The sequence below is a fragment of the Amycolatopsis sp. NPDC114478 genome (assembly GCF_055633805.1).
In genome coordinates this window covers 55,749-110,796 of the sequence record NZ_JBVKDO010000014.1, presented here as the reverse complement: position 1 = coordinate 110,796, position 55,048 = coordinate 55,749, and the positions used below count along the sequence as shown (strand labels likewise).

Genomic DNA, 55,048 nt, shown 5'->3' with positions numbered 1-55,048 from the left:
GCCACAGCGAGTGCGCGAGCCCGAACGCCGCCACCGCTGCGCCCCAGGCGCAGATCGCGACTACAACCGCGACGCCTTGCCGCTGGATGCGCGTCAGCCAGCCGGAGAAGAGGCCGATCAGCATCGCGCCGGCGGGCAGGGCGGCGTAGAGCCAGCCGAGCGCGGGGCCGCCGCCGGGTGGGTCGCCGAAGGTGCGTTCGGCCATCTCCGGGATCAGCGCGCGCGGCATGCCGAAGACCATCGCGATGATGTCGGCGACGAACGAGGCGAGCAGCACCTTCTTGGTGGCGAGGTACTTGAAGCCGTCGATGACGTCGCTGAGGCCCGCGCGGCGCGAGGGGCCGTTGAGCGGCGGGATGGCCGGCAGCCGCCAGACGGCGATGAGCGTGATGGTGAGGGCGACGACGTCGATCAGGTAGAGGGTCGAGAGGCCGAGGACGGGGATGAGTGCACCGGCGAGCAGCGGCCCGAAGACGGCGCCGAAGGTGGACATCGTCGAGCTGAGGGCGTTGGCGGAGGGCAGCAGCTCGTCCGGCACGAGCCGCGCGACGACGGCGCCGCGCGTGGGCATGTTGATCGCGAAGAGCGCCTGGTTGACGGCGAGCAGCCCGAGGACGAGCCAGACGGAGCCGAAGTTCAGGAAGGCCTGCAGCCAGAGCAGGGCGGAGGTGACCGCGACGAGGACGTTGGTGACGACGAGAAGCTTCCGCCGATCGACGGCATCGGCGACGGCGCCGCCCCAGAGCCCGAAGAAGAGCAGCGGAACGAGGGCGACGAGCCCGGTGAGACCGACGTAGGCGGAGGACCCGGTGAGGTCGAAGACCTGCTTCGGCACGGCGACGGCGGTCAGCTGAGTCCCGACTGCGGTGACCACAGTGGACAACCAGAGCCGCCGAAAGGCGGGGATCTTGAGAGGCCGGGTATCGACGATGATGCGGCCGAGGAGTCCGCGCAAACCACCCGCGCGAGGTGGCGCGGTCTCGGGCTCAGAGGTCACAACCAATGAGCTTAGCTCGGCTAACTACCTGGGGTCGCGTGATTTCCGTCGCCTGTGGGGGGCTTTGAGGTGTCGCTGGCGGGTGGGAGCGCTTTCGCCCAGGTGAGCGGGTTCGGGGCGCGGGTTCTGGGATTCCCGAGGGGTGGTTCCCGCCGAGCGACTCCCTGGCCTGCGGTCCCAACCGAGCGACTCCCGAAGAGTGACTCCCGCCCAGCGACTCCAGGCCCGCAGTCCCGAGCAAGCGACTCCCGAGGGATGGTTTCCACCCAGCGGCTCCCAGGCCCACGATCCCGAGCAAGCGACTCCCGAGGGATGGTTTCCGCCGAGCGGCTCCCGGATCCGCGGTCCCAAGCGATCGATTCCCGAGCGGTGGTCCCCGCCCAGCGGATCCCCGCCCCGCGGGCCCAAGCGATCGATTCCCAAGGGATGATTCCCGCCCAGCAGCTCCCAGGCACGTGGACCCGAGCGAGCGACTCCCAGGGGTGACTCCAGCGGCTCCCCGGCTCCGGCCCCAAGCGAGCGACGCCCGCCGAACGGCTCTCCGGCCCACGGTCCCGAGCGAGCAACTCCCGAGGGGCGGTCCCCGCCGAGCAGTTCCCCGGCCCGCGATCCCACGCGAGCGACTCCCGAGGCACGCAATCCCGGGCGAGCGGTTTCCCGAGCACGCCGTCCCCGCCGAGCGATTCCCGAGGCGAGGTCCCTGCCAACCGGCTCCGGGGGTCCGCCGAGCCCGCCGAGCCCGCCGAGCGGTCCCGTTGCGCGGCTCCCGCCGAGCAGCCCCGCCGAGCAGAGCCCTCCCTCCCTGGGGGAGCCCCCGCTTTCAGCGTATCGGCACCACCCGACAAAAAGCCGGGAAACCGCAGGTGAGCCCCACGTCCATCCACATCACGAACAGGCTGTGGACAGCCAACCGAGCCACCGCCGGCTCACCGAAAGCCCCCTAAGAAAATCCCAAAAAGCCGCGGCCGCGACATGGTCACCCACATCACGGCCGCGGCTGTGCACAAAACTCAGGGAGCGACGCGCTCGATGTTCCAGCCGTCGTCGTTCCGGACGTACCGGAGCCGGTCGTGCATGCGGTCCTCGCGGCCCTGCCAGAACTCCACCAGGTCCGGCCGGATCCGCCAGCCGCCCCAGTGGGGCGGGGCCGGGATCTGCTCGACGTCGGCGAACCGGCGCTCGATCCCGCTCAACGCGTTGTCCAGCGCCCGGCGGCCGTCGACCACTCGGGACTGCGGGGACGCCCAGGCTCCCAGCTGCGAGCCGCGCGGGCGCTGGGCCCAGTACTCCGCCGTCTCCTTGACGCCGACCTTCTCGACCTCGCCGCGCACGTGGACCTGGCGGTGCAGCGCGTACCAGGGGAACGTCACCGACGCGTACCGCGTCGCCGTCAGGTCGTGGCTCTTCGAGGACGTGTAGTTCGTGTAGAACACCACGCCGCGGTCGTCGAGGCCCTTGCACAGCACCGTCCGGGACGACGGCCGGCCTTCGGCGTCCGCCGTCGCCAGCACCATCGCGTTCGGTTCGGCGATCCCGGCGGCGACGGCCTGGTTCAGCCAGCCCTGCAGCTGATCGGTCCAGGTGGCCGCCAGCGCGGACTCGTCGAACGCGGCACCGTCGTACGCCACCCGCATCCCGGGCAAGTGAACCACGGCGTCTTCGATCTCCGGCATCATCGCCAAACCTCCACGCCCGGTCGGGGCATCAGTCGACTTCGGCTCTAGGCACGTTAGGGCCTTGCGAGCTGCGGCGGAACCCACTGAACGGTGACACCCGCCACGCCAGGCCGTAACCGCTGGACAACAAGCTGTAACCCGTGCGTTACCCGCTGGACCAGGATCGATACAGCTCGGCTCTACCTTCGGCCCGTTCCCCACCACCCGGAGGCAGGCATGACCGAGACCCTGTCCAACGCCGAAGAAACCGCTCCCCCGGAACGCCGGTACGCCCCGCTCGCGGCGAACGAAAACCGCGAGGACTACTCACTGCGCTTCGCCGCTCATTCGTTCCGGAAATGGTCACCGTTCGTGGTCGCGACGACGGCGCTGGGCGGCATCGCCTACCTCGCCGACTTCGCGATCGGCGCCAGCATCGTCCTCTCCTACGGCTTCACCTCCGGCGTCCTGGCGATCCTCGCCGCGGCCGTCGTCATCTTCGTGACCGGCGTGCCCATCGCGGCCGCCTGCGCGAAGTCCGGAGTGGACATGGACCTGCTGACCCGCGGAGCCGGCTTCGGCTACTTCGGGTCGACGCTGACGTCGCTCGTCTACGCGAGCTTCACCGTCATCTTCTTCTCGCTCGAAGGCTCGATCATGGGCCAGGCGTTCGAGCTCGCCCTCGGCATCCCGCTGCCCATCGGCTACCTGCTCGCGACGCTCATCGTGCTGCCCTTCGCGCTCTACGGCATGGGCGCGGTCGCGAAGATGCAGACCTGGACGCAGCCGCTGTGGATCGCCGGGCTGGTGCTGCCGTTCGTCGTCGTGCTGATCCGGGAGCCGGGCAAGTTCGCCGAGTTCGCGCACTTCGGCGGCACCGAGGGCACCGGCTCCGGGTTCTCCGCGATCGGGTTCGGTCTCGGCATGGGCGTCGCGCTGTCGCTGATCGGGCAGATCGGCGAGCAGGCCGACTACCTGCGGTTCATGCCCGAGAAGACGGCGGAGAACAAGCGGTCGTGGTGGGCCGCGGTGCTCGCCGCCGGCCCCGGCTGGGTGATCCTCGGCGCCGCGAAGCAGATCGGCGGCGCGCTGCTGGCGTTCCTCGCGCTCGGCGTCGTCGGGAAGACGCACGCGCTGGAGCCGATCGCGCCGTACCTCGAAGCCGTGAAGCCCGCGCTCGGCCCGGTCGCTCTGACGTTCGCCGCACTGTTCGTCGTCGTCTCGCAGATCAAGATCAACACGACGAACGCGTACTCGGGCTCGCTGTCGTTCGCGAACTTCTTCTCCCGCGTGCTGCACAAGCACCCCGGCCGCGTCTGGTACGTGCTGGTCAACTGCGGGATCGCGCTGGCGCTGATGGAGTTCGGCGCGTTCGGGTTCCTGAACAAGATCCTGGGCTTCTACTCGAACGTCGCGATCGCGTGGATCGGCGCGGTCTGCGCCGACCTGGTGATCGCGAAGCCGCTCGGGCTCTCGCCGCGCTACATCGAGTTCAAGCGGGCTTACCTGCACAAGATCAACCCGGTCGGGTTCGGCTCGATGGTCGTCGCGTCGGCGGTGTCGATCGTGGCGTACTTCGGCGCGTTCGGGCCGTTCCTCGCCGCGTTCAGCCCGCTGCTCGCGCTGGTCATCGCGATCGTGCTGGTGCCGACGCTCGCGGTGGCGACGCGCGGGAAGTACTACCTGGCGCGGGAGAACACGGTCGCCGGGCCGGAGATCGACGTCGACCTGCGGGCGACGCACACCTGCTCGGTCTGCGGCGACCCGTACGAACTGCCCGACGTCGCCGACTGCGCGAAGCAGGACGGCCCGATCTGCTCGCTGTGCTGCACGCTGGACAACACCTGCCACGACATGTGCCAGCAGGCGGGCCCGGTGTCGCTCGGCTTGCCGACGGTCCGCGCCACCTAGAGTCCGTGCGGGCCCTTTCCCGGCCTCCCCGGCCGGGAAAGGGCCCTCACGTGAGCCGGCTTCCCCCCGGGTCCCCCTCCCGGCTCGACTCCTTCACGTTCGAGGCCCCGCCGGGGTTGCCCGGGATTTCCAAGATCTTTTCCGGCCGCATGATGGCGGCCAGCATCAGCGCGCGCAGTTCCGCGCCGACGTCCTCGACCGGCAGCGGCGGCTCGTGCGCCTGCCACTCGCGCAGCAGGCCGGTGGCCGCGCCGACCAGGGCGATCGCCGTCAGCCGGTAGTCGCGGTCGGGGGCGACGCCGTGTTCGGCCGCGCGCCGCGCTTCCGTCTCGATGAACGCCGCCCAGCGGTCGACCCACACCTGGTGCTGCTCCTCGAGTTCCGCGCTGACGCCGACGGCTTCGACGTAGTTGAGGCGCGGCAGCCGCGGGTCGACGGTGACCGTGTCGATGAAGACGTCCAGCAGCGTCGCGATGCGGGTCATCGCGTCGGCGTCGGCGACCTTGTCGAGCGCCGCGGTGACGTGGTCGAGGGCGAGGCTGTTGATCCGGTCGTGGAGGGTGCGCAGCACGTCCTCCTTGCCGGTGAACTCCTCGTAGAAGTTCCGCGTCGAGACGCCGGCGCGGCCGCACACCTCGGTGATCTTCGTGTGCCGGAAACCGGCGGAGGTGAACAGCTCGAGCCCGGCCGTGAGCAGCCGCTCGCGGCGATCGGCGCGACGTTGTTCGGGTGCGACGCCGCCGTACGTGCGAGCCACCGGTTGTCTCCTCCTTCTGAGGGATTGCCAGATCCTACCGGGCTGGCTACTTTGTGAAAATCTCGATTACCAAAGAACCGGAGGCAACGGTGCTTCGTCGGTTGCTGGTCGCCGTCACCCTGTTTTTCGCGGTGCTCACCCCCGCGGCGCACGCGGATCCCGGTGTCCTCCTGTCCGCGCAGCCGACGACGGTGTTCGTCGGCCCGTTCCCCGCGCCGGTCCGGGCGTGGCACCTGCTGTACCGCTCGACGTCGGCGACGGGCGCGCCGGACGCGGTCTCCGGAACGCTGCTGGTGCCGCCGACGCCGTGGGTGCGCGGCGGCCCACGTCCGCTGGTCACGTACGCGGTGGGGACGCACGGGCTCGGCGACCAGTGCGCGCCGTCGAACCTGCTGGCGCACGGCGTCGAGAACGAAAGCGCGTTGCTGGCCCAGGCGTTGTCGCAGGGCTGGGCGGTGGTCGTGACGGACTACGAGGGGCTCGGCACGCCGGGGACGCACACGTACGCGGTGGGCCAGTCGGAGGGCCGGGCGGTGCTGGACGCGGCCCGCGCGGCTTTCGCCGTGCCCGGGGCGGGGTTGTCGCCGTCCGGCCCGGTCGGCGTGTTCGGTTATTCGCAGGGCGGCCAGGCGGCGGCGTGGGCGGCGGAGCTGCAGGCGTCGTATGCGCCGTCGGTGAACGTGGTCGGGGTGGCGGCGGGCGGGGTCCCGGCGGACCTGAACGCGGTCTTCGCCGCGAACGACGGCGGCGCGGCGTTCGGCCTGGTGCTGGGCGCGGCAACGGGTTTCGCGGCGGCGTACCCGGACGTCCCGTTCACGTCGATCCTGAACGACCGCGGCCGCGAGGCGGTGGCCCGGGTGTCCCGGGCGTGCACGGTGGAACTGGGCGCGGCGGCGCCGTTCGCGCACTTGACGGACTTCGTGACGGTGCCGGACCCGATCCACGACCCGCGCTGGCAGGCCCGGCTGGCGCAGAACTACCTGGGGACGACGGCGCCTTCGATGCCGGTGTTCCTGTACCACGCGAGCTTGGACGAGCTGATCCCGTTCGGCGTGGGGACGGCGTTGCGGAACCGGTGGGAGGCGGCCGGCGCGAAGGTGACGTGGCAGGAGTTCCCGCTGCTGGAACACATCGGCGGGGTGTCGGTTGGCGGCCCGGTGGCGATGACCTGGCTGGGCACGAAGTTCTGAGAGTTCCGCTCGCCGGGGACGGACGCAGGGGGTCCGTCCCCGGCGAGCGGCGCGACCCACCCGAAACTGTCGGTCCCTCCCGGTAGCGTGGAAAACGGGGGCCTGCTCAGAACGCCGCGGCCCCGGCCTCGGCCAGCCCCTTCATCGCCGCCACGGCATCCGGAGCCAGCGAAGTCACCAGCGAGCCACCGGCGGCGAGCGGGCTGCGCGACCACCACTCGCCCGAGGCCGCCGGCAGCTCCGGCCCGCCGACCACCAGGTCCGACGCCAGCACCCGGCGGCCCGCCAGCACCGCCAGGCTCCCGTCCAGACCCGAGCCGATCGACAGCGTCTGACGCAGCACCGGCACGGAATCCCGTGTCACATCAAGGGAAGTCGTCAGCGAACCCGGACGCTCCCCGGTCCGCCCGAGGACCAGCACCTCCCGCGTGTGCAGGTAGGCATCCGACGCCAGCGAAGCGTGGAACACCGCCGAGTGCCGCGCCCGGGACGTGATCACCGTCGGCTCCGGCAGGTACTCCAGCGAACCACCCTCGGCCACCGACACGTCCACTGTGGACAACGAGGACTCGCCGTGGAGACCGGGCAGCGCCAGCGTCGCCGCCACGCCGGACAACCGGAGCGAAGCCCCCGGCCCCACCCGCACCGTGAGCAGCAGATCGTCGCCGCCCAGCGGGGACGTCGCCGAGTTGACCAGGTGGACCACCGCCGCCGGGCCGCGGCCGCGGCGGGGGAACAACGTCAACGGAGCCATCGATCGCAGCTCGCGCAGCACCGTGCGCGTCCCGTCGAAGCACGCCGTCAAGCGGGCGTGGGCCTTCACAGCAGGGAACGCACCCAGTCGGCCACCGCCGGCGCGTCCGGAGTGTCCACAAGAGACTGGGTGATCACCGGCAACGAACCCCGCATCCGGTGCGCGTCCGACGTCATCACCGCCATGTCCGCGTTCACCAGGTGCGCGATGTCGATCTTGTTGATCACCAGCAGGTCCGCCGTCGTGACGCCGGGGCCGCCCTTGCGCGGCACCTTGTCGCCGCCCGCCACGTCCACCACGAAGATCTGGCTGTCGGCCAGGCCGCGGCTGAACACCGCCGTCAGGTTGTCGCCACCGCTCTCGATGATCACCAGGTCCAGGCCCGGGAACTTCTCCTCCAGGCGCTCGACCGCGTCCAGGTTCGCGGTGATGTCGTCGCGGATCGCCGTGTGCGGGCACGCTCCCGTTTGGACCGCCTCGATCCGCGCCGGGTCCAGAACTCCGGCGCGCCGCAGGAAGTCCGCGTCCTCGGTCGTGTAGATGTCGTTCGTGACGACGGCGAGGTTGACCTCGTCACCGAGTGCGCGGCACAGCGCCGCGGTCAGCGCCGTCTTGCCCGAACCCACCGGGCCGCCGATGCCGATCCGGTACGCGCGCCCGGCCGTCGGCGCGGCGTCGTAGTGGTCGGGTTCGGCGGCCGTCGGGTCGAAGTTGACCTCGTGGAAGTGTCCGTGGCCGTGGCCTTCAGCTGGCAAAGAGACGCACCTCTTCCTGGTGGTGCCGGGCGTGGGCCTCGGCGAACAGATCCAACGCGGGCGAACCCGGCGACGGCAGCGACGCCGGGTCGTCCCCCGCCACCGCGGCCGCGTCCGAACAAACCGAAGCGAGGTCCAACCGCGCCACGACGGCGTTGACCGCGAAGGGATCCAGTCCCAGCAGCCGCACCGCCGCGCTCGCCGGCCCGCTGACCGACAGGTAGGCGACCGCCATCGCCGCGTCGTACGGTGACCCGCCCGCGACGCCGACGAGCGCGCCCAGCACGATCGGATGATGGGGCCGCTTGGTCTCGGCCAGCAACGTCTCCAGAACGGGAGACGGCCAGGCGATCCGTCCGGCGCGAGCGGTCCCCCGCCCTTGCGCCCGCGACGCCTCTCGTTGCGCGAGCGACGGGGTTCGAGCGTCCAGCTCGGCATCCAGCAGGGACCAGTGTCCGGAAAGGACGGAGCGCGCCGCGGCGTGCGCGGACGCAGCAGCGAAAACCGCGGCGAGGAACCCCGCCGTCCGCAACCGTCCGGAAAGGAACCCCGGCAGGTCGCGCACGGACGTCACCAGCCGCCGGGAGACGACTTCCTCCAACCCGCCACTGTGGACGTGCCCGCCGCCGGGGAAGCGGGAGTCCGCGAGGATCAGCGCCGAAAGGTCCATCAGACAGTGTCCATCAAAAGAGGAAGTACCGTTGGGCCATCGGCAGCTCCGTCACCGGGTGCGGCTCGATCAGCTCGCCGTCGACGTGCACGGCGAAGCTGTCCGGCTCGACGCGGACGTCCGGCGTGGCGTCGTTGAGCACCATGTCCGCCTTGGTCCGCGCGCGCATGTTCGACACGGCGACCAGCGGCCGCGTGATGCCGAACGTCTCGCGCAGCCCGCTGTCCAAAGCGGACGGTGCGACGAAGTGCAGGCTCAGCGCCGCCCCGATGTTCGCGCCGAACATGGGGCGCGCCAGGACCGGCTGCGGCGTCGGGATGGACGCGTTCGCGTCACCCATCGCCGCCCACGCCGGGAAGCCGCCCTTCAGCACCACGTGCGGGCGGACACCGAAGAACTTCGGCTCCCACAGCACCAGGTCCGCGAGCTTGCCGACCTCGACCGAGCCGATTTCGGTCTCCATGCCGTGCGCGATGGCCGGGTTGATCGTGTACTTGGCGACATAACGACGGGCGCGCAGGTTGTCGGCCGCGCCGTCGCCGGGCAGCGCGCCGCGACGGCGTTTCATCACGTGCGCGGTCTGCCAGGTTCGGATGATCACTTCGCCGATCCGGCCCATCGCCTGCGAGTCCGAGCTCATCATCGAAATCGCGCCCAGGTCGTGCAGCACGTCTTCGGCGGCGATGGTCGACGGCCGGATCCGGCTCTCGGCGAACGCGAGGTCCTCCGGCACCGACGGGTTGAGGTGGTGGCAGACCACCAGCATGTCGAGGTGCTCGTCGAGCGTGTTGGCGGTGTGCGGGCGCGTCGGGTTGGTCGACGACGGCAGCACGTTCGGCAGCGAGACGACCTCGATGATGTCCGGCGCGTGGCCGCCGCCGGCACCTTCGGTGTGGTACGCGTTGATCGAACGCCCACCGATGGCGTCCACAGTGGACTCCAGGAAGCCGGCTTCGTTCAGCGTGTCCGTGTGGATCGCGACCTGGACGCCGGCTTCGTCGGCGATGGTCAGGCAGGCGTCGATCGCCGCCGGCGTCGTACCCCAGTCCTCGTGCAGCTTGAAGCCGCCCGCGCCGGCCGCGAGCTGCTCCCGCAGCGCCTCGTGCCGGACGGTGTTCCCCTTGCCCAGCAACAGGACGTTGACCGGGTAACCGTCCATAGCGGACAGCATCCGGCCGAGGTTCCACGCGCCGGGCGTGACGGTCGTGGCCTTGGTGCCCTCGTTCGGGCCGGTCCCGCCACCGACCAAAGTGGTCAGTCCCGCGGCCAGCGCCGTGTCGACGAGCTGCGGGCAGATGAAGTGGACGTGGCAGTCGATGCCGCCCGCGGTGAGGATCTTGCCGTTGCCGGCCAGGACCTCGGTCGACGGCCCGATGACCAGGGCCGGGTCGACGCCGTCCATCGTGTCCGGGTTGCCCGCCTTGCCGATGCCGACGATCCGCCCGTCGCGCACGCCGACGTCGGCCTTGACGACACCCCAGTGGTCGAGGATCACCGCGCCGGTGATGACCAGGTCGGGCGCGCCCTCGGCGCGGGTCGCCATGCCCTGGCCCATCGACTCGCGGATGACCTTGCCGCCGCCGAAGAGCACCTCGTCGCCGGAGCCGCCGGCCCCCATCGAGCGGTCCTCGGTGACCTCGATCAGCAGGTCGGTGTCGGCGAGCCGGATCCGGTCGCCGGTGGTCGGGCCGAACAGCTCGGCGTAGCGCTCGCGGTCGATCTGCGGCATTTCAGAAGTCTCCCGAGAATTCGGACCGCAGACCCGGAACGCGGCGCGCGCCGGCGAGCGGAACAAGATCGACTTCCCGTTCGACGCCGGGTTCGAAGCGCACCGACGTCCCCGCCGGGACGTCCAGCCGGTGGCCGCGGGCGGCGTCGCGGTCGAATTCGAGGCCGGGGTTCACCGCGGCGAAGTGGTAGTGCGAGCCGACCTGGACCGGCCGGTCGCCGAGGTTGCGCACGAGCAGCCGGACGCGCGGGCGGCCGGGGTTCAGCTCGACCGGCTCGTCGCCGGGAATGATCTCACCTGGGTGCATCCGTCCGCCTTCACACGATCGGGTCATGCACGGTGACGAGCTTCGTGCCGTCCGGGAAAGTGGCTTCCACCTGCACCGAGTCCACCATTTCGGGCACGCCGTCGAGCACCTGCGCCCGGGAGAGCACGGTCCGGCCGCTGGCCACGAGCTCGCTGACCGTTCGCCCGTCACGAGCCCCTTCGAGGACGTGGTCGGTGATGAGCGCGACCGCTTCCGGGTAGTTCAGCCGGACGCCGCGGTCCAGCCGCTTCCGCGCGACGTCGGCCGCCACGTGGACGAGCAGCTTGTCGCGCTCCTGCGGGCTGAGGTGCATGAGCTAGGTCTATCACCCGGACCACGGCGGCGCCTGGTTCGGAAACATACCTTTAACCTGGGCTTCGTCACACTGAGTGGTGAAAATTCTCCGGTGGGACGGCTTCGGTGACTGAATCGTTCTCGTAATCGTGACCGAAACCACCGCTTCTTTCGATTGCCCCCCGGCGATCGAGGGAGCAAGGTCTATCCATCCGTGCGATGGTGCGCGCTTTCCCGTGCGTATCCCGTCAGCGCGACCAGCCGGGGAAGAAAAGCGCACCGAAAGGTTTCGCGAAACAGTGACTACCTCCACGATCAGCAAGCCACAGCCGTCCGGCCAACCCGACGACGGCTTCCGACCGGGACTGGAAGGCGTCGTCGCCTTCCACACCGAGATCGCCGAACCCGACCGGGACGGCGGTGCGCTGCGCTACCGCGGCGTCGACATCGAGGACCTCGCCGGCAAGGTGACCTTCGGTGACGTATGGGGCCTCCTCGTGGACGGCCGGTTCGGCCACGGCCTGCCGCCCGCCGAGCCCTTCCCGCTGCCGGTGCACACCGGCGACGTCCGGGTGGACGTCCAGGCCGCGCTGGCCATGCTCGCGCCGATCTGGGGCTACCGCCCGCTGCTCGACATCACCGACGAAGAGGCTCGCGAGCAGCTGGCCCGCGCCTCGGTGATGGCCCTCTCCTACGTCGCGCAGTCGGCCCGCGGCATCGGCCAGCCGGCCGTGCCGCAGACCCGCGTCGACGAGGCCCACTCGATCACCGAGCGGTTCCTGATCCGCTGGCGCGGCGAGCCCGACCCGGCGCACGTCAAGGCACTGGACGCCTATTGGGTGTCGGCGGCCGAGCACGGCCTCAACGCGTCGACCTTCACCGCCCGCGTCATCGCCTCCACCGGCGCGGACGTCGCGGCGGCCATGTCCGGCGCCATCGGCGCGATGTCTGGCCCGCTGCACGGCGGCGCCCCGGCGCGCGTGCTGCCGATGATCGAAGAGGTCGAGCGCACCGGCGACCCGACGGGCCTGGTCAAGGGCATCCTCGACCGCAAGGAGCGCCTGATGGGCTTCGGGCACCGCGTCTACCGGGCCGAGGACCCGCGGGCGCGCGTGCTGCGCCGCACGTGCAAGGAGCTGGGCGCGGCCCGCTACGAGGCGGCCGCCGCGCTGGAGCAGGCGGCGCTGAAGGAGCTGCGCGAGCGGCGCCCGGACCACCCGATCGAGACGAACGTCGAGTTCTGGGCCGCCGTCATCCTGGACTTCGCCCAGGTCCCGCCGCACATGATGCCCGCGATGTTCAGCTCGGCGCGCACCGCCGGCTGGGCCGCGCACATCCTCGAGCAGAAGCGCACCGGACGTCTGGTGCGGCCGTCGGCCAAGTACGTCGGCCCGGCGCCGCGGACCCCGGAAGACGTCGAGGGCTGGGAGCTCGTCACCAAGCACTGACGCTGTTCACGAGGCGGCCGGTGCCTTCAGGGTGCCGGCCGTTTCGTGTTTCGCGGTCGCGTCGAGCATCGCGGTGAGCTGGTCGACGAGCCAGCCGTCGAGGTGCTCGCGCGGGACCGTGCGTTCCTGGAGCCAGCTCAGCAACGCGCCTTCGACGACCGCCGTCCAGCAGCGCAGGGTCAGGGACAGCAGCGGCGACGGATCCTCGACGCCGAGGGCGTCCAGGATCAGGGCCACCGCGCGGTTGCGGACCTCGTCGATCGCCGCGTCCGTTTCGGACGTCGCGATCACGGATCCGCTGCGCAGCAACGCGATGTAGCCCGCTCGGTAGTGGTCGGCGACGTCGATCAGGCCGCGGACGGCTGCTTTGAGCCGAGTTTCCGGCGGCCCCTCCTCGAGCCCGGCCAGGCCGTCGATCAGCCCGACGGTGACCGTGCGCAGCGCCTCGACCTGCAGCTCGCGCAGGCTGGAGAAGTACCGGTAGAACAGCGGCCGCGACACCTCGGCGCGCCCGACGATGTCGTCCACGGTCACCAGCTCCGGCGCCCGCGAGCCGAACAGGTCCAGCGCGGCCCGGATCAGGTCGTCGCGACGGGCCTGCGGCGACATCCGCCGCGGCCGGCTCACGGCGTCAGGTCCAGCTTCGCCGCCGCCCGCAGCAGCCCCGGCGTCAGTCGCGAAAGGACCAAAGCGGCCTTCGCCTCCGGGGTGGACGGTGCGATCGCGATGTCCTTCTCCACGGCCCGCAGGATGTCGCGCGCGACGCCTTCCGGGCCGAACCCGCGTCGGGCGTACAGCTTCGAGCCTTCCTTCTGACGCCGGCGTTGTTCCTCTTCGGACACCCCGACGAACGTCGTCGTGTTGGTGATGTTGGTCTTGACGATGCCCGGGCACACCGCCGTGACGCCGATGTGGTGTTCGGCCAGTTCGGCACGCAGGCAGACGCTCAACGTCAGCACGGCGGACTTCGTCGTCGCGTACGCGGTGAGGATCTTCGACGGCAGGTAGGCCGCGGCCGAGGCGAGGTTGACGATCTGGCCGCCCTCGGCGCGTTCGGCGAGCATCGGCGCGAAGGCGCGGCAACCGTGGATGACGCCCCAGAGGTTGACGTCGATGACGCGTTCCCAGTCTTCGACGGACGTGTCGAGGAACGGGCCGGACATGCCGATCCCGGCGTTGTTGACCACGATGTCCGGGACGCCGTGGTTCTCGCGCACATCGCGGGCGAAGCGGTGCACGGCTTCGCCGTCCGAAGAGTCTACTGTGTACTCGGCGACGCCGTGGTCTTCCAGCAGTTTAAGGGTTTCCGCGGCGCTGGACGCGTCGATGTCGGTGACGATGACGTCGGCACCCTCCGCGGCGAAGGCCAGCGCGGTGGCCCGGCCGATGCCACTGCCGGCGCCGGTGACGACGACCAGCTTGTGCGCGAACCGCCCGGTTCCCACGCGCGACTGACGCAGTCCGCGGCTCTCGGTGCCGGTTTCGGCGTACTCGATCAGCTCGGCGGCGGCCCGGGCGACCACGTCCGGCTTGGCGCGGGTGACCCAGTGCGTCCCGACGACCCGGCGGATCCGCAGGTCGGGGACCCAGCGCGCGACCTCGGTCTGCAGCGGCGTGGTGACGTAGGCGTCGCCGGTCGGCGCGAGCACCTGCACCGGGACGTCGACGGCGCGCGGCGCGGGCCGGGACAGCCGGGTGAACATGTTGGCGCGGTAGAGCTCGAGGCCGTAGCGGCCGTCGGACTTGTCCGGGGGCGCCGCGTCGGGCTCCATGCGCTGGATCTGCTTGCCGAGCAGGCCGGTGCGCCACAGCAGGTCCGGGATCAGCGGCACCTGGAACGCGAGGATGTACCACGAGTGCAGGAACTGGCTCAGGGCGTTCTTGAGCCGCTTCGGCGTCGGGCGGGTGAGCTGCGCGCGGAACCACGCGCCGGCGTGGTCGAGGCTCGGCCCCGAGATCGACGTGTAGGACGCGACCCGGCCGCGCAGCGCGTCGCCGGTGACGGCGTGCCAGGTCTGGATCGAGCCCCAGTCGTGCGCGACCAGGTGCACCTTCCCGGCCGGCTGCACCGCCTCGACGACCGCGCGCAGGTCGTCGGCCAGCTGGTCCAGCCGGTAGGACGCGCGTCCCGGCGGCTTGTCCGACTGTCCGGCCCCGCGGACGTCGTAGGTGACGACCCGGTGTTCCGCCCTCAGCGACGCGGCCACCCCGCCCCACATCGAGCTGTTGTCGGGGTAGCCGTGCACGAGCACGACCGTGGGCCCGTCTTCGCGGCCCTCGATGGTGACGGAGAGGCGGACACCGTCGCTGGCGGTCACCCACTTGTGAGACATTCTGTCATGTTAGACAAGTTGTCAATAGCTGCGTTCACCCTCGCGGCGGTTCCGCGTGGCCGAAAGTTCAGTTTTTTGCTTGTATGACAGCGTTTTCACGGTTTCCCGTGGAACCAAGCAGGCTCGGCTGACGACTCTGTCCACCGAACGGTGGACACCGGGATTCAGCTGAGCGTTGCTCCCGATCAAGGCGCCGCGGGACCAGGCTGTGAGCCATGACCACAGCAGTGAGCGTGCGCGGCCTGCGCAAGCAGTACCCCGGTCACCTGGCGGTGGCCGGGCTCGACCTCGACATCGCCCCGGGCGAGGTGTTCTCCCTGCTCGGCCCGAACGGCGCCGGGAAGACCACCACCGTCGAGATCCTCGAAGGCCACCGGCAGCGGACCGCCGGCGAGGTCACCGTGCTCGGCCAGGACCCCGGGAAGGCCGGCCGCGCGTGGCGGTCGAAGATCGGCATCGTCCTGCAGACGGCCAACGACGCCGCCGAGCTGAGCGTCGCCGAGACCGTCCGGCACTTCGCGAAGTACTACCCCGACCCGCGGGACCCCGACGAGGTCATCGAGAAGGTCGGGCTCACCGAGAAGGCGAAATCCCGCATCAAGTCGCTGTCCGGCGGCCAGCGGCGCCGCGTCGACGTCGCGCTCGGCATCATCGGGCGGCCCGAGCTGCTCTTCCTCGACGAGCCGACCACCGGCTTCGACCCGGAGGCGCGCAGGCAGTTCTGGAAGCTGATCAGCGACCTCGCCGGCGAGGGCACCACCATCCTGCTGACCACTCACTACCTCGACGAGGCCGAGGCGCTCGCCGACCGCGTCGCGGTGATCGCGCGCGGCGAGATCGTCGCGCAGGACACGCCGCAGAACCTCGGCGGCCGGGCCGCCGCCGAGGCGACCGTGCGGTGGACCGACGAACGCGGCGCGCACGTCGAGCGCACCGCGTACCCGACCAAGCTCGTCACCGAGCTCTCTGCTGGGGGTAGGGAGCTCGCCGGGCTGACGGTGACCAGGCCGAGCCTGGAGGACATCTACCTGGACCTGATCGGAGACAAGGCATGACCACGCTCACCCTCCCGGGCCCGCTTTCACTAGGACTCGCCCGCGGCGGCACCGAGCTGCGGCAGTTCTTCCGGCACAAGGAACAGGTGGTCTTCACCTTCTCCCTGCCCGCGGTCCTGATGATCCTGCTCGGGTCCATCCTGGACGGTCCGACCGCCCTCGCGGGTGTCACCTCCGGGCAGCTGCTGGCGGCCGGGATGATCGGCTCCGGCATCGTCTCGACGTCGTTCAACAGCATCGCGACCGGCGTCGCCGGCGACCGGGAAACCGGTGCGCTCAAACGCCTTCGCGGCACGCCGATGCCACCCGCGTCCTACTTCATCGGCAAGATGGTGCTGGTCGCGGTGTCCAGCCTGGCCCAGACCGTCCTGATGTCCGCCGTCGCCGTACTCCTCTTCGGACTCCGGCTGCCGTCCGACCCGGCCAAGTGGCTGACGCTGCTGTGGGTGTTCGCGCTCGGCATCGTTTCGTGCACGCTGCTCGGCATCGCGATCAGCTCGCTGGCCAAGTCGACGAACGGCGCCGTCGCGATCGTCCAGATGCTGTACCTGGTGCTGCAGTTCATCTCCGGCGTGTTCGTCTCGCCGATCACGAACCTGCCCAAGGTTATGGTGGACATCGCGTCGTTCTTCCCGTTGAAGTGGATCTGCCAGGGTTTCCGGTCGGTGTTCCTGCCGGACGCCGCGGCGAGGATGGAGATGGCTGGGTCATGGGAGCTCCCGCGGGTGGCGCTGGTGCTGGGGATCTGGTGCGTCGCGGGCGCGGTGCTGGCGCGGCTGACGTTCCGGTGGACCGACGCGAAGTGAATGCCTGGGACCGGTTCAACTGGCTCTGGGAAATCCTCTTCGCGGTGGCGTACCTGGCCACGACGACGCTGGTGGTGCTGGACGAAGCCGATCCGGTGCGCACCCTCGTCGCGGTCGGGGCGCTGACCGCGCTCGCGCTGACCTACCTGATGTGGGGACGGCGGGTGGTGCGCGACGACGGCCACCTCAAGCAGCGGTGGCTGCTGGCGGTGGTCGTCGTCGCGCTGGTCGCGGTCGCGATGTTCGCGAACACGACGTCCAGCTTCATCCTGTTCATGGTGTGCCCGCTGCTGTTCTCGACGCTCGAGTTCCGCCCGGCCGCGGTGCTCACGTCAGCGGTGATCGTGCTGAGCCCGCTGTCCTCGATCGCCGCCAACGGGCTGCGGGGGCCGGCGCTGCACATCATGCTGCCGATGACCGCGATCCTCGTCGTGTTCGGGATCCTGTCCGGCAAGTTCATCCTGCACGTCATCGAAGAGAGCCGGGGGCGGGCGGACCTGATCGCGAAGCTCGAGGAGAGCCAGGCCGAGGTCGCCCGGCTCTCCCGCGAGGCGGGCACGGCGGCTGAACGCGAGCGGCTGGCGCGCGAGATCCACGACACGCTGGCCCAGGGGTTCACCAGCATCGTCACGCTCGCCCAGGCCATCGAGTCCGAAGTGGACACCGACCCGGCCGCGGCCCGGCGGCACGCCGAGCTGGCCGCCCGCACGGCGCGGGACAACCTCACCGAGGCCCGTGCGATGGTCGCCGCGCTCGCACCGGCCGACCTGGCGTCCGGGTCCCTTGTGGACGCCGTCCGTCGCCAAGCCGACCGGCTCGCGGACGAGACCGCCGTGTCCGTCCGGTACGAAGTGGACGATGCCCTTCCGGCGATCGGCATGGCGGGCGAGGTTGTCCTGCTGCGGGGCGCACAGGAAGCGCTGAACAACGTCCGGCGGCACGCGGCCGCGTCGTCGGTGTCGGTGCGGCTGTCCGTTGTGGACGACGCGGTCCGGCTGTCCGTCCGGGACGACGGCGTGGGCTTCGACCCCGCCGGCGCCGGCGGGTTCGGGCTGCGCGGCATGCGGTCCCGGGCCGAGCAGGTGGGTGGCACACTGAGCGTCCGGAGTGGCCCGAGCGGCACCGAACTCACCTTGGAGGTGCCGGCTTGATCCGCGTAATGCTCGTCGACGACCACCCGGTCGTCCGCGAAGGCCTCCGGGGCATGCTCGAAGCCGAACCCGACCTGACGGTGGTCGGCGAGGCCGGCTCGGGCGACGAAGCCGTCGCGCTCGACCGCGTCGCGCGGCCGGACGTCGTGCTGATGGACCTGCGGATGCCGGGCCTGGACGGCGTCGGCGCGACGAAACGCATCCTGCGCGACCAGCCGGGCCGCCGGATCGTCGTCCTGACGACGTACGAAACGGACGCGGACATCCTGCGCGCGGTCGAGGCGGGAGCGTCGGGCTACCTGCTGAAGGACGCGTCGCGCACGGAACTGGCGAATGCGATCCGGGCGGCTTCGCGCGGCGAGACGGTGCTGGCGCCGTCGGTGGCCGGGAAGCTGGTCAACCGCGTGCGCAACCCGGAGCCCCAGCCGCTGTCGGCGCGCGAGGTCGAGGTGCTGCGGCTGGTCGCGACGGGCGGGACGAACGCGGACATCGGCCGGGCCCTGCACATCAGCGAGGCGACGGTCAAGACGCACCTGCTGCGGGTGTTCGGCAAGCTCGGCGTGTCGGACCGGACGGCCGCGGTGACGACGGCGATGGCCCGGAACCTGCTCGGCTGAGCGCCGCGCGGCAGAATGCTTTCATGCTTGAGTCGACCGAACACGCCCTGCTCCGCCGGATCGCCCACGAGCAGGCCGCCTGCCGGGCTCCCTCGCTCGTCGCCGCCGTCGTGCGGGACGGGGAGATCGTCTGGTCCGGGGCCCGGGGGCGCGTCGGCGACCGCCCGCCCGGCACCGACACCCAGTACCGGCTGGGTTCGATCACCAAGACCCTCGTGGCCACCGCCGTCATGCGGTTGCGCGACGAAGGCCTGCTCGACCTCAACGACCCCCTCGAGAAGCACGTCCCCGGCACGCCCTTCGGCGCCGCGACCGTCGCGCAGCTGCTCTCGCACACCTCCGGCCTGACGTCCGAATCGCCCGGCCTGTGGTGGGAGCGCACCCCCGGTGGCGACTGGGACGCGCTCGTCGGGAGCCTCGCCGAGGGGGCGACCAAGCACCGGCCGGGCGCGCGGTTCCACTACTCGAACGTCGGCTACGGCGTGCTCGGCGAGCTGATCTCGCGCCACCGCGGCAAGGGCTGGCTCTCCGTGCTCGACGAGGAGGTCCTCGGGCCGCTCGGGATGACGCGCACCACGCCGCACCCGGTCGGCGCGCACGCGGACGGCTTCGCCGTGCACCCCTTCGCCGACGTCCTCCTGCCGGAACCCAGCCCGGACGCCGGGGCGATGGCGCCGGCCGGCCAGCTGTGGTCGACGGCGAAGGACCTCGGCCGCTGGACGGCGTTCCTCGGCGGGCACGGCGGCGGCGTCCTGTCCCCGGACACGATCGAGCAGATGCGGACGATGGTCACCGTCGACGACACCGACATCTGGACGACCGGCTTCGGCCTCGGCCTGATGCTGGTGCGCTACCAGGGCCGCCGGCTGGCCGGGCACACCGGCTCGATGCCGGGCTTCCTCGCCGTCACGCTGGTCGACCCGGTCGCGCAGACCGGCGCGCTGGTGCTCACGAACTCGACGTCCGGCGTCGGCATCACCCAGCTCTGCCTGGACCTGATCACGACGACGGAGGACCTGGAGCCGCGCCTGCCCGCCGAGTGGCAGCCGGCCGCCGTCGACCCCGCGCTGCTGGCGCTGACCGGGCTCTGGCACTGGGGGCCAACGCCGTACCACCTGCGAATCCAGGGCGACGGGCTGCTCCTGCTGGCCCCGGCCGAGGGCGCCGGCCGCAGCTCCCGCTTCCGCGCAACGGGCCGCGACACGTACATCGGCCTCGACGGGTACTACGCGGGCGAGACGCTGGAGGTGGGCCGGGACGCCGACGGGGTCGCGACGCACTTGGACCTGGCGACGTTCATCTTCACCCGAACGCCGTACGACCCGGCGGCGCCGGTGCCGGGCGGGGTCGACGGCTGGCGCTGACCCGCCGGGCCCCGCTCACACCCCCAGGGTGGTGAGCGGGGCCCGCAAGCCAGTGCAGGAAACTACCGAAGCCCGGAACCGGCGGGAACCGTGTTTTTACCCCCACGGCCCGCGTGCCCGATGGTCCCGACGGCGTAGCTGTCGTCCGTCCGGCAGACCGGCGACCAGGTGTTCCGACGGCCGGCCGGCCACAGCCGGCCGGCCGTCGGCCGGCCGGCTCGGCCGCGATGTCCGGCAGCGTCACGGGCAGGTGGAACCGGGTGCGCGAACAGCGCGGCCACGAGCACCGCGTCCAGCAGCACCAGGCCCCCGAGACCGGCGAGGAGCAAGCCCCGGCGCTCACCGGTGAGCCACCACGGCAGTACCAGGGTCACGGCCAGCCCGATCGGCAGTGCGATCGTGGTGTCCGGCGTCCAGCCGTTCACGGCCGTGAAGCTACCGAGCGTCCCGGAGTCGCCGACAGCGATTTACCCCCACGGCCCGCCGCGAGAAGCCGCCGGACGGGCGGGCCCCTTAGAGTCGAGTACGGGCGTCCCGGTGCCCGGAACACCCTTTGTTTCACATACTGGACAGCGAAGAACCACCTTCACCAGCCGCATCCCGACCTGAGAGACTGGCCACATGACCGACGCTGAGTTGACCATCCCCGCAGACCTCAAGCCGGCCGACGGCCGCTTCGGCTGCGGACCGTCGAAGGTCCGCGCCGAGCAGCTGAGCGCACTGGCGGAGTCCGGCTCCACCTACCTCGGCACGTCGCACCGGCAGAAGCCGGTCAAGTCCCTCGTCGGGCGCGTGCGGGCGGGCCTGTCCGAGCTGTTCTCGCTGCCCGAGGGCTACGAGGTGATCCTCGGCAACGGCGGCACCACGGCGTTCTGGGACGCGGCCGCCTTCGGCCTGGTCCGCGAGCGCTCGCAGCACTTCACCTACGGCGAGTTCTCCTCGAAGTTCGCCTCCGTGACCAAGGGCGCGCCGTTCCTGGCCGACCCGATCGTCGTCAAGGCCGACGCCGGCAGCGCGCCGGACATCGCCTACGAAGCCGGCGCGGACCTCGTCGGCTGGGCGCACAACGAGACGTCGACCGGTGTCGCCGTGCCGGTCCGCCGCCCCGAGGGCAGCGAAGGCGCCCTCGTCGCGATCGACGCCACCTCGGGCGCCGGCGGTCTCCCCGTCAAGGCCGAGGACTTCGACGTCTACTACTTCGCGCCGCAGAAGTCGTTCGCCGCGGACGGTGGTCTCTGGATCGCGCTGGCCTCCCCGGCCGCGGTCGAGCGGATCGGCGAGATCGGCGGGAGCGACCGCTGGATCCCCGAGTTCCTGTCGCTGACCACCGCGCTGGACAACTCCCGCAAGGACCAGACGTACAACACCCCCGCCGTCGCCACGCTGTTCCTGCTCGCCCAGCAGATCGAGTGGATGAACGGCCAGGGCGGCCTCGAGTGGACGACCGCGCGCACGAAGGACTCGTCGTCGCGGCTGTACGAATGGGCCGAGAAGACGAGCTACACGACGCCGTTCGTGAAGGACCCGGACCTGCGCTCGCAGGTCGTCGGCACGGTGGACTTCAGCGACGAGGTCGACGCCGCCGCGGTGGCGAAGGTGCTGCGCGCCAACGGGATCGTCGACACCGAGCCGTACCGCAAGCTGGGCCGCAACCAGCTGCGCGTCGGCCTGTTCCCGGCGATCGACCCGGACGACGTCACCAAGCTGACGCAGGCCGTCGAGTACGTGGTCGAGCGCCTCAGCTGACCTGAGGTTCCTTCGAGGGGACCTTCGCCGCTTCGGTGGCGGAGGTCCCCTTTTCCGTGCTCAGGCGGCGGGCGCCGAACGCGGCCAGGACCAGCAGCGCGAGGCCGTACAGCTCGTAGGACTCCGTCGCCAGCCACCAGCCCACCGACGGCGCCGGGCGCGGGGCGAACCACATCGGGCCGACGATGAACAACGTCAGCCCGGCCACGACGACCGCGGCCGCCGTCCACCGGATCGCCCGGCCGAAGCGCCACGCGTACCACCCGGCGAGGACGAGGATCGGCACGCACCACGTCCAGTGGTGGGTCCACGAGATCGGCGACACGAGCAGGCCGCCGAGCGCACAGGCGGTCAGCCCGAGCACCGGCTCGGCGCGCGCGACGATCACCGCGACCAGGGCCATCACCACCAGCGCGGCCAGCACCCAGGCGGCCTCCGGCCAGCCGGCGCGCACGGTCAGGCCGTGCAGCGACTGGTTGCCGACGTAGTCGACACCACCGATGCGGCCCGCGTCGAAGACGAGCTTCGTCCAGTACGTGAAGGACGCCGACGGCCGGATCAGCCACAGCAGCGCCCCCGCCGCGACGAACCCGGCGACCACGCGCGCGGCCGAGCGGAAGTCGCGGCGGAACAGGAAGTAGACGACGAAGACGGCCGGCGTCAGCTTGATCGCCGCGGCCACGCCGATGAGCAGGCCCTTCGTCCGCCGGCGGTCACCGGGGAGCAGGATGTCGAGGACGACCAGGACCATGAGCAGCGCGTTGATCTGGCCGAAGCCGAGCGTCGAGCGGACCGGCTCGAGCAGGGCCCCGGCGAGCTGCGCGCCGATCGCGACCAGGGCGGCGACCGCCCGGCCGTTGACCTTGGTGGCGTCGGTGAGCGAGCCGTTGAGCGTCGCGACGTAGAGGTAGGCGACGACGCCGGTCGCGACGATCGACGCGATGCTGACCAGCTTCATCGTGACGGCGAAGGGCAGCAGCGTGCCGGGCCAGAACGCGGCCGCGGCGAACGGCGTGTAGGTGAACGGCAGCAGGATCTGGTGCGTGGTCGGCACCCAAGCGTCGTACGGCGAGCCCTGTTCGGCCAGTGCCTTGGCGCCGCCGAGGTAGACCTCGAGGTCCAGTCCGTCGAACCGCTTGAGGACGAGCACGAGGATCACGGCGACGACTTCGAGCGCGGCGAGCGCCCACGCCAGCTTCCGCCCAGTCAACGCGCCCCCTCGAACCCAGGTCTTCGACCGGCCGAGATTACCGGGCGCTCAGCAGCAGCTGTGCACCGGCAAGCCCACTGACCTGGCGTTCGCGCCCGCGCTCGTCGCGGCTTCGACGTCGGCCAGCAGGCGGTCCAGCGCCGCGCGGCTGTACACCCGCCCGGCCGCCACGACCGTGTCGATCCGCCGGACCGCGCGGATGTCGGAGAGGGGGTTGGCGTCGAGGAGCACCAGGTCGGCCACCTTGCCGGGGCTGATCGTGCCCGCGGTCGCGGACCGGCCGAGGAACGCCGCCGCGTCCCGGGTCGCCACCTGCAGCGCCCGCCGCGGCGACAGGCCCGCGTCGACCAGGTGCGCCAGCTCGTCGTGCAGGCTGAAGCCGGGGAAGACGTACGGGTTCAGGCAGTCCGTGCCGGCGAGGAGGGGGACGCCCGCCCGGTGCGCCGCGCCGGCCAGCTCGACCTGGGCGTGGAAGTAGGCGGCCTGCTGCGCGATCTCCTCGGGCGTGACCGGCGTGCGGATCCGCACCTGCTCGGCCCAGTTGTCCCGCACGTCCCGCGGGATGTACTTCAGCCGCGGATCGTGCGCGAAGGTGTCTGCGGGCGAGCACATCACCTTGTTGACGACCATCGTCGGGGTCAGCCGGGTTTCGTTGCCCACGAGGCGGCCGAAGAACTCGTGGGCGCGCCACGGGCTGTACGCCTCGGTCGCGCGCCGGTCCAGCTCCCGGGCCAGGACGAAGAACGAGCGCGGGTTCGCCGGGTCGAACGGCGTCGCGGCCAGCGTCCGGAGGAGCTCGTCCCGGTGCGCCGACGTGTAGACGGGGACGCCGAAGAGGTGCTCGAAGCTGCGCTGGCCGGCGTCGCTCGCGGCCGGTTGCGGGACCCGGTACGGCCAGTGCCCGGCGAACGGCAGCCCGGCCCGGCGGCACTCGTCGGCGATCGCCGCGAAGGCCTCCGCGCCCAGGTAGGAGTAGACCTTGACGAAGTCTGCGCCCTCGGCGAGAGCGGTCCGGACGGCGGCGCGTCCCTCGGCCGCCGTCGCCACCTTCGTCACGGGAGGCTGAAGCATGGAGATGGGACCGTCGATGATCGAGCTGCCCATGACGACCCGGGGGCCGGCCAGCTCCCCGCGCACGATCTTGTCGCGCGCCGCGCGGTTTTCGGTGTAGCCCCACATCTCGCGGATGCCGGTGACGCCGTTGGCCAGGTACAGCGGCGGGAAGATCGCTTCCAGGTCGAGGCCGTGCGTGTGCAGGTCCCAGAGGCCGGGCACGAGGTACCGGCCCCGTCCGTCGACGGTCCGGACCCCGGTCAGCGGCGGCAGGTGCGCGGCGGGGCCGGTCCAGGCGATCCGGTCGCCGACGAGCACGACGGCCGAGTCCGGGAGGGGCGGGCCATCGGTGCCGTCGACGAGGGTGGCCCCGAGAACGACGACGGGTTCCGAGCCGGCCGCGGCGGCCTCCTGAGCGAAAACGGCGGGAGCGACCCCCGCGGTGGCGAGCCCCGCGCCGGCGGCTGCCAGCCATCGAAGGAAGTCCCGCCGGTTCGCCTCGACCAGCACCACGGCCGCCCCCTTCGCTCGGGTCCGTGGCTCATTCAACCCGCCTGGAGGAGGGCGCGGTTCTCCCAGAGTGCGGTGTTCCGGCTGCGCACGCTCAGAGGTAGCGAAGGTAGCGCTTTCCCGGGAAAGCCCCGGACCGGGCCCGCACCATCGCCGGCCCCGGGGCGGCCGGCCGAGCCGCGCCGGAGGCTGCGCGCGTTCAGAGGTAGCGAAGGCAGCGCTTTCCCTTGAAAGCGCTGCCTTCGCCGGCCCCGGGGCGGCCGGGGGTGGCGGCCCCCACTGAACCGAGCCCGCCACCCCCGCCCCCGAGCCGGCCACCCCGGGTGCACCTCAAGCCAGCGCCTGCGTCGGTGCCAGCCGGGCCGCGCGCACCGCCGGGTAGGCCCCCGCGATCGCCCCCACCAGCGCCGCCACCCCGACCCCGCCCGCCAGCGTCGCCCACGGCAACACCGCCGGCCACCCCTGGCTCAGCGCGTACCCCGCCGTCACCAGCACCCCGGCCAGCACCCCTGCCAGCCCGCCCAGCCCCGACAACAGCACCGACTCCGCCAGGAACTGCCCGCGGATCTGCCGCTTCGTCGCCCCGAGCGCGCGGCGGAGACCGATCTCGCGCCGTCTCTCCAGCACCGAAATCACCATCGTGTTCGCCACCCCGACCCCGCCGACCAGCAGCGCCACCCCGCCCAGCCCCAAGAACAGCGCGCTGTACGTCGTGTCCGTGAGCTTCTGCGCGGCGAGCGCGTCCGACGGGCGGCGGACCTGGACCTCGTTCGGCGCCTGCGGGTTCAGCGTCGCGCCCAGCACCGTACGCACACTGTCCACTTGGGACTCCTCGGCGCGAACGTACACAGTGGACGGATAGCCGTTGAACCCGAGCAGCCGCTTCGCGACGTCCCAGCCGACCAGGGCCGACCGTTCGATCTCCGGCGCCAGGGGCATCGGTGCGAGGATCCCGACCACCGTGAACCACTGCGTCCCGATCAGCACCTGCGGCGGCCGCGCCGGGTCGACGCGGTCGATGCCGAGCCGGGCCGCGGCCTGCGCCCCGAGCACCGTCACCGGGTAGTCCTGGTTGCCCGCCGCGAGAAAGGCGCCGACGCGCACCTTCCCGCCGAGCACGGCCAGCAGGTCCGGCTTCGCCGCGTACACCGCGAGCCCGGACGTGTCGTCCGGCGCGATCTTGTCGCTGCGCCGCACGCTCGCCGACGTGTTCCCGGTCCCGCTCGCCGCCTGCACCGGCGCGATCCGCTTCGCCATCGGGACGGCGTCGTCGGGCAACACCGCGTTGTCGCCGAAGAGCGTCTGCCCCGGCCCGGCGGTGAGCAGGTTCGTGCCGAGGGCGGCCAGCCGGTCGTGCAGGGCCTGGCCGCCGGACGCCGGGATCGCCAGCACCGCGACCATCGCCGCGACGCCGATCGCGATGCCCAGCGCGGAAAGCACCGCGCGCACCGGCCGCGTCCGCATGCCGTGGGCGCCGAGCGCGACGACGTCCGGCGGCTTGAGCCGGGCCGGTTCCGGCAGCAGCACCGCGGTCATCGCGCACCCACCAGACCGGTGTCGAGGCGCAGGTGCCCGTCGAGCAGCTCGATCCGGCGCGGCATGCCCGCGGCGATCTCCCGGTCGTGGGTGATCACGACGATCGTCGTGCCGTCCGCGGACAGTTCGCCGAGCAGCGAAAGCACGGACGCGCCGGTGCCCGTGTCGAGGTTGCCGGTCGGCTCGTCGGCCAGCAGGATCGACGGCTCGTTGACCACGGCCCGCGCGATCGCGACGCGCTGGCGTTCGCCGCCGGACAGCTCCCCCGGCCGGTGCCACGCCCGGTGCCCCAGCTTGACGCGGTCGAGCGCGGCCAGCGCCCGCTCGCGCCGCCGTCGCCGCGGCACCCCGGCGTAGAGCAGCCCGGTGCACACGTTGTCCACCGCACTCATCCCTTCGTCGAGGAAGAACTGCTGGAACACGAACCCGATCCAGCGCGAGCGCAGCGCGGAGACCTTCCGGTCCGGCAGCGCGGCGACGTCGTGGCCGTGCAGTTCGACGCGTCCCGACGACGGCCGGTCGAGCGTGCCCATCAGGTGCAGCAGCGTCGACTTCCCCGACCCCGACGGCCCGACGATCGCCACCATCTCGCCGTTTTCCAGCGACAGCGAGACGCCGTCGAGCGCGGCCACGCCGCCGGGGTAGGTGCGCGTGACCTCGTGGACGCGCAGCACGGGCGTCACGACGTCGTCACCACCCGCATGCCCGCGGTCAGGCCGTTCCCGGTGACCTCGACCTTGCCGCCGCTGAACAGTCCTGTTTGGACGGCGATCAGCCGGCGCTGCCCGTTCTCGTCGACCTCGACGGCGTACCCGCCTTCGGCGAGCGCGAGCAACGCCCCGACCGGAACCGCGAGCACGCCGTGGTGGACGTCCTTGGTGAACCGGACGCTCGCCGGCGCGGAATCGAGCGTGCCCCCCGCGGCGGGGTCGTCGAGCCGGACGGTCACGGTGATCTTGGGCTTGCCGTCGTCCTGGCCGGCGGCATCCTTGCCTTCGACGGCGGTCCGCCCGACGTCGGTGATCGTGCCCTGCGTGCTTCTCCCGTTGATCGTCACGGACGCCTTCGCGCCCTGCTGCGCGAGATCCTGCTTCGCCGCGTCCAGCTTCACCTGCACCGACCGGACGGTCCCGGTCGTCTTGAGCACCTCGCCCTGCGCGGGCGCCCCGGGCTTGGCCGCCAGCGCCGACACGCGGACCTCGCCCGCCGCGAGCACGACGTCACCCTGGCCGAACGCGCCGGTCTGCTCCAGCCCCAGCGACTTCTGCCACTTCTTCAGCGCCGCCGCCGTCGCCGCCGTGAACTTCTTGTCCGGGGTGCCGAACCCGCCGAAGCCGCACGCCTTGAGGTTCTCCTCCAGCTGCTTGACGTCGGCGCCGTCGTCCGCGCCGGTGGCGAGGTCCCGGTAGAAGGGCAGCGTTCCGTAGAACAGCGGCACCGGCTTCGCGTCCACTCCGTACACCGGCTGGCAGCGGGTGATCGTGGCGCCGGCCGCGGGCAGCGACGTGATCGTGCCCGGCTTGCGGCCCTGGACGCTCGATTCGTCGCCGTAGCCGAGGGTGCCGTCGGCTTCTTCCTCTTCGCTGAGGTCGGTCTTGACCACCTCGGCCGTCTCGACCGCCGGCGGCGCGGCCTCCTTGACCGGCGTCGCGCTCGACACCCGGGTCAAGATGACGACCGAGCTGGTGCCCAGCACCACGACGAGGACCGCGCCGGCGACGAACCAGCGCGTCCGGCCGCGACGGCGCGGCTTGAGGTGGGTCACTTCGCTCACTTTCCGGCCTCGCTGCTGACGCTCATGCCCAGCCCGCACGCCTTGGCGGCGGCTTCGAACTTCTTCGGGTCGTCGCCCGGCCCGCCGACCCGCATCGCGCCCTTGCCGCTCGGGTCGGGGTCCGGCATGTCGATGCCGTGGTCGCGCATGCACTTGGCGTCCTTGCGCATCTTGTCGAGCTGCTCGGCGCTCGGCGGCTTCATCTCGCCGCCGTTGGGCATGAGGTGCTTGCACGCGTTCTGCGCGGCGTCGAGCTTCCCGCTGTCCTTCGCGTCGCCCCCCAGCGTGATCGCCATGCCCTTGCCGTCACCGGCCGGCTTGGGGTCGGGCATGTCGACGCCGTGCTCGCGCATGCACTTGGCGAAGTCGCGCATCTTGTCCTCGTCGCTCTTGCCGCTGCTGTCGGCCGCCGTGGGTCCGCCCGACTTCGGCGGCGTCGAGATCGACGCGACCTTCGACCCCTCGTCGGCCTTCGCGCCGCAGCCCCCGAGCAGCAGCGCCGCCCCGAGCGCCGCGACGAAGATCCGTGTCCGCATGGCTCGCTCCTTTCGTCCTCCGGATGGGTGCCAGGTCTACGGATCGGGGCATTCGGGCGCGCTAAGCGGCGTCGCTTATGCGGTCCTTATGGCCCTCCTGCGCAGACTGGGCGGGTGCGCGTGCTGGTGGTGGAGGACGAACGGCTGCTGGCCGACTCCGTGGCGGAGGGGCTGCGGCGCTTCTCGATGGCCGTCGACGTCTGCTACGACGGCGAGCAGGCCCTCGAACGCGTCGGCGTGCACGGCTACGACGTCGTGGTCCTCGACCGCGACCTGCCGAAGGTGCACGGCGACGCCGTCTGCGCGGCGGTCGTCGAGGCGGGCGGCGAAGCGCGCGTGCTGATGCTGACCGCGGCCGCCGACGTCACCGACCGCGTCGCCGGCCTGGGCCTCGGCGCCGACGACTACCTGACGAAGCCGTTCGCGTTCGCCGAGCTGGTCGCGCGGGTGCAGGCGCTGTCGCGGCGCGCGCGGCCCGCGCTGCCGCCGGTGCTGGAGCGCGACGGCGTCGTGCTCGACCTGCCGCGCCACCAGGCCGCGCGCGACGGCCGGTTCCTGCTGCTCTCGCCGAAGGAGTTCGCCGTGCTCGAAGTGCTCATGCGGGCCGAGGGCGCGGTGGTCAGCGCCGAGGACCTGCTGGAAAAGGCGTGGGACGAGCACGCCGACCCGTTCACGAACGCGGTGCGCGTCGCCGTGATGACGTTGCGGCGCAAGCTCGGCGACCCGCCGGTGATCGGGACCGTGCCCGGCGCCGGCTACCGGTTCGGCACGCCGTGAACGGCTTTTCGGTCCGCGCGAAGCTCACCGCCTGGTACGGCGCGCTGTTCCTGCTCGCCGGGCTGGTGCTCGTGGTGATCAACTACCTGCTGGTGCAGAGCACCCTGCCGGACCCGGCGCGGGTCGCCTTGTCGACGGTCGGCTCGGCCGACCTGACCTACGGCATCCCGGCGCAGACGATGCCCACGGCCGGCGTCGCGATGCGGCTGGTCAGCGGCTCGCTCGACGAATACCGCTCCTCGACGCTGTCGACGCTGCTGGTCGGCTCGGCGATCGCGCTGGTCGTGACGGCGGCGCTGGCCGTGCTGTTCGGCTGGCTGATGGCGGGCCGCGCGCTGCGGCCCCTGCACGACATCACGTCGGCGGCGCGGCGGCTGGAAGCGGGCAAGCTCGACCGGCGGATCAACCTGGACGGCCCGCCCGACGAGCTGAAGGAGCTGGCGGACACCTTCGACGGCATGCTCGACCGGCTCGCGGAGTCGTTCGACAGCCAGAAGCGGTTCGTCGCGAACGCGTCCCACGAGCTGCGGACGCCCCTGGCCGTGCAGCGGACGCTGGTCGAGGTGGCGATGGCCGACCCCGAAGCGGCGCCGGAACTGCGGAAGCTCGGCACGCACCTGCTGCACACCAACGAGCGCAGCGAACGGATGATCGAGGGCCTGCTGATCCTGGCCCGCAGCGACCGCGGCCTGCAGGCGCGGACGCCGGTCCGGCTGGACGAGGTGACCGCGTCGGTGGTCCGCGCGACGGCGGCCCAGGCGTCGGCGGCCGGGGTGGCGGTCGAGACGAGGCTGCGGCCGCGGGTGGTGGCGGGTGACCCGGTCCTGCTCGAGCGGCTGGTGACGAACCTGGTGGTCAACGCGATCACGTACAACGCCTCGGGCGGCTGGGTCTACGTCGAAGTCCGCGGCGAGCCGGCCCTGGAGGTGCGGAACTCGGGACCGGTGGTGCCGCCCGAGGCCGTGCCGACGCTGTTCGAGCCGTTCCGCCGGGTGGGGTCGGAGCGCACCGGGGACACGCGCAACGCGGGGCTCGGGTTGTCGATCGTGCGCTCGGTGGCGTCGGCGCACGGGGGTTACGCCGAGGCCCAGCCCGGGCGGCGCGGCGGGCTCACCGTGACGGTCCGCCTGCCGCCGTCTTGATCCACTCGATCGTGACTTACCGTGTCCGGCGTGTCACCCGGCGGGCGCCGACCTGGGTCGTCGATGATGCGGGAGTCGCCAAGTGAACAGTGGGCAGTTCGTCGCGGACTCGGCGCGCCTCGCACGTCAAGCCGACGCGCCGTTCTAACGTGGGCACCCACAACGGTGAAGAAGATCGGGGAGGCGAGAACAATGCGGGCGCTGCGAGTGGTCGGGCTGCACGAGGACGGGAAGTCCATCGTGCTCGAAGACCCGGCGAGCCGTACTCGTTTCCTGCTCCCGGCCGATGAGCGGCTGCGCGCGGCGGCGCGGGGTGACATCACGCGCCTCGGCCAGATCGAAATCGAGTTGGAGAGCCAGATGCGCCCACGCGAGATCCAGCAGCGCATCCGCGCCGGCGAGTCCGTCGAGCAGGTCGCCGCCGGCGCGGGCGTCTCGACGCAGCGCGTCGAGCGCTACGCCTACCCCGTCCTGCTCGAGCGGTCCCGGACCGCCGAGCTCGCGCAGAGCGCCCACCCGGTCCGCGAGGACGGCCCCGACGTGCAGACGCTCGGCGAGGTCGTCGCGTACGGCTTCGGCGTCCGCGGGCACGACTACTCCCAGGCCACCTGGGACTCGTGGAAGGGCGACGACGGCCGCTGGGTCGTCGTGCTGCGGTGGAAGGCCGGGCGGTCGGACAACCGCGCGCACTGGGCGTTCTCGCCCGGGGCGCACGGCGGCACGGTCGTGGCGCTCGACGAGAACGCCGAGGTCCTGCTCGACCCGAACGCCTACCGCGCCCCGCGCACGGTCCGCGCCCTCGAACCGGCCCGCGAGACGGAGTTCCAGCCGACGCTGGACTCGGTCGAACCGGAGCGCGCCGAGCTGCCGTCGGCCGAGCCGGACCCGGACGACGACACGCGCGAGATCCCGCGCGTCCCGGCGGATCCGGAAGAGGACCACGCCGACCAGCCGCGGCCGAAGGCCAAGAAGAACCACCCGATCGTGCCGTCCTGGGAGGACGTGCTGCTCGGGGTCCGCTCGCAGCGCGGTTAATCCAGCCGCGCCGCGAGCGTCTTCGGCGCGACCTGCCGGTAGGCCTCGCGCACGATCCGCTCGACCTCACCCCAGTCCACGTCGACGTCCAGCCGCACGCCCAGCCACCCGCGGTGCCCGACGTAGGCCGGCCGGAAGAACCGTTCGGGCTCGGTCCGCACGAGTTCTTCCTGCACGCCGGGCGGCGCCGGGCACCAGAAGGCGAGCCGGCCGTCGCCGTGGTGGTCGTCGTGGAACATGACGAAGGTCTTCTTGCCGCGCACGAACCAAGCGGGCGAGCCGTGGCTGAGCCGCTCGGTCGCTTCGGGCAGGGCCAGGCACAACTTCCGCAAAGCGTCCAGCTGCCGCATGCCGCCAGGTTACGATGTCACGCTGAGGGAGGGGTCGGTCATGCAGCGTGACTTTCGATGACGACCACCGCGCACGCCGTCGAGCAGACGTGGCTGCTGCGGCTCGGCGAGCTGCGGTTCCGCGTCTTCTCCGGCGCGCCGGTCGTCGAAGTTTCGCCCGCGCACTGGGGACTCGTCGCTGCCGCCGTCCGGCCAGGCCGGGTGCCTGCGGTTCGAGCGGACGCCCACGCGGAACTTCGACCGGGCCCCGGCACGGACGCCGACCGCCGCCGGCTCGCGAAGCTGCTCGGCGAGGAGGAGCAGTTCTGGGCGAGCCTGCGCCGGCTGCGGCTGAGCCGCGCGGACGTCGGCGCGGTCGCGGCCGCCGCCGGGATGGCCGTGGTGGCCGAGTTCGCCGACGCCACCGACCGGCTCCTGCTGCTGCGCCGCGCCGGGCTGCCGGAGGAGGAGCTGCGACCCCGCGCCCGGCCGCGGATCACCCGCCGGCACGTCCGGTCCGCCCTCGGCGCGCTGTTCGCCGCCTGCGTGCTGGGCGCGGTCGTCTGGGTCAAGCCGGCTCCGAGCTTCTGGCCGTTGCTGCCGGTCGCGGTGGCCGCCGCCGCGGTCGGTGCGGGTGAGCTGGCGATCCGGGTCGTCGCCGGCCGGTCGCCGCGCTTGCCGTGGCTGGACGCGCCGTTCGACGGCTGCGACGAACTGTGCGTGAGCGTCCGACACGCGAAGCTCACGCCCGCCCGGATCGCCGGGATCGTCGGCACCGAGGGCCTGCTCCCCGTCGCCGAGTTCGCCGACGCCACCGACCGGATCCTGCTGCTGCGCCGCCCGTCGGCGCCACCTCCGGTCCCCGGGCGGAAGTTCCGGATGTCGTTCACGGGCTTCCTCGCCCCGGCGCTCTGGGTCGTGCTGTGCTTCGGCGGCCATCACCGGCGAGGAGCGCGTTCTCGCGCTCGGCTTCGGCCTCACCGCGCTGGGCGTGCCCCCGCAGCCAGACCTCGACGCGCGCGCAGGGGACGCTCGTCACCTACGTCCGGCACCGCTAGAAGGCGATCACCAGCACGCCGATCCACGCGATCACGACACCACCCGCCGCGCCGTACGCGGCCCACCGCAAGATCGGCGTGCGGCGGATCAGCCACAGCGACGGCGTGATCCCGGCCGTCACGACGACCGACGCGACCAGCGCCAGCCACCCGCTCGTCTCCCGGGCCAGCGTCGAGGCCAGCGCCAGCATCGCCACGACGACCACGGCCGCGATGAACGCCGACACCGTCAACCCGGTCAGCCACGGCGTCGGTTCTCCCGGCGGGTCGAGCGGCCCGAGCACGGTCCGGACGAACTTCCGGCCGGGCGCACCCTCGCGCGGGGGCGGCTCGACGACCGTGTCCGCGCCCGTCACCGGGTCCACGAACCGCACGGTCGTGCCCATCACCGAGGCGAGCCGGCCGGCCAGCTGGCGGCCGCGCTGCGAAACGACCGCGCCCGCTTCGGCCCCGGACCCCGCCGAGACCGCGGACGCCACGCGCGCCCACTCGTGCAGGGCCTGGGCCAGGTCGGCGCCGATCGCGAGCTTGTGCGGGTCGACCTCGCGCGCGTGTTCCCCGCCCGGTCCGGCCAGCACGGCGCGCTCACCGCGGATCCGCAGCTCCATGGACCTGAACCTTAGTCGGCCCGCGCCAGTTCGTAGAAGGCCACGGCGGCGGCCGTCGCGATGTTGAGGGAGTCGACTCCGGCCGGCATGGGTATCCGGACCGCGTGATCAGCCGCCGCCAGCGCCGTTTCCGTCAGCCCGGGACCTTCGGCGCCGAACAGCAGGGCCACCCGGCCGGGTGCGTGCGCCCGGAGGTCCGGCAGCGGGACCGAACCCGGCCGCGGCGTGAACGCGGCCACGGCGAACCCGCGCGCTTTGAGGTCGTCGAGCCCGCCGGGCCAGTCCGCGAGGTGCCCGAACGGCACGCGCAGGACGTGCCCCATCGACACGCGCACGCTGCGCCGGTACAGCGGGTCGGAACAGCCGGGGCCGAGCAGGACGCCGTCGACGCCGAGCGCGGCCGCGTTGCGGAAGAGCGCGCCGAGGTTTTCGTGGTCGCCGACGCCTTCCAGCACGGCGATCGTGCCGGCGCCCTCGACGACGTCGGAAACCGTCAGCGGCGCCGGCCGGTCCGCGACGGCGAGGACCCCGCGGTTGAGGTGGAAGCCGACGATCTCCGCCATCGTCTCCGCGGAAGCGGCGTACCGGGGCACGTCGAGCCCGGCGAGGTCGTCCGCCAGCTCGGCGAACCGCCGTTCGACGCCCAGCAGGGCCCGGACCGGGTACCGGGACGCCAGCAGCCGGGACACCACGACCGTGCCCTCGGCGATGACGAGTCCCTTGCCACCCGGGCGGTCCGGGCGGCGGTCCGCTGTGGACAGGTCGCGAAAATCGGCCACGCGCGGGTCGTCGATGTCGTCGATGTGGATCACGCCCATCCGCCCAGTCTGTCACCCGCTTGCCGGGCACTTCACTGGTCCGAACGTCGAACGGCCGGTGGTACGAACGGGCTCAATTTGCTGTCAGTTAACTCGTCGTGACGGAGAGCACCAGTTTGGCCGCTAGCACGGGTGCATCGCCTGTGTAACGGTTGTCCGCCAGGACCTGAAACACGTCCTAGTTCCACGCCGACGCAAAGCAGGGATGGTCATGGGGATGGACCTCGCGGCTCAACCGTTCAACACGCTGGACCGCGGACGGTACCGCCGCAAGGTGCAGCGTTGCCTGGACACGTTGGCCCGCATGCTCACCGACGGCAGCTTTTCGTTCCCCCGCAAGAACATCGGCCTCGAGGTGGAGCTCAACCTCGTCGACCGCGAGCTGCGCCCGTCGATGACGAACACCGCCGTGCTGGAGGCACTGGACGACCCGTCGTTCACCACCGAGCTGGGCCAGCACAACATCGAGCTGAACGTGCCGCCGCGGCCGCTGGCCGGCGATTCGGCCCTGCAGCTGGAAGACGACCTCCGCGCGTACCTCGCGACGGCGGCGTCGAAGGCGCGCGACACCGGTTCGCAGCTGGCCATGATCGGCATCCTCCCGACGTTGAAGCACGAGCACTTCGACCAGAAGTGGCTCACCAACAACGCCCGCTACTCGACGCTGAACGACCAGATCTTCGCCGCGCGCGGTGAACGCACGGTGCTCGCGATGGAGGGCGCGGCGCTGCCGGGCCAGCAGCCCGAACGCCTGCGCAGCTATGCCGAGTCGATCCTGCCGGAAGCGGCCTGCACCAGCGTCCAGCTGCACCTGCAGGTCGCGCCCGAGGAGTTCGCGGCGCACTGGAACGCGGCGCAGTGCCTGGCCGGGCCCCAGATCGCGCTCGCGACGAACTCGCCGTTCCTGCTGGGCAAGGCACTCTGGAACGAAACGCGCATCCCGCTGTTCCTGCAGGCGACCGACACGCGACCCGAAGAGCTGAAGAACCAGGGCGTGCGGCCGCGCGTCTGGTTCGGCGAGCGCTGGATCACGTCGATCTTCGACCTGTTCGAGGAGAACGTCCGCTACTTCCCCGGCCTGCTCCCGGAAACCGACGCCGAAGACCCGATCGAGGCGCTCGACGCGGGACAGGCGCCGAAGCTGACCGAGCTGCGCATGCACAACGGGACGATCTGGCGCTGGAACCGCCCGGTGTACGACGTCGTGGACGGCCTGCCGCACCTGCGCGTGGAGAACCGGGTGCTGCCCGCCGGGCCGACGGTCGTCGACACGGTCGCGAACGCGGCGTTCTTCTACGGCGCCCAGCGCGCGCTCGCCGAGGCGGAACGCCCGGTGTGGAGCCAGATGTCCTTCCAGGCGGCGGAAGAGAACCTCTACGCCGGCGCCCGCCGCGGCTTCGACGCGCAGCTGTACTGGCCGGGCATCGGCTGGATCCCGCCGGACGAGCTGGCGCTGCGCGTGCTGCTCCCGCTCGCCCACGAGGGCCTGCGCCGCTCCGACGTCTCCGACGAAGCCCGCGAGCGCTACCTCGGGATCATCGAGCGGCGTTGCCTCGCGCGGCGGACGGGGGCGACCTGGCAGCGCGACTACGTCCTGCGCGCGCAGGAACGCGGGCTCGACCGGGAAGCAGCGCTGACCCGCATGCTGGGCCGCTACCTGGAACTGTCGGAGTCCGGCGAGCCGGTGCACACCTGGCAGCTGAGCGACTGACCGCTAGCCTGGGTCGATGCCGAAGATTCTCGGTGAGTCGCTGGAGGCGCACCGGCGCGAAGTCCGCACGCGCGTCTTCGAAGTCCTGCGCGCCCAGCTGTACGAACGCGGCTTCGACGCGATCACGCTCGCCGGCGTCGCCTCGGCGGCTGGGGTGGGCCGGACCGCGCTGTACAACCACTTCCCGGACAAGGAAAGCCTGCTCGTCGCGTTCGTCGAGGACGAGGCGGCCCGGTACGTCACGCGGCTGACCGAAGCCGTCGAGGCGCAGGCCGACCCGGTCGACCAGCTCGCGACGTTCGTCCGGCTGCAGCTGCGCGTGCTGGCCGAGTTCCACATGCCACCGGGCACGGCGCTCGCGTCGGCGCTGGCCCCCGCGGCCTACCGCCGGATCAGCGCGCACGCCGACCCGATCACCGACCGGCTGCGCGCGATCCTGGCCGGCGGCGTCGACCTCGGGCGCTGGCCCGCCGAAGACCCGGACGTCCTGATCCCGATGATCACCGCCGCGCTGGGCAACCGGGCGCTCGTCGACGGGCCCCCTGAGCAGCTGGAAGACGTCGTCGAAGCCGCCGTCCGGTTCGTGCTGCGCGCGGTCGGGGCGTCGATTTAGGGTAGCCTAACCCGGAAAAATGCCCTACGATCTTTCTGACAGCGTGTCAGATCGATCGCCGGGAGGCCTGCCCCATGTCGGTGACCACGGACGCTCGCCCGTTCTCGGCGACCCTGCGCGCGTCGACGCTCGAGGTGCACGAGAAGGCGAACTACTCGACGTACATGCGCGCCCTGCTCGGCGGTGAGCTGACACAGGAGGGTTACACCCGGCTGGCGATCCAGTACTACTTCGTCTACAGCGCCATCGAGGCGGCGAGCGATCGCATGGCCGGCGACCCGGTCGGGGGCGAGTTCGTCTTCGACGAGCTGCGCCGGCTGCCGAACCTGGAGCGCGACCTGGCCCACCTGGTCGGCCCGGACTGGCGCTCGACGATCGAGCCGCTCGCGTCCACCCGGGCTTACGTTTCGCGGATCGAGGAAGCGTCCTCGTGGGCGGGCGGGTACGTCGCCCACCACTACACGCGCTACCTGGGCGACATCGCCGGCGGCCAGGCCATCCGGCGGCTGCTGGAGCGCCAGTACGACGTCGCCGAGGCGGGCACGCTCTTCTACCACTTCGAGATCGGCAGCGCCCCGCGTTTCCGGGACCAGTACCGCGCGAAGCTGGACAACGCACCGTGGGACGAGGCCGACCGCGCCCGCGTGATCGACGAGACACTGGTGGCGTTCGAGTGCAACGTCGCCGTCTTCGACGAACTGGCTTCCCGCCTGGACGACTTCCGTGCGTGATCTCACAGCTCGTTGACCTCCAGTTAAGTCCAGGTAGCAGGCTCGGTTTCGGGTGGCGGACCCTCGGGTACGCCACCTACGGAGCCGCCGTCCCACGCAGTGACGGCCACGCGCCCCCGCTCGCCGCGGAGGGCAGTGTGCTACTAGGTTCGGTACCGGAAACTTGTGTCGAAGACAGAAGGAGGGCCAATGGCCCGCTACGAGCTGCCCGATCTCGACTACGACTACGGCGCCCTCGCGCCCCACATCTCCGGCGAGATCAACGAGCTGCACCACAGCAAGCACCACGCGACCTACGTCAAGGGCGCGAACGACACGCTCGACAAGCTCGAAGCCGCCCGCGAAGCGAACGACTTCGGCAACATCGTCGGCCTGGAGACCACGCTGGCCTTCAACCTGGCCGGCCACGCCAACCACGTCGTGTGGTGGAAGATCCTGTCGCCGGAAGGCGGCGACAAGCCGACCGGCGAACTGGCCGCGGCGATCGACGAGGCGTTCGGCTCCTTCGACAAGTTCAAGGCGCAGTTCACCGCCGTCTCGACCACGATCCAGGGCAACGGCTGGGGCGCGCTCTCCTGGGACCCGATCGGCAAGACGCTGATCACCCAGCAGCTGCGCGACCACCACAACAACCTGATCCTGCCGACCGTGCCGATCCTGCTGGTCGACGTCTGGGAGCACGCGTTCTACCTGGACTACAAGAACGTGAAGCCGGACTACGTCAAGGCTCTCTGGAACATCTTCAACTGGGCCGAGATCTCCAAGCGGTTCGACAACGCCGTCGCCGGTGGCAACGGCCTGCTGCTGGGCTGAGTCCTACGGCAAACGGGGTCCTCCTGCACGGGAGGGCCCCGTTTTTCGTCGGCGGGTGAAATCACTTGACCTCGAGCGCGGTCGAGGTGTTTGAGTGTTCGCCATGGACGTCGACGCGTATCTGGACCGCCTCGGCGTCGCGTGGCCGGCGACACCCGACCTCGCGACGCTGCGCCACCTGCAGGAACGCCACCTGGCCGCGGTGCCGTTCGAAAACTTGAGCATCCACCTGGGCGAGCCGATCGAGCTGACCGAAGAGGCACTGTTCGGCAAGATCGCCCGCCGCCGCCGGGGCGGGTTCTGCTACGAGCTCAACGGCCTCTTCGCGGCGCTGCTGCGCTCGTTGGGGTACGACGCGGCGTTGCACGCGGCCCAGGTGTTCCGCCCGGACGGCACGCTGGGCCCGCCCCTGGACCACGCGGCGATCGTCGTTTCACTGGACGAAGAAGAGTGGCTGGTCGACGTCGGTTTCGGCCGCTTCTCCCGGCACCCGCTGCGACTGTCCGGCGTGGACGCGCAGTCCGATCCGGACGGCGAGTTCCTGGTGCTGGACGCGCCCCACGGCGACGTCGACGTCCTGCAGGACGGCAAGCCGCAGTACCGCCTGGAACGCCGTCCGCGGCCGCTGTCGGACTTCGTCCCGATGGCGTGGTGGCAGGCGACTTCGCCGTCGTCGCACTTCACGAAGTCGTTGACGTGTTCCCGCCCGACGTCCCAGGGCCGCGTGACGCTGTCGGGAGACCGGCTGATCGAGACGGTCGACGGCGTCCGGCACGAGGTCGTCCTGGCTTCCGAAGCGGCGATCCGGACGGCGTACCGGGTCTACTTCGGCCTGACGCTGAACCGGCTGCCCACGCCACCGGGTGAGAGTCCCTTGACGAGCGGCGCGCTCAGCCCGACACTGCCGTGAAGTGAACGAAGCCCCGGCCTGGGGTTCCCAGGGCCGGGGCTCCGTCCGTTCCCGAACTGACTGCCGCTCCCACCACGAAGCGGACATGCATGAGGTTAGCCTAACCTCATCTCTTCGGGCAAGGGGTCCCATGGGGAGACCCGGATCTCACTCGTTCGAGTGACAGCGGTGTTCTGAACCGCCCTTTTTCGTCGGTGCGTGCCGATACGGTTACGCCGTGAACATGAGGGGGATGCAGAAGGACCGCACCGTGCTGATCGCGGTGACGTTGACGGCGGTCTTCATGCTGGTGGGCGGCCTGGCCTGGTGGTCGGCCCACGACTCGCCGGCGGAAGCACCGAGGGCACTGCCGGCCAAGTGGCCGTCGGCGCACGGCGAGGCGATCCGCCCGGTCCCGATGCCGACCGGGGAGATGGCCGCGGCACTGCCGTTCGGCACGCGGGGCCAGGTGCTCTGCAACGCCGTTCCGGCAGACACCTGGCGCAAGGTGCTGGGCGGCGCGGTCCTGCGCGAGGTGTCGGGCGACGCCTGCCACGTGGTCACCGACGAGCTGGAGGTCACCGCGAGCACCTACGAACGGCGTCCGATCGACGGCGTCGAACCGGTCGCGGTCACCGTGGCCGCGCACCAGGGGACGATGACGAAGAGCCCCACCGCCCCCGCCACCGACGCCGTGCTGACCGTCCGGCTCGCCGACACCGAGGAACAGTGGGCCGCCCCCGAACTCCAGCTCCGGGTCGCGAACCAGCTGGGCGTCCGCGCGGAGCAAGACTTCCGGGGGATGGCGGAGGAACTCGGCACCGCGATGGTCGGCGCGATCACCACGCCGGGGCCGTCGCTGCCGAGCCGGGAAGAGCAGGCACACCCACCCGAGCTGAGCCCGATCACCGGCACCGGCATCGCCGATGCCGCCTACCCGCTGATCATGCGGCAGCTTTGCACCCAGCTAGCCCGGGGGCTCGGCCTTCCCCTCGACCAGGTCCAACCCGACTGGCCGTCCGCCTGCGGGCGCAAAGCCGGCGGAGCCGAGGTCACGCTCGCGTACAACCCCAGCAGCCCGACTCGGGTTTTCGCCGACAGCTTCGCGGGCCGGCCCGCGGACGTCAGCGAACAAGGTGGGGTCATCGAAGTCCAGCTCGTCAACGGCTCCGCCCAGACCCTCGTCGTCAAGATGTTCGACCTCGACCGGACGATGCCGGGGATCCGTGAGCTGGCCGAGAAGGTGGTCCCACCGCTACTGGGCCGCTAGGCGAGGTAATGCGTAACTCGGTCAGTGGTCGCAGATCGCCATGCGCACCTGCCGCTCGTCGATCTTCGGATCGGCCGGCGCCCAGGCGATGGGTAGCCCGGCCGGGGTGCAGACCCGGTGCAGCCGCAGCCCCCGGAACCAGCGCGAGGGCAAGCGGCAGAAGCCGGTCGGATCGTCATCACCACCCGGACATACGCATTACTCGTCTAGACCTTCGCCCGCTTCAGCACCCGAAGCCCGAACCCCCGCTGAACCGGCCAGGAAACCCCACCCCGCCGGATCAGCACGACCGCGCAGACCACCGCGGCCAACGCCGAAACCGCCCCACCGATGTAGAAGGGAGACCGCCCGCCGAACGCCTGAGCCATCCACCCCACCATCGGGCCGCCGATCGGGTTGCCGCCGATGAGCACCAGCACGTACAGCCCCATCACGCGGCCGCGCATCTCGGGGCTGACCGACGTCTGCACCAGCGCGTTCGCCGTGTTGAGGAACGTCATCGTGGCGAAGCCGAGCGGGATCAGGCCGAGGCCGAACGTCAGGTAGGTCGGCATGAACGCCGTGATCAGCTCGAACACGCCGAGGAAGAACGCGGACACGAGCATCAGCCGCACCCGCGGCCGGCCCTTCGTGCCGCGGCGGGCCGACATGATCGCGCCCGTGAACGTGCCGACCGCGACCAGTGTCGACAGCAAGCCGTAGCCGTCGGCCGCCGTGTGGAAGACGTTCGCCGCGACGATCGGGAGGGAGGAGAAGTACGTGATGCCGAACGTGCTGACGAACAGCACCAGCACCATCACCGTCATCAGGTCCGAGCGCCGCCGGACGTAGCGCAGGCCCTCGGCGAGCTGGCCCTTCTCGCGCGGCACCGCCGCGACGCGGAAGAGCTTGTCCGGGTTCATCAGGACGAGCCCGGCGATCACCGCGACCGTGCTCAGCGCGTTCGCGATGAACAGCCAGCCGGTGCCGATCCACGTGATCGCGAACCCGGCGATCGCCGGCCCGACGATCCGCGCCATGTTGAAGATCGACGAGTTCAGGGCGACGGCGTTCGCGATCTGGTCCCGGCCGACCATTTCGGCGACGAACGACTGTCGCGTCGGCACTTCGAGCGACGCCGTGATGCCGAGCGTGAAGCACAGGACGTAGACCTGCCACAGCGCCACGAGCCCGGTGATGTCGAGGACGCCGAGCACCACGGCCTGCGAACACGCCGCCGCCTGGATCCAGGTGAGCAGCCGCCGCTTGTCGACGCGGTCGGCGAGAACACCGGCCCAGAGCGAAAGGAACAGCGTCGGCGCGAACTGCAGCGCGACGGCGATGCCGAGGGCGATCGGGTTGTTGCCGCTGAGGGTGAACACCAGCCAGTCCTGGGCGATGCGCTGCATCCAGGTGCCGATGTTCGAGATGACCTGGCCGGTGAAGAACAGCCGGTAGTTGCGGATTCGCAGCGAGGCGAACATGCTGCCGCGCTTGGCCGGAGACGGTGGTGAAGCGGACGGCGGTGAAGCCGTTTCCCGGGTAGCAGTGGTCTGGATCGAACGCTTCGTTTCGCTACCCGTGACCGTCACCGTGGTTAGTTCCCCGCCATCCTGTCTATGATTTCGGCGGCTTTGGAGAGCACTTCACGCTCTTCGTCGCCGAGTTCCGCCAATTGCCGGTCCAGCCACGCCTCCCGCACGGAGATGGCCTTCTGAACGTAGGCCAGCCCGCTCTCGGACAGCTCGACGATGGCTTGCCTGCCATCGGTCGGGTGAGGGCGCCGCTCGACGAAACGCATCTCCTCGAGCGCGGCGATCACCCTCGTCATCGAGGGCGGCTGGACGCCTTCCTTCGCGGCGAGCTGACCCGGGGTCAGCGCACCGCACTTGTGCAAGGTGGACAGCGCGGCGACCTGAGTCAGCGTGAGGTCGTCCCCGACGCGCTGTGCCCGCAGCCGGCGGTTGAGCCGGACCACCGCGAGACGCAGACGGCTCGCCAAGGAGCGCTCGTGCGTGTCGCCGGACATATAGTTAGCATACCTTACGAAACTTCAGGCGAACGGGTGATCTCCACCGCAACCCCCGCGTCCCCTGCGCGTCCTCCTCTCGGAGAAACCGGGGGGGTTCGATGAACAAGAAGCTGGTGGGCTCGGCCGTGGTCGGCGCGGTCGCGCTCGGGATCGTGGTGATCCAGGTCCTGCCCTCCGGGGGCGCGACCCCGGAGGGCGCCCCGGCCCCGGCCACCGCGAGCGTCACGGCACCGCCGAGCACGCAGGTCGGCCACCTTCAGGTCTACCGGTCACCGGACGCCGCCAACGGCCGCGGCTGGAACTTCGAGATCCCGGTCCCGGACTGGCCGGTGGCGAACGTGGACGAGCGCGCCACCCGCACCGATCCGACCGGCCGGCTGGTGCTGGAAACCAACCGGATCCCCCTCACTCAGGAGGATCCGCTGAGCGGCCTGCGCGCCCTCGAGCACTCCACCCACCACGAGTCCGGCTACCACCTCACGTCGGTCGCCGAGCACGCGCCGGTCGGCAGCTGCGACGCCGCCGAGTGGGACTACACCTTCGACCGCGCCGGGGTCGCGCGGCAGGTGAGCCTCGTCGCCGTGGGCATCGGCGACACCATGGTCACCATCGGCTTCGACGCGCCCGTGGCGGACTTCGCCGCGAACCGGTCGGTCCTCGACCGGACCCTCGAAGTCAGCGACGCGGGCTGATCACTTGAACGCCGCCTGGATCGGCCCGACCGCGAAGTACGCCACGAACGCCAGCGCGATCACCCACATCAGCGGGTGCACCTGGCGGGCCTTGCCGGTGGCCGCGCGGATCACGACGTAGCTGACGAAGCCGGCGCCGATGCCGTTCGCGATCGAGTAGGTGAACGGCATGACGACGATGGTCAGGAACGCGGGCAGCGCGATCGAGTAGTCGGTGAAGTCGATGTCGCGAACCTGCGCCATCAGCATCGCGCCGACCACGACCAGCGCCGGCGCGGCCGCCTCGACCGGCACGACCTGGTAGAGCGGCGTCAGGAACATCGCGGCGATGAACAGCACGCCGGTGACGATGTTCGCGAGGCCGGTCCGCGCGCCCTCGGCGATGCCGGCCGCCGACTCGACGAACACCGTGTTGGAGCTGGCCGAGCCGAACCCGCCGGCCGCGCCCGCGAGCCCCTCGACGAACAGCGCCTTGCCGACGTTGGGCAGCTGGCCGTCCGGCGGCAGCAGGTCGGCTTCCTTCGCGAGGCCGGTCATCGTGCCCATCGCGTCGAAGAAGTCGGCCAGGACCAAGGTGAACACCAGCAGGCAGACGGTGATGATCGGCAGCCGCGTCCAGGCGCCGAACGAGACCTCACCCACCAGCGAGAGGTTCGGCAGGCCGAGGACCTGGTCCGGCAGCGCCGGGTAGCCGAGGTTCCAGCCCTTCGGGTTCGTGCCCTGCGACGGCCCGGCCTTGACGATCGCCTCGACGACGATGGCCAGCACGGTCGAGGACAGCACGCCGATCAGGATCGCGCCCTTGACCTTGCGCGCGACCAGGATGCCGGTGACCAGCAGGCCGACGACGAACACCGCGGTCGGCCAGGAGGCGATCGAGCCGCTGATGCCCAGGCCGACCGGGACGGTCGTGTGCGCGGCGTCCGGCAGCCGGCGCACGAACCCGGCGTCGACCAGGCCGATCAGGCAGATGAACACGCCGATGCCGACGGCGATCGCGGACTTCAGCGCGGCCGGCACGGCCCGGAACACCGCGGTGCGGAACCCGGTGAGCACCAGCAGGACGATGATCACGCCCTCGATGACGACCAGGCCCATCGCTTCGGGCCACGTCATCTGCGGGGCGATGGTGACCGCGACCAGGCTGTTGATGCCGAGGCCGGTCGCGATGGCGAACGGGTAGTTCGCGACGAGGCCCATGAGGATGGTCATCACGCCGGCGACGAGCGCCGTCACCGCGGCGACCTGCGGTACGGGCAGGATGCCGCCGAGGAGGTCCTTGTGCGCGCCCGCGTCGTCGGCCGAGAAGCTGCCGATGATCAGCGGGTTCAGCACCACGATGTAGGCCATCGTGACGAAGGTGACCAAGCCGCCGCGCAGTTCGCGCGGGACGGTCGAGCCCCGTTCGGTGATCTTGAAGAACCGGTCCAGTGTGGACGTCCCGGCGCGGGTCGTCTCCTGCTCCGCCATTTGGCCTGCCCATTCTGTCGCTGCTGCGGAGTACCCTTCACCACGTGAGTGAACCGATCAATCCACCGGAGGTTACGGGCTCGTTGCGGCACACGCCGGAGCTGCCCAAGAAGCTGACCGACCTGACGCCGGTGGTGATCGTAGGCACCTCGATCTGGGCTGTCGCGCTGGTGGTGCTCTTCTTCACGACTTCGGGGCTGTGGGTTCAGACGGCGCTGTCCGGGTTCGTGCTCGGGTTCGTCGGCCTGGCGATCATCGGCTGGCAGCGCGCCGCCGCCCGCCGGGGGTCGAAGTCGGCCCAGCGGGTCTAACTCAGCAGGGTCCGCGGCGAGGGGTCGTCGAGGAGCGCCGTGATGAGGTGCCGGTCGGGCCAGCGGTCGGCCGCCCAAGCGAACGCGCGGGCCAGGCCCTCGGAGGTGTCGGCCGCGTGCAGCCGGCCGTCGGACCACCACTGGACGTCGTGTTCGGCGCCCTGGATCCGCACGGTGAGCGGGTCGTGCACCAGGACACCGCCCTCGGGCAGCCGGATCCCGAGCTGATCGGCGACGAGCTTGAGCGCGGGCAGGTCGGCCCAGGGCGCGTACTCGCCTTCGCTGATGACCTCGGCTTCTTCCGAGCTGGCGAGGGGCTCGTCGAGCAGGTACGAAAGCCGGTCGGGATCGGCGGGCGCGACCACGTACTCGTGCGGTTCCAGCGCGCCGGCCACCCACGGGACGTCGAGGATCAGCGCGCCACCGACGACCGAGCCGTCCGCCGCCCGCAGGGCGCCCGGCTCGTGGACCTCGAACCCGGACTCGACGACCGCGTCGTAAGCGCGCGCCGCGAGCCCAGGGGTGATCCGCCGTTCCGGGTCGGCGAGGCGGTGCAGCACGTCCTGCGCCTCGTCCACAGTGGATAGCGTCAGCCCGGTCCGCACCCCGGCGGTTTCGAGGAGGTCGGTGCTCAGCCCGAGATCGGGAACCTCGTCGTAGAGCCCGGCAAGATCGGCGTCCGGCAAGCGCCACTCGTTGGGCGCGAGCCCGCCGAGCACGGCGTACTGCGCGATCCACCAGCGCGCGTGCCCGTTCGGCGTGCGCAGGGCGTGCCAGGTCTCGGGCCGCGCGGCGAGCAGCCGGAGCGCGGCCGGCCAGGCGTCATCACCGACGAGATCGAGATCCCGGACGGCAACGAGGATCGACGGCGGTTCCGGCAGCGAGTCCCACCAGGCTTCTTCGTCGGGCAGGTCGTGATCGGGTTCGTGCGGCTCGTCGTCCACGACGAGCGCGAACGAGTCGAGCACCCCGGCAGCCTTGAGCGTGCCGGCCGGCCAGTCCTCGGCGAAGTCCTCGTCGAGCACGTCGAGCGCGCCGTCCTCTTCGAACACTTCTTCGTCGAAGACGTCCAGCAGCGGCGAATTCGGAAGCACGAGCTCGTCGGCGCGTCGCCAGGTGTCGGTGGCAGGCAGCGCGAGCGCGCCGACCCAGCGTGGAGCATCGTCCCCGCAGTCGGCAACCAGCCGCAGGACGGCACCGGCGAGCGTCGTACCGTCCAATCCGGACCGGACGTCTTCGACACTGCGCTCGACGGCGTCGCGCAACTGGTCGGCGTTGAGCAGCTCACGGGCGTCGGCATGCTTGGCGCCCAGCCGTTCCAGCAGCGGGTGCGACGCGGCGGGGTGCACCAGCCGCAGCCCCGGAATATCCACATCGGACAACAGCTCGAGCAGCTCAGCTGATCCCTCGACGAGCAGACACCCGCGCGCCCCAGGCAGCGTCCGGCCGTCGGACAACGGAACGGGCAGACCGTCCAACCGTTCACTCGCAAGAGCGTGGGACTCGACGGCCCGGGCGAGCGCCGCGTAGACGTCATGCCACCAGCTCGGTTCGCGGGAGGTGCCGGTTAGCGTTTCCAGCACTTCTTCGACGCTGACGACTTGCACGGAAACGGCTTTCAGCACACTGGCGGGCGCGGCGCCCTTGAGCAGCCCCGGAACGACGTCGGCGATCAGCTCGGGCAGTCCTTCGACATCGACGTCGAGGACTTTCGCCTGCCTTCCGGCGACGTCCCGACCGTCCTGAGTGGACAGCCACGGTTCGGCGCTGAGACTGGCGATGACCTCGTCACGCAGCTGCGCGTCCACAGTGGACTTCGGAAACCCGGGCGTGGGCACGAGCGCGAACCGCTGCTCCGCCGGCAACATCCTGACCAGCTGGACGTACTCGACAGCGGCGTTCTTGAGCGCGGCTGTCAGTCCAGCCCCCGGAAGGGCCCGCCGCCGCGAGGGTTCGACCGGCACGGTCGCGAGAAGCCGCGCGGGCAGCGAGAGCCCGTCATCGGTCGGGGTGGGTGCGTGGAGGACGTCTTCTTCGAGGGGTTGCGGAAGGCCGTGCTCGTCAACCGGAACGGCCCACACGACGTCGCCTCGATGAGTCAGCCACCGAGTTTCCTTTCCCTGCCCCCGAATCTCGACGACGTCGTCGTGGCTCCGACGAGTCCAAACGCGACCGTCCACATCGGCTTCGGCGAGCCAAGGCAGGGCGAGGAGAAGATCACCGATGTCATCGGCGAGCTGATCGAGAAGGGCTTGCCCATCAACGTCATCCCTGAGCGGCAGGCGGACCTCGGTGTCGAAGCCTTCGGGAACTGTTGCCTCGACAGGCCAGGGCAGCCTGAGAACAGGAACATCCCCTTGAATCTCGGCCGCAGCACGAGTCTTCTCGGCGGAGAAGAGGACACCACCACTGGTCGAGACCACGCTGGGAGCGTCGGAAACGGTCCGAACGGCGGCAAAGCCGACCCCGAAGCGTCCGACGGTGTCGCCAGTCTTCCCGGACGCCCGCAGCGAGGCAAGGGAGGCAACACCCCTCGCATCAAGGGGCGCACCGGTGTTGGCGAACCGAAGCTCCCGGTCCACAAGGGACACCCGGATCTTCCCGGGCGTCCCCTGAGCCATGGCGGCATCGGCGGCATTCTGGGCAAGCTCGACGAAGAGCCGGTCCCGATAGGCCCCAACGCGCAGGTCCCGTTCGACGTTGGTGTCCTCGATCAGCCGAGTGGGCGAGTCCCGCCAGGCGCGCAGGGTGGAGTCCCGGAGCCGCGCGGTGCCGAAGGGATCGGCCCCGGCGGCGTCAGAGATCCCGCTGCTCACGAGCGGCTTCACCGGTGGTGTCGACACGGGCCTGAGCTTCGTCTGCCGGCGCGGGCTCGGTCTCGCCAGTTTCAGGGTCGGCGGAGTCACCGGCCTCGGTGACAACGGAGTCGGTGAGAGCAGCAGCAGGCAGCTCATCAACCGGCGCGGTTTCGGTCGCCTGAGCGTGGGTGGGCTCACCCGCAGCGTGGCTCTCCACCGGCGCCGACGCACCAACCTCCGACTCGGTCACCTCAGCAACATCGCCCGCCGACTCACCAGCCTCCGGTGCATTGACCTCAGCCGACTCGCCCGCCAACGCGGTCGGTTCACTCGCCGAATCCTCAACGGCCGCCGGCTCAATCACCCCAGCCCGGGTCAGCTCAGCCGCAGCCGATTCACTCGCCGAAGGCTCACCGGCCTCCGGCTCAATCACCTCAGCCGGGGTCGGCTCAGCCGGCTCGCTCACCACCGCAGCCGATTCACTCGCCGAAGCCTCACCCGCCTCCGGCTCAATCACCTCAGCCGGGATCGGCTCAACAATCGCATCGGTCACCTCGGCCTGAGTGGGCTCGGCCTCGGCCGGCTCAGGAACATCAGCCTCGACCGGAGCCGACTGGCCACCTGCATCAGCCTGAACCGGCTCCTCAGCCTCCACTGGCACAGCAGTCTCGCCTGCTTGCGGCTCGGCGGCGGCAGCGTGCTCGCCCTCGAGTTCCGCCACCGCGGCCTGCGGCTCGGCAACAGCATCGGCCGCAGCAGCGTGCTCGGGCTCCGTCCCCGCGGCTTGCGGCTCGGCAACAGCATCGGCCGCAGCAGCGTGCTCGGGCTCCGTCTCCGCGGCTTGCGGCTCGGCAACAGCATCGGCCGCAGCAGCGTGCTCGGGCTCCGTCTCTGCGGCTTGCGGCTCCGCTACAGCATCGCTCTGCGCCGCAACCGGCTCGGCAGTCGCGGCGGTTGCCGCTTCGGCCTGCTCGGAATCCGCCGCGCCCTCGGGAGCAGCCACATCGCTCTGCGCCGACTCACCTACCTCGGCATCGGCAGGCGCTTCCACCTGCGCCGACTCCTCCGCCTGCGGCTCACCAACCGCGCCAGCCTCTTCGACCTGAGCAGGAGCCGGCTCGGCGACAACTGCCGCCGTTTCCGCCTGCGCCACGTCGGACTCGGTCGGCTCGACATCGCCCTGGGGCTCGGCGACCGCGCCAGCCTCTTCGGCCTGCACCGGAGCCGGCTCGACGACACCCGCCGCTTCTGTCTGCGCCACCTCGGACTCAGCCGGCTCGGCGACTACTGCCGCGGCTTCCGCCTGCGCCGCCTCGGACTCGGCCGGCTCACCAGCAGCCTCGGCGGCTTCCGGCTCCGCAACCACACCCGCCGATTCCGCCTGCGGCTCGGCGACTACACCAGCCGCCTCAGCGCGCTCCGCGTCCGGCTCGGCCGCAACCGGCTCAACAACAACCGCAGCCTGCTCGGCCGCTACCTCCGGCTCCACCTCCGCCGGCGAGACGTCCGCCTCCGCGATCGCCGTCTCCGGCTCGGCCACCGCCGCCGACTCCGCCACCTCCGACGGCACCGGTGTGAAGTCCAACAGCGAATCGTCGTAAACCAGCTCGGCCACCGGGACCGACGACGTCACCTCGACCTCGACCTCCGAGTGCGCCCCACAGCCGTACTCCACGTCCACCACGTGGCCGTCCGCTGGGGAAATGTCGTTGCTGCACACCCCGAACCCGCCGCGCAACGAACCCGCCAGCGGTACGAAGAACCCGCACGTCCCGCACACGTCCGGCGCGCTGCGCGCCATGTCGGAGCGGGGGCCGAACTCGCCTCCGTGCCAGCGGGAGGCCGCGTCCGTGCGGCCGAAGCGGGACAACACGTGGACGCGCCCCAGACCCGCGTCGCGCGCTACCTCCTCCACCGCCGGGTCGTCCGACTGCAGGTACGCCGGGGCCAGGCGGGGGTCGTTCTCGTCCGTCGGGAAGATGTCGCCGACGCCCAGGTCGCCCGCGCGGACGCGGCGCTCCCACGGCACCCACGGCGGGGCGATCAGCGCCGACGGGCCCGGCACCAGGACGACCTCGCTGACCGTCACCGGCTCGTCGTCGCCCGCCAGGGCGACCGTCACCGACCAGCGCCAGCCGCGGTAGCCCGGGACCTGGGCCTCGAACAGGTGACTCGCCGTGACCGCGTCCTCACGCGAGACACCTACGTGGGTGCCGATCTGCTCCTCGGGCGTTTCTTCGAGCACCGCCGCGCGCGCGAACTCCACCGCATCGGCGAGCTTGCGCTGCACGGAACCGTCGTCGAGGGTCAGCAGCAGCGTCATGCGGCCAATTGTGCCGCACGCCTCCCCGGCGGCCGTGCCAGGCTGTTCATCGTGCGCACGCCGATCGTCACCACCCTGCTGGCGGCCGCCGCGCTCGGCGGCTGCGCCGGCGCCCCCGGCCAGGAAACCGCCCCCGAACAGCTCACCGTCCAGGTCGTCTCGACCCTGCCGCACGACCCCGCCGCCTTCACCGAAGGCCTCGAGTTCGCCGGCGACGTCCTCTACGAGAGCACCGGCCTCTCCGGGCAGTCGACGCTCACCGCGGGCCCGGCCGGCGGCCCGCCCACCGCGAAGGCCACCCTCCCCGCGCCGCTCTTCGGCGAAGGCGTCACTGTCCTCGGGCCGACGCTGTGGCAGCTCACCTGGCAGGACGGCGTCGCCATCGAACGCGACGCCAAAACCCTCGCCGAGCTGCGGCGGGTCAGCTACGAAGGCGAGGGCTGGGGCCTCTGCCACCAGGCCGACGGACGGCTCGTGATGAGCAACGGCTCGTCCCGGCTGACCTTCCGCGACCCGAAGACCTTCGCCGTCACCGGCAGCGTGGACGTCGGGCAGGACCAGCTCAACGAGCTCGAATGCGTCGGCAACGACGTCTACGCAAACGTTTGGCACACCGACACCGTCCTGCGGATCGACGCCGCCACCGGGCACGTCACCGGGACGATCGACGCCGGCCGGCTGCGCGCCCAGGTGAACGCGACCGACAGCGAGGACGTGCTCAACGGCATAGCGGCCGTTCCCGGCACCGGCGAATATCTGCTCACCGGGAAGCAGTGGCCGGTCACGTTCCGGGTGAGGTTCGTCCCGAAGAACACCTAAAGCACGGATGAGCAGGCGGAACCGGCCCCCGGTAAGGCAGGATTGAGACGTGGCACTCTTCGGCTCCCGCTCCGACGGCTCCGGCTCGCAGCCGCGCGGCCGGAAGTCGAAGCGACGCTGGACGCCGGAGCCGGGCGCCGGGCAGGCCAAGCCTTGGCGCGAGGCCGTCGCCCCGCAGCCCACCCGCGTCGAGCACCGCAGCGCGCCGCCACCCACCCGCGTGGAGCGGCCCGCCCCGCCGCGGGCCCCCTACTACGACGCGAACGAAGCTCCGACCGCCGCCGCGCCGTCCGGGTACCGGCCCCCACCGCCGCGGGGCGCCCGGCCGTACCCGCCGCACGACCCGAACCGCACCGAGCCCGTCCGCCGTGAGCCACCCGGCTTCTACCAGGGCGAGCGCCGGCCCGGCAGCGGTGAGTACGAGCACTACGACACCGGGGGCTACGCGGGCGAGCCGCGGCCGCCGGAGCCGGAACCGCCGGCGCCGCGCGAGGAACCGCGGACGCCCGGCGGCACGCCGAAGCTGCCGAAGAAGATCACCGTCACCCGGGTCGCGGCGATGCGCAGCCGGCAGCTGACCGGCCAGGCCGTCGGCGCCTTCCAGCGCGCGACGAAGGCCGACGGCGCCGAGAAGTCCGGCCTGACCTCGCTGACCTACGCCGTGATGCTGAACTACGCCAGCGACGCGGCGATGGCGATCGCGCTGGCCAACACCCTCTTCTTCGCCGCGACCAGCGGTGAGAGCAAGGGCAAGGTCGCGCTCTACCTGCTCATCACGATCGCGCCGTTCGCGCTGGTCGCGCCGGTGATCGGGCCCGCGCTCGACCGGGTGCAGCGCGGCCGGCGGCTGGCGATGTGCGCGTCGTCGGTCGGCCAGGGGCTGATGGCCGTCGTGATGGCGCTGCACTTCGACGACTGGCTGCTCTACCCGGCGGCGCTCGGGATGATGGTGCTCTCGAAGTCGTTCACCGTGCTCAAGGCCGCGGTGACGCCCCGGGTGCTGCCGTCCGAGATCACGCTGTCCAAGACGAACGCCCGGCTGACGACGTTCGGCCTGGTCGCCGCGGGTGTGTTCGGCGCGGTGGCCAGCGGCGTCAACGCGATCTCCGGCTCGGCGGGCGCGCTCTGGTTCACCGCGCTGATCTGCGTCGCCGCGGCCGTGCAGTCGATGCGGATCCCGGCCTGGGTCGAGGCGACCGAAGGCGAGGTCCCGACGTCGCTGTCGGCGCACCCGACCGAGAAGAAGCGCCGCCAGCCGATGGGGCGTCACATCGTCGTCGCGCTGTGGGGCAACGGCTCGGTGCGCGTCCTCACCGGCTTCCTCATGATGTTCGCCGCGTTCGCGGTGAAGGCCCAGACCGAGGGCAGCGGGCAGACGCCGTTCATGCAGCTGCTGCTGCTCGGCGTGATCGGTGTCGCGGCCGGCGCCGGCGGGTTCCTCGGCAACGCGCTGGGCTCGCGCCTGCACTTCGGCAGCCCGGACCAGGTGATCGTCGGGTGCGTGGCGGGCTGCGTGCTCGCCGCGCTGGTCGCGACGATCCTGCCCGGCCTGGCCACGGCCGCGATCGTCGGCCTGGTCGGCGCGACGGCCAGCGCGCTGGCCAAGATCAGCCTCGACGCCGTGATCCAGGAGGACCTGCCCGAGGAGTCGCGCGCGTCGGCGTTCGGCCGCTCGGAAACCGTGCTGCAGCTGGCCTGGTGCCTCGGCGGCGCGGTCGGCCTGCTGCTGCCGCCGACGTACTGGATCGGCTTCCTGGTGATCACGATCGTGCTGGCCGTCGGGTGCGCGCAGACGTACCTGGTGCGCCGCGGCGGCTCGCTCGTGCCGGGCCTCGGCGGCGACCGGCCGCTGCGCCCCGAGCCGACCGGCAGCTTCCCGGCCCAGGGCCTGCCCAGGGACTCCGCGCCCCGCCGGTAGGCTCCGGAACCATGCGACGTTCCCGGGTGGTGGCCCTGCTTGCGGCCGGTGGGTTCGCGGTGGCCGGCTGCTCGGCACCCGGCCCGGCCGAGGTCACCTTCTACGCCGACGGCCACACGATCAACACCACGCCGGTGCTCACCTGCGACTACTCGCAGCAGCTCGCGCAACCGTGCAGCGCCAAGGGCGACACGCGCACGCTGAAGGTCCGCCCGGGCAAGCCCGTGCAGATCTCCGTGCCCGGCGAGGTCGCCGAGGCGCCCTGGCAGATCGTCTACGAGTACGTCACCCCGCAGGGCGAGTTCAAGCAGAGTGACCCGATCCCGTTCACGTCGCTGGACCGCTACGCCTACACCGTGACGCCGCCGACGCCCGCCGACCGCATTTCGGCGGTGGACGTGCAGAAGTACACGGCCGTGCTCAACTCGAACACCGGCGAGTCCGGGCTGCTGCCCAGCGACGTCTGGGGTCTGCGGCTGGAGGCTTAGGGATCGCTCTTTAGGGATCGATGTCCCGGGCGACCGCGCGCATGATCTCGGCGATCTGCTTGGTGTGCTTGCGGTCCGGGTAGCGGTTGCGCCGCAGGTCCGGCTGCACCTTCAGCTCGAGGAGCTTGATCATGTCCTCGATCAGGCCGTGCAGTTCCTCCGCGGGGCGGCGGCGCGCCTCGGCGACGGACGGCGGCGGGTCGAGCAGCCGGACGGAGAGCGCTTGCGGACCGCGGCGGCCGTCGGCGACGCCGAACTCCAGCCGCTGCCCGGCTTTGAGCCCCTCGACGCCCTGCGGCAGCGCGGCCTTGCGAATGTAGACGTCGGCGCCACCGTCCTGCGTGACGAACCCGAACCCCTTCTCCGCGTCGTACCACTTGACCTTGCCGGTCGGCACTTCCCTCACCAGTCCTTCTGTGTCCCGCTCACGACGAACGCGCCCGGGGGCGTACCCAGGGCGCGCTGGGTAAAGGGTATCTCGCCACATGCCCTGGGGAGAAGTCGATACCGGCGGATACCCTCTGCTTCATGAGTAAGGCGACGAAGGAGGCCACCGTGGCCGCCACCGGCAAACCGTTCCTGATGCGCGTCGGCATCGGCTTGTTCGGCCTCGGCATGCTGGCCGTGCTGACGGTCTTCATCATGTTCGCCGCCGGCCTGGAGAACCTGCCGATCTGGCTGTCGGTCGCCGCCGGTGTCGTCACGCCGCTGGGCCTCCTGCTGGGCCTGATCGCGCTGGTCCGCGAGGCGCGCGCCAAGGATTAAGGCACGGCCGCGAACGTCTTCTCGAACCACTCCGGGAACTCCGTCAGCGAGTCGAACACCACCTCCGCTCCCTCGCTCAGCAGGAGCGTGCGGTCGCACGGCCCGGTGGTGACTCCGACCGCGATCGCGCCGGCGGCCAGCGCGCCGCGGATGTCACCCGCGTGATCTCCGACATACACGCGCGCGTCGTGCGCCAGGAGCGCCTCGGCCTTCCGCGTCGACCACAGCTCGCCGACGACTTCGTCGACGTCCAGCCCGAGCGCGTCGACGTGCAGCTGCGCGTTGGGCCCGTACTTGCCGGTGACGACCAGCGTGCGCCCGCCCGTGGCCCGCACCGCCCGGAGCGACTCGACCGCGCCCGGCAGCGCGACCGTGCTCGGCACGACCACTTCGGGGTACATCGCACGGAACCGGTCGACGAGCCCCGGGATGCGCTCCTCGGGCGCTTCGAAGCCGCGCAGGATGTCGTCCAGGGGCGGGCCGAGGTTGGCCGCGAACGCCTCGCCGTCCAGCGGCAGGCCGGATTCGGCGCCGAGCGCGTTCATCGCCGCGGCCATGCCCGGCCGCGCGTCGATCAGTGTCATGTCGAGGTCGAACCCCACCGTGATGCCCACGCTCCACACGGTACTGGCGACCACCGACAGTTTTACACGTCAACCGATCATGTACAGCGTCTTGACAGCGGGGCGATCTGTGTCAAGGTGAGGGTGTGACCAGCTTCACTGACCGGACTAAGGCGTCCCTGCGGGAAGCGCTCCTCGACGCCGCCGCCGACCTGCTGCCGGACCGCGGCCACGCGGGCCTGCGGATGGCCGACGTCGCGGCCAAGGCCGGGGTGAGCAGGCAGACCGTCTACAACGAGTTCGGCAACAAGGCGGCGCTGACCCAGGCGGTGGCGCTGCGGACCGCGGCGGAGTTCCTCGACGGGATCCGGCAGCGGTTCGAAACGGCAGACGGGCTGCTCGCGGGCATCCACCACGCCGTCGTCTACACGATCGAGCACGCGCGGGAGAACCGCCTGGTCGCGGCGGCGCTCGGGACCGAAGCGGGCGAGGACCTGCTGCCGCTGCTCACGAGCCGGGGCGAGCCGATCCTCACCGCGGCCGCGGACCTCGCCGCCGAGCAGTACCGGGAACTCGAACCAGGCTTGTCGGCCGGAGCCGCCGCCCTGCTCGCCGAGACCGCCGTGCGGCTTTCGCTGTCGCACCTGGTGCTCCCGACGCACTCGGCGACGGAGGCGGCCGACGCCGTCACCGCGGTGCTGGCACCCGCCATCCGCCAATTCGTCCACAATGGAGTGACACGATGACCGACACGCTGTCCGAGCTGCGGACCGGCTTCTCCTCGCTGCGCAAGGGCGGGCTGAACTGGGACTCGTTCCCGCTGCGCCTGTTCGTCAAGGGCAACAAGAAGTTCTGGAACCCGGCCGACATCGACTTCAGCCGCGAGCGCGCGGGCTGGGACACGCTGAACGACGAGCAGAAGCGTTCGACGACCTACC

55 protein-coding genes and 1 pseudogene (2 of these 56 only partly in view) are annotated in these 55,048 nt (G+C 71.3%); 27 read left to right on the top strand and 29 right to left on the bottom strand.

What is annotated here, in order from left to right; translation table 11 throughout:
- A protein-coding gene (locus ACZ7OH_RS33135; protein ID WP_470284576.1) for an MFS transporter crosses the window boundary here: on the bottom strand, positions 1-955 show its 5' portion. It extends 293 nt beyond the left edge of the window; 955 of the gene's 1,248 nt are visible here — the first part of the coding sequence; it begins with the start codon at positions 953-955; its stop codon lies off the left edge, out of view.
- A 1,052-nt stretch (positions 956-2,007) separates the two neighbouring features.
- Positions 2,008-2,673: a pyridoxamine 5'-phosphate oxidase gene (pdxH, locus tag ACZ7OH_RS33130; protein ID WP_470284425.1), complete on the bottom strand. Its 666-nt coding sequence runs from the start codon at positions 2,671-2,673 to the stop codon at positions 2,008-2,010.
- A gap of 216 nt (positions 2,674-2,889) precedes the next feature.
- Between pdxH and ACZ7OH_RS33125 the strand changes: the two genes are divergently transcribed.
- Positions 2,890-4,563 (top strand): purine-cytosine permease family protein, encoded by a 1,674-nt coding sequence (locus tag ACZ7OH_RS33125; protein ID WP_470284424.1) that lies wholly within the window; start codon positions 2,890-2,892, stop codon positions 4,561-4,563.
- 46 nt (positions 4,564-4,609) lie between these two features.
- Here ACZ7OH_RS33125 and ACZ7OH_RS33120 read toward each other — a convergent pair whose 3' ends face one another.
- Positions 4,610-5,320: a TetR/AcrR family transcriptional regulator gene (locus tag ACZ7OH_RS33120; RefSeq protein WP_400895579.1), complete on the bottom strand. Its 711-nt coding sequence runs from the start codon at positions 5,318-5,320 to the stop codon at positions 4,610-4,612.
- Between the two features lie 89 nt (positions 5,321-5,409).
- Between ACZ7OH_RS33120 and ACZ7OH_RS33115 the strand changes: the two genes are divergently transcribed.
- Positions 5,410-6,510: a lipase family protein gene (locus ACZ7OH_RS33115; protein WP_470284423.1), complete on the top strand. Its 1,101-nt coding sequence runs from the start codon at positions 5,410-5,412 to the stop codon at positions 6,508-6,510.
- Positions 6,511-6,616: 106 nt separating this feature from the next.
- Here the strand turns inward: ACZ7OH_RS33115 and ACZ7OH_RS33110 are convergent, their stop codons facing one another.
- From ACZ7OH_RS33110 to ACZ7OH_RS33085, 6 genes are read right to left on the bottom strand one after another with little or no spacing between them, the layout of a single operon-like run.
- Positions 6,617-7,333, bottom strand: a complete 717-nt coding sequence (locus ACZ7OH_RS33110) for an urease accessory protein UreD (protein WP_470284422.1) — start codon at positions 7,331-7,333, stop codon at positions 6,617-6,619.
- Positions 7,330-8,019 carry an urease accessory protein UreG gene (ureG, locus tag ACZ7OH_RS33105; protein WP_470284421.1) on the bottom strand — a complete coding sequence of 230 codons (690 nt, stop codon included), beginning with the start codon at positions 8,017-8,019 and terminating at the stop codon, positions 7,330-7,332. Before ureG ends, ACZ7OH_RS33110 begins: the two co-directional genes overlap by 4 nt.
- Positions 8,009-8,689: an urease accessory protein UreF gene (locus ACZ7OH_RS33100; protein WP_470284420.1), complete on the bottom strand. Its 681-nt coding sequence runs from the start codon at positions 8,687-8,689 to the stop codon at positions 8,009-8,011. Before ACZ7OH_RS33100 ends, ureG begins: the two co-directional genes overlap by 11 nt.
- A gap of 13 nt (positions 8,690-8,702) precedes the next feature.
- Positions 8,703-10,418 (bottom strand): urease subunit alpha, encoded by a 1,716-nt coding sequence (locus tag ACZ7OH_RS33095; RefSeq protein ID WP_470284419.1) that lies wholly within the window; start codon positions 10,416-10,418, stop codon positions 8,703-8,705.
- Between the two features lies 1 nt (position 10,419).
- A complete protein-coding gene (locus ACZ7OH_RS33090) occupies positions 10,420-10,725 on the bottom strand; it encodes an urease subunit beta (RefSeq protein ID WP_452066267.1) in 306 nt (101 codons plus the stop codon).
- A 10-nt stretch (positions 10,726-10,735) separates the two neighbouring features.
- Complete coding sequence (locus tag ACZ7OH_RS33085) at positions 10,736-11,038, bottom strand: urease subunit gamma (RefSeq protein WP_086680249.1); 303 nt, start codon at positions 11,036-11,038, stop codon at positions 10,736-10,738.
- Positions 11,039-11,318: 280 nt separating this feature from the next.
- On the opposite strand from ACZ7OH_RS33085, the gene ACZ7OH_RS33080 reads away from it, so the two are divergent.
- Positions 11,319-12,467, top strand: coding sequence for a citrate synthase 2 (locus ACZ7OH_RS33080; RefSeq protein ID WP_470284418.1), 1,149 nt, complete (start codon positions 11,319-11,321; stop codon positions 12,465-12,467).
- A 6-nt stretch (positions 12,468-12,473) separates the two neighbouring features.
- Here the strand turns inward: ACZ7OH_RS33080 and ACZ7OH_RS33075 are convergent, their stop codons facing one another.
- Both ACZ7OH_RS33075 and ACZ7OH_RS33070 read right to left on the bottom strand, forming a co-directional pair.
- Positions 12,474-13,076 (bottom strand): TetR/AcrR family transcriptional regulator, encoded by a 603-nt coding sequence (locus ACZ7OH_RS33075; protein ID WP_470284575.1) that lies wholly within the window; start codon positions 13,074-13,076, stop codon positions 12,474-12,476.
- Between the two features lie 14 nt (positions 13,077-13,090).
- Positions 13,091-14,785: an SDR family oxidoreductase gene (locus ACZ7OH_RS33070; RefSeq protein ID WP_470284574.1), complete on the bottom strand. Its 1,695-nt coding sequence runs from the start codon at positions 14,783-14,785 to the stop codon at positions 13,091-13,093.
- Between the two features lie 230 nt (positions 14,786-15,015).
- On the opposite strand from ACZ7OH_RS33070, the gene ACZ7OH_RS33065 reads away from it, so the two are divergent.
- The 5 genes from ACZ7OH_RS33065 to ACZ7OH_RS33045 are packed head-to-tail and all read left to right on the top strand — an operon-like array spanning position 15,016 to position 19,793.
- Positions 15,016-15,855, top strand: a complete 840-nt coding sequence (locus ACZ7OH_RS33065) for an ABC transporter ATP-binding protein (RefSeq protein ID WP_470284417.1) — start codon at positions 15,016-15,018, stop codon at positions 15,853-15,855.
- Positions 15,852-16,661, top strand: coding sequence for an ABC transporter permease (locus ACZ7OH_RS33060; protein ID WP_470284416.1), 810 nt, complete (start codon positions 15,852-15,854; stop codon positions 16,659-16,661). The genes ACZ7OH_RS33065 and ACZ7OH_RS33060 overlap by 4 nt, the downstream gene beginning before the upstream one ends.
- The gene (locus ACZ7OH_RS33055) at positions 16,658-17,812 is read left to right on the top strand and encodes a sensor histidine kinase (RefSeq protein WP_470284415.1); all 1,155 of its coding nucleotides are present in this window, start codon (positions 16,658-16,660) and stop codon (positions 17,810-17,812) included. Before ACZ7OH_RS33060 ends, ACZ7OH_RS33055 begins: the two co-directional genes overlap by 4 nt.
- Positions 17,809-18,429, top strand: coding sequence for a response regulator transcription factor (locus ACZ7OH_RS33050; RefSeq protein ID WP_400895603.1), 621 nt, complete (start codon positions 17,809-17,811; stop codon positions 18,427-18,429). Before ACZ7OH_RS33055 ends, ACZ7OH_RS33050 begins: the two co-directional genes overlap by 4 nt.
- Before the next feature lie 23 nt (positions 18,430-18,452).
- Positions 18,453-19,793: a serine hydrolase domain-containing protein gene (locus ACZ7OH_RS33045; RefSeq protein ID WP_470284414.1), complete on the top strand. Its 1,341-nt coding sequence runs from the start codon at positions 18,453-18,455 to the stop codon at positions 19,791-19,793.
- 62 nt (positions 19,794-19,855) lie between these two features.
- Here the strand turns inward: ACZ7OH_RS33045 and ACZ7OH_RS33040 are convergent, their stop codons facing one another.
- Entirely contained in the window at positions 19,856-20,218 is a 363-nt protein-coding gene (locus tag ACZ7OH_RS33040) for a hypothetical protein (protein ID WP_470284413.1), read from the bottom strand.
- A 196-nt stretch (positions 20,219-20,414) separates the two neighbouring features.
- Between ACZ7OH_RS33040 and serC the strand changes: the two genes are divergently transcribed.
- The gene (serC, locus tag ACZ7OH_RS33035; protein WP_470284412.1) at positions 20,415-21,539 is read left to right on the top strand and encodes a phosphoserine transaminase; all 1,125 of its coding nucleotides are present in this window, start codon (positions 20,415-20,417) and stop codon (positions 21,537-21,539) included.
- Here serC and ACZ7OH_RS33030 read toward each other — a convergent pair.
- The 6 genes from ACZ7OH_RS33030 to ACZ7OH_RS33005 all read right to left on the bottom strand — a co-directional run bounded on the left by ACZ7OH_RS33030 (position 21,532) and on the right by ACZ7OH_RS33005 (position 28,158).
- Complete coding sequence (locus ACZ7OH_RS33030) at positions 21,532-22,749, bottom strand: glycosyltransferase 87 family protein (RefSeq protein ID WP_470284411.1); 1,218 nt, start codon at positions 22,747-22,749, stop codon at positions 21,532-21,534. The two genes, serC and ACZ7OH_RS33030, sit on opposite strands and share 8 nt — an antisense overlap.
- A gap of 48 nt (positions 22,750-22,797) precedes the next feature.
- Positions 22,798-24,315, bottom strand: a complete 1,518-nt coding sequence (locus tag ACZ7OH_RS33025) for an amidohydrolase family protein (RefSeq protein ID WP_470284410.1) — start codon at positions 24,313-24,315, stop codon at positions 22,798-22,800.
- 327 nt (positions 24,316-24,642) lie between these two features.
- Positions 24,643-25,848, bottom strand: a complete 1,206-nt coding sequence (locus ACZ7OH_RS33020) for an ABC transporter permease (RefSeq protein ID WP_470284409.1) — start codon at positions 25,846-25,848, stop codon at positions 24,643-24,645.
- Positions 25,845-26,531, bottom strand: a complete 687-nt coding sequence (locus ACZ7OH_RS33015; protein WP_400895618.1) for an ABC transporter ATP-binding protein — start codon at positions 26,529-26,531, stop codon at positions 25,845-25,847. The genes ACZ7OH_RS33020 and ACZ7OH_RS33015 overlap by 4 nt, the downstream gene beginning before the upstream one ends.
- Positions 26,528-27,622, bottom strand: coding sequence for a peptidoglycan-binding protein (locus ACZ7OH_RS33010; RefSeq protein WP_470284408.1), 1,095 nt, complete (start codon positions 27,620-27,622; stop codon positions 26,528-26,530). Before ACZ7OH_RS33010 ends, ACZ7OH_RS33015 begins: the two co-directional genes overlap by 4 nt.
- Positions 27,619-28,158 (bottom strand): hypothetical protein, encoded by a 540-nt coding sequence (locus tag ACZ7OH_RS33005; protein WP_470284407.1) that lies wholly within the window; start codon positions 28,156-28,158, stop codon positions 27,619-27,621. Before ACZ7OH_RS33005 ends, ACZ7OH_RS33010 begins: the two co-directional genes overlap by 4 nt.
- Positions 28,159-28,272: 114 nt before the next feature.
- On the opposite strand from ACZ7OH_RS33005, the gene ACZ7OH_RS33000 reads away from it, so the two are divergent.
- The 3 genes from ACZ7OH_RS33000 to sepH all read left to right on the top strand — a co-directional run bounded on the left by ACZ7OH_RS33000 (position 28,273) and on the right by sepH (position 31,112).
- Positions 28,273-28,935, top strand: coding sequence for a response regulator transcription factor (locus ACZ7OH_RS33000; RefSeq protein ID WP_470284406.1), 663 nt, complete (start codon positions 28,273-28,275; stop codon positions 28,933-28,935).
- Positions 28,932-30,077 (top strand): ATP-binding protein, encoded by a 1,146-nt coding sequence (locus tag ACZ7OH_RS32995; RefSeq protein WP_470284405.1) that lies wholly within the window; start codon positions 28,932-28,934, stop codon positions 30,075-30,077. Before ACZ7OH_RS33000 ends, ACZ7OH_RS32995 begins: the two co-directional genes overlap by 4 nt.
- 192 nt (positions 30,078-30,269) lie before the next feature.
- Positions 30,270-31,112, top strand: a complete 843-nt coding sequence (gene sepH, locus ACZ7OH_RS32990) for a septation protein SepH (RefSeq protein ID WP_470284404.1) — start codon at positions 30,270-30,272, stop codon at positions 31,110-31,112.
- Here sepH and ACZ7OH_RS32985 read toward each other — a convergent pair.
- Positions 31,109-31,462 carry an MmcQ/YjbR family DNA-binding protein gene (locus ACZ7OH_RS32985; RefSeq protein ID WP_470284403.1) on the bottom strand — a complete coding sequence of 118 codons (354 nt, stop codon included), beginning with the start codon at positions 31,460-31,462 and terminating at the stop codon, positions 31,109-31,111. The two genes, sepH and ACZ7OH_RS32985, sit on opposite strands and share 4 nt — an antisense overlap.
- A gap of 57 nt (positions 31,463-31,519) precedes the next feature.
- Between ACZ7OH_RS32985 and ACZ7OH_RS32980 the strand changes: the two genes are divergently transcribed.
- Complete coding sequence (locus ACZ7OH_RS32980; protein WP_470284402.1) at positions 31,520-32,608, top strand: hypothetical protein; 1,089 nt, start codon at positions 31,520-31,522, stop codon at positions 32,606-32,608.
- Here ACZ7OH_RS32980 and ACZ7OH_RS32975 read toward each other — a convergent pair.
- Positions 32,496-33,107 (bottom strand): DUF2537 domain-containing protein, encoded by a 612-nt coding sequence (locus ACZ7OH_RS32975; protein WP_470284401.1) that lies wholly within the window; start codon positions 33,105-33,107, stop codon positions 32,496-32,498. The two genes, ACZ7OH_RS32980 and ACZ7OH_RS32975, sit on opposite strands and share 113 nt — an antisense overlap.
- Positions 33,108-33,118: 11 nt before the next feature.
- On the bottom strand, positions 33,119-33,925 hold the full coding sequence (locus tag ACZ7OH_RS32970) for a TrmH family RNA methyltransferase (RefSeq protein ID WP_470284400.1): 807 nt from the start codon (positions 33,923-33,925) through the stop codon (positions 33,119-33,121).
- Between the two features lie 211 nt (positions 33,926-34,136).
- Between ACZ7OH_RS32970 and ACZ7OH_RS32965 the strand changes: the two genes are divergently transcribed.
- The 6 genes from ACZ7OH_RS32965 (at position 34,137) to ACZ7OH_RS32940 (ending at position 39,952) form a co-directional block, all read left to right on the top strand.
- The gene (locus ACZ7OH_RS32965; protein WP_470284399.1) at positions 34,137-35,636 is read left to right on the top strand and encodes a glutamate-cysteine ligase family protein; all 1,500 of its coding nucleotides are present in this window, start codon (positions 34,137-34,139) and stop codon (positions 35,634-35,636) included.
- Between the two features lie 16 nt (positions 35,637-35,652).
- Complete coding sequence (locus ACZ7OH_RS32960; RefSeq protein WP_470284398.1) at positions 35,653-36,249, top strand: TetR/AcrR family transcriptional regulator; 597 nt, start codon at positions 35,653-35,655, stop codon at positions 36,247-36,249.
- 74 nt (positions 36,250-36,323) lie between these two features.
- Positions 36,324-36,980 carry a biliverdin-producing heme oxygenase gene (locus ACZ7OH_RS32955; RefSeq protein WP_470284397.1) on the top strand — a complete coding sequence of 219 codons (657 nt, stop codon included), beginning with the start codon at positions 36,324-36,326 and terminating at the stop codon, positions 36,978-36,980.
- 189 nt (positions 36,981-37,169) lie between these two features.
- Entirely contained in the window at positions 37,170-37,793 is a 624-nt protein-coding gene (locus ACZ7OH_RS32950) for a superoxide dismutase (protein ID WP_093949957.1), read from the top strand.
- A gap of 103 nt (positions 37,794-37,896) precedes the next feature.
- On the top strand, positions 37,897-38,703 hold the full coding sequence (locus ACZ7OH_RS32945) for an arylamine N-acetyltransferase family protein (RefSeq protein ID WP_470284573.1): 807 nt from the start codon (positions 37,897-37,899) through the stop codon (positions 38,701-38,703).
- A gap of 217 nt (positions 38,704-38,920) precedes the next feature.
- Positions 38,921-39,952: a hypothetical protein gene (locus ACZ7OH_RS32940; RefSeq protein ID WP_470284396.1), complete on the top strand. Its 1,032-nt coding sequence runs from the start codon at positions 38,921-38,923 to the stop codon at positions 39,950-39,952.
- A gap of 24 nt (positions 39,953-39,976) precedes the next feature.
- Here the strand turns inward: ACZ7OH_RS32940 and ACZ7OH_RS32935 are convergent.
- The 3 genes and pseudogenes from ACZ7OH_RS32935 to ACZ7OH_RS32925 all read right to left on the bottom strand — a co-directional run.
- Positions 39,977-40,117, bottom strand: a pseudogene (locus tag ACZ7OH_RS32935) (IS982 family transposase); the annotation flags it as partial.
- Positions 40,118-40,158: 41 nt separating this feature from the next.
- Complete coding sequence (locus tag ACZ7OH_RS32930; RefSeq protein WP_470284395.1) at positions 40,159-41,415, bottom strand: MFS transporter; 1,257 nt, start codon at positions 41,413-41,415, stop codon at positions 40,159-40,161.
- Positions 41,416-41,528: 113 nt separating this feature from the next.
- Complete coding sequence (locus tag ACZ7OH_RS32925) at positions 41,529-41,960, bottom strand: MarR family winged helix-turn-helix transcriptional regulator (RefSeq protein WP_160701219.1); 432 nt, start codon at positions 41,958-41,960, stop codon at positions 41,529-41,531.
- A gap of 101 nt (positions 41,961-42,061) precedes the next feature.
- Here ACZ7OH_RS32925 and ACZ7OH_RS32920 point away from each other — a divergent pair, with 101 nt between their 5' ends.
- A complete protein-coding gene (locus tag ACZ7OH_RS32920; protein WP_470284394.1) occupies positions 42,062-42,655 on the top strand; it encodes a hypothetical protein in 594 nt (197 codons plus the stop codon).
- Here ACZ7OH_RS32920 and ACZ7OH_RS32915 read toward each other — a convergent pair whose 3' ends face one another.
- A complete protein-coding gene (locus tag ACZ7OH_RS32915; protein ID WP_470284393.1) occupies positions 42,656-44,125 on the bottom strand; it encodes an NCS2 family permease in 1,470 nt (489 codons plus the stop codon).
- A gap of 83 nt (positions 44,126-44,208) precedes the next feature.
- Between ACZ7OH_RS32915 and ACZ7OH_RS32910 the strand changes: the two genes are divergently transcribed.
- Positions 44,209-44,436 (top strand): DUF2530 domain-containing protein, encoded by a 228-nt coding sequence (locus ACZ7OH_RS32910; protein ID WP_400897508.1) that lies wholly within the window; start codon positions 44,209-44,211, stop codon positions 44,434-44,436.
- Here ACZ7OH_RS32910 and ACZ7OH_RS32905 read toward each other — a convergent pair.
- Positions 44,433-47,240 carry a sacsin N-terminal ATP-binding-like domain-containing protein gene (locus tag ACZ7OH_RS32905; protein ID WP_470284572.1) on the bottom strand — a complete coding sequence of 936 codons (2,808 nt, stop codon included), beginning with the start codon at positions 47,238-47,240 and terminating at the stop codon, positions 44,433-44,435. The genes ACZ7OH_RS32910 and ACZ7OH_RS32905 overlap by 4 nt on opposite strands.
- Complete coding sequence (locus ACZ7OH_RS32900) at positions 47,233-49,557, bottom strand: DUF3027 domain-containing protein (RefSeq protein WP_470284392.1); 2,325 nt, start codon at positions 49,555-49,557, stop codon at positions 47,233-47,235. Before ACZ7OH_RS32900 ends, ACZ7OH_RS32905 begins: the two co-directional genes overlap by 8 nt.
- Positions 49,558-49,608: 51 nt before the next feature.
- Between ACZ7OH_RS32900 and ACZ7OH_RS32895 the strand changes: the two genes are divergently transcribed.
- The 3 genes from ACZ7OH_RS32895 to ACZ7OH_RS32885 are packed head-to-tail and all read left to right on the top strand — an operon-like array spanning position 49,609 to position 52,782.
- A complete protein-coding gene (locus tag ACZ7OH_RS32895) occupies positions 49,609-50,376 on the top strand; it encodes a glutaminyl-peptide cyclotransferase (protein ID WP_470284391.1) in 768 nt (255 codons plus the stop codon).
- A gap of 49 nt (positions 50,377-50,425) precedes the next feature.
- Positions 50,426-52,294, top strand: a complete 1,869-nt coding sequence (locus ACZ7OH_RS32890; RefSeq protein WP_470284390.1) for an MFS transporter — start codon at positions 50,426-50,428, stop codon at positions 52,292-52,294.
- An 11-nt stretch (positions 52,295-52,305) separates the two neighbouring features.
- The gene (locus ACZ7OH_RS32885) at positions 52,306-52,782 is read left to right on the top strand and encodes a DUF2771 family protein (RefSeq protein WP_470284389.1); all 477 of its coding nucleotides are present in this window, start codon (positions 52,306-52,308) and stop codon (positions 52,780-52,782) included.
- Between the two features lie 10 nt (positions 52,783-52,792).
- Here the strand turns inward: ACZ7OH_RS32885 and ACZ7OH_RS32880 are convergent, their stop codons facing one another.
- Entirely contained in the window at positions 52,793-53,179 is a 387-nt protein-coding gene (locus ACZ7OH_RS32880; protein ID WP_013230216.1) for a cold-shock protein, read from the bottom strand.
- Positions 53,180-53,310: 131 nt separating this feature from the next.
- Here ACZ7OH_RS32880 and ACZ7OH_RS32875 point away from each other — a divergent pair, with 131 nt between their 5' ends.
- Positions 53,311-53,547, top strand: coding sequence for a hypothetical protein (locus ACZ7OH_RS32875; protein ID WP_470284388.1), 237 nt, complete (start codon positions 53,311-53,313; stop codon positions 53,545-53,547).
- On the opposite strand, the gene ACZ7OH_RS32870 is transcribed toward ACZ7OH_RS32875, so the two are convergent.
- Complete coding sequence (locus tag ACZ7OH_RS32870; RefSeq protein ID WP_470284387.1) at positions 53,544-54,161, bottom strand: HAD family hydrolase; 618 nt, start codon at positions 54,159-54,161, stop codon at positions 53,544-53,546. The two genes, ACZ7OH_RS32875 and ACZ7OH_RS32870, sit on opposite strands and share 4 nt — an antisense overlap.
- Positions 54,162-54,256: 95 nt before the next feature.
- On the opposite strand from ACZ7OH_RS32870, the gene ACZ7OH_RS32865 reads away from it, so the two are divergent.
- Both ACZ7OH_RS32865 and ACZ7OH_RS32860 read left to right on the top strand, forming a co-directional pair.
- Positions 54,257-54,856 (top strand): TetR/AcrR family transcriptional regulator, encoded by a 600-nt coding sequence (locus tag ACZ7OH_RS32865; protein ID WP_470284386.1) that lies wholly within the window; start codon positions 54,257-54,259, stop codon positions 54,854-54,856.
- Positions 54,853-55,048: the beginning of a R2-like ligand-binding oxidase gene (locus ACZ7OH_RS32860; protein WP_470284385.1), read on the top strand. The gene runs 773 nt beyond the window's last position; 196 of the gene's 969 nt are visible here — the first part of the coding sequence; the start codon lies at positions 54,853-54,855; its stop codon lies beyond the right edge, outside the window. Before ACZ7OH_RS32865 ends, ACZ7OH_RS32860 begins: the two co-directional genes overlap by 4 nt.

What these genes read in the sequence shown, in the direction of transcription:
- ACZ7OH_RS32945 (WP_470284573.1), top strand. Translation starts at nt 37,897, where the DNA reads ATGGACGTCGACGCGTATCTGGACCGCCTCGGCGTCGCGTGGCCGGCG.
- ACZ7OH_RS32920 (WP_470284394.1), top strand. Translation starts at nt 42,062, where the DNA reads ATGAACAAGAAGCTGGTGGGCTCGGCCGTGGTCGGCGCGGTCGCGCTC.
- ACZ7OH_RS32900 (WP_470284392.1), bottom strand. Translation starts at nt 49,557, where the DNA reads ATGACGCTGCTGCTGACCCTCGACGACGGTTCCGTGCAGCGCAAGCTC.
- ACZ7OH_RS33085 (WP_086680249.1), bottom strand. Translation starts at nt 11,038, where the DNA reads ATGCACCTCAGCCCGCAGGAGCGCGACAAGCTGCTCGTCCACGTGGCG.
- ACZ7OH_RS32975 (WP_470284401.1), bottom strand. Translation starts at nt 33,107, where the DNA reads ATGGAGCTGCGGATCCGCGGTGAGCGCGCCGTGCTGGCCGGACCGGGC.
- ACZ7OH_RS33020 (WP_470284409.1), bottom strand. Translation starts at nt 25,848, where the DNA reads ATGACCGCGGTGCTGCTGCCGGAACCGGCCCGGCTCAAGCCGCCGGAC.
- ACZ7OH_RS33065 (WP_470284417.1), top strand. Translation starts at nt 15,016, where the DNA reads ATGACCACAGCAGTGAGCGTGCGCGGCCTGCGCAAGCAGTACCCCGGT.
- ACZ7OH_RS32930 (WP_470284395.1), bottom strand. Translation starts at nt 41,415, where the DNA reads ATGTTCGCCTCGCTGCGAATCCGCAACTACCGGCTGTTCTTCACCGGC.
- ACZ7OH_RS33100 (WP_470284420.1), bottom strand. Translation starts at nt 8,689, where the DNA reads ATGGACCTTTCGGCGCTGATCCTCGCGGACTCCCGCTTCCCCGGCGGC.
- ACZ7OH_RS32965 (WP_470284399.1), top strand. Translation starts at nt 34,137, where the DNA reads ATGGGGATGGACCTCGCGGCTCAACCGTTCAACACGCTGGACCGCGGA.
- ACZ7OH_RS33060 (WP_470284416.1), top strand. Translation starts at nt 15,852, where the DNA reads ATGACCACGCTCACCCTCCCGGGCCCGCTTTCACTAGGACTCGCCCGC.
- ACZ7OH_RS33090 (WP_452066267.1), bottom strand. Translation starts at nt 10,725, where the DNA reads ATGCACCCAGGTGAGATCATTCCCGGCGACGAGCCGGTCGAGCTGAAC.
- ACZ7OH_RS32985 (WP_470284403.1), bottom strand. Translation starts at nt 31,462, where the DNA reads ATGCGGCAGCTGGACGCTTTGCGGAAGTTGTGCCTGGCCCTGCCCGAA.
- ACZ7OH_RS33075 (WP_470284575.1), bottom strand. Translation starts at nt 13,076, where the DNA reads ATGTCGCCGCAGGCCCGTCGCGACGACCTGATCCGGGCCGCGCTGGAC.
- ACZ7OH_RS32925 (WP_160701219.1), bottom strand. Translation starts at nt 41,960, where the DNA reads ATGTCCGGCGACACGCACGAGCGCTCCTTGGCGAGCCGTCTGCGTCTC.
- sepH (WP_470284404.1), top strand. Translation starts at nt 30,270, where the DNA reads ATGCGGGCGCTGCGAGTGGTCGGGCTGCACGAGGACGGGAAGTCCATC.
- ACZ7OH_RS33005 (WP_470284407.1), bottom strand. Translation starts at nt 28,158, where the DNA reads ATGCGGACACGGATCTTCGTCGCGGCGCTCGGGGCGGCGCTGCTGCTC.
- ACZ7OH_RS32885 (WP_470284389.1), top strand. Translation starts at nt 52,306, where the DNA reads ATGCGACGTTCCCGGGTGGTGGCCCTGCTTGCGGCCGGTGGGTTCGCG.
- ACZ7OH_RS32955 (WP_470284397.1), top strand. Translation starts at nt 36,324, where the DNA reads ATGTCGGTGACCACGGACGCTCGCCCGTTCTCGGCGACCCTGCGCGCG.
- pdxH (WP_470284425.1), bottom strand. Translation starts at nt 2,673, where the DNA reads ATGATGCCGGAGATCGAAGACGCCGTGGTTCACTTGCCCGGGATGCGG.
- ACZ7OH_RS32960 (WP_470284398.1), top strand. Translation starts at nt 35,653, where the DNA reads ATGCCGAAGATTCTCGGTGAGTCGCTGGAGGCGCACCGGCGCGAAGTC.
- ACZ7OH_RS33045 (WP_470284414.1), top strand. Translation starts at nt 18,453, where the DNA reads ATGCTTGAGTCGACCGAACACGCCCTGCTCCGCCGGATCGCCCACGAG.
- ACZ7OH_RS32970 (WP_470284400.1), bottom strand. Translation starts at nt 33,925, where the DNA reads ATGGGCGTGATCCACATCGACGACATCGACGACCCGCGCGTGGCCGAT.
- ACZ7OH_RS32915 (WP_470284393.1), bottom strand. Translation starts at nt 44,125, where the DNA reads ATGGCGGAGCAGGAGACGACCCGCGCCGGGACGTCCACACTGGACCGG.
- ACZ7OH_RS33125 (WP_470284424.1), top strand. Translation starts at nt 2,890, where the DNA reads ATGACCGAGACCCTGTCCAACGCCGAAGAAACCGCTCCCCCGGAACGC.
- ACZ7OH_RS32875 (WP_470284388.1), top strand. Translation starts at nt 53,311, where the DNA reads ATGAGTAAGGCGACGAAGGAGGCCACCGTGGCCGCCACCGGCAAACCG.
- ACZ7OH_RS32980 (WP_470284402.1), top strand. Translation starts at nt 31,520, where the DNA reads ATGACGACCACCGCGCACGCCGTCGAGCAGACGTGGCTGCTGCGGCTC.
- ACZ7OH_RS32950 (WP_093949957.1), top strand. Translation starts at nt 37,170, where the DNA reads ATGGCCCGCTACGAGCTGCCCGATCTCGACTACGACTACGGCGCCCTC.
- serC (WP_470284412.1), top strand. Translation starts at nt 20,415, where the DNA reads ATGACCGACGCTGAGTTGACCATCCCCGCAGACCTCAAGCCGGCCGAC.
- ACZ7OH_RS33095 (WP_470284419.1), bottom strand. Translation starts at nt 10,418, where the DNA reads ATGCCGCAGATCGACCGCGAGCGCTACGCCGAGCTGTTCGGCCCGACC.